The following is a 55,207-nucleotide window of genomic DNA, read 5'->3' as shown; positions in this document are numbered from 1 at the left end:
AGACCCGCTGAGCCGTAGGGCTACGGCCGCCAGACCACCCGGTGCTCCGCCAGGTGGGCCAGGACCGAGTGGTTGGCCTCCCAGCCGTCCGGGAACTTCATCGTCACGCCCAGCTGCACCGGTTCCGAGGACGGGTGGGCGTCCAGCAGCTCCGCTATCCCCGCCCGGGCCACCACCACGCAGGCGTGCCGGTGCCGGGAGGCCAGGACGCACAGCCGGCCCGTCTCCAGGTGGAAGGCCGTCGCGTCCGGGCGGCCCGACAGGGGGTGCAGGACCACCGTGAGGTCGTACTCGCGGCCCTGGAGCCGGTTGGCCGTGTCCACGGTGACCCCTGTGACCCCGAGCGCGGACAGCGCCGCCCGGACCGCCGCCGCCTGGTCCCGGTGCGCGGTGCCCACCGCGATCCGCTCCGCCGTCAGCGGGGACGGCCCGCCCGCGTGCTCGTCCACCGTCACCGTGCCCCGGTCCAGCGCCCGCCGCACCACCAGGGCCACCGCCCGCACCGCCTCCGGGTCGGTGCGCGGAGTGTGCCGGGCCGGCAGCTCCAGCAGCCCCCATCCCGACTCGGCGGCCTCGTCCAGCACCCGGTCGGGGCCCGACCCGTCGCCCGTGACCCCGTAGGACATCCGCCGTTCGCCCGGACCCGTACCGCTACGGAACTGCGTGTACGGGTAGAACGCGCGGGAGACCAGCGGCGCGGCCGAAGCCGGCAGCCGCCAGGACACCGGCAGTCGGTGCTGCGGCAGGTCAGGGTTGTGCGCCAGCAGGGTGGACACCGCCGACGCCGAAGGATCGTAGGACAGGCCCGCCCACTGCTCCGCCCCGACCACGCTGAACGGGTCGAGCTGCCCCGGGTCGCCCACGAACAGCGCCCGGTCGAACAGCCCGGCCACGGCCAGCAGCGCGTCCGAACGCATCTGGTACGCCTCGTCCACGATGGCGTGCTCCCAGGGCTCCACGTCCTTGACCCACGCCCACTTGGCCGCCGTCGAGATCGTCACCGGCAGCCCCGCGAGGTCCCCCGGCTTCGCCGAGAGGACCACCGAGTCCAGGTCGCGCAGGGCCGGATCGTAGGCGTCGCCCTCGCTGCTGTGCAGCCGGCCCACCCTCAGCTCCGGATCCTTCGCGTGCAGCCGCAGCACCAGGTCGTCGACCTGCGCGTTGGTCTGGGCGACCACCATCAGCCGGCGCCCGGCCGCCGCCAGGTCCCGGGCCGCCCGCACCACCAGGGTGGACTTCCCGGCCCCCGGCGGGGAGTCGACGACCACGCCCCGGGCCCCGCCGTGCAGGGTGTCGCGCAGGATGGCGTCGGTGGCCCGGCCGGCGGCCGCGCCCGGATCGAAAGCGGTGCTCACAGGAGGTCCTCGGCGGTCACGGGGTCGGGCAGCGGCAGCACGGGGGCGTCGCCGGTCAGGTGCGCGGGCGGACCGCCGTGGGTCCACGGGGTCTGCTCCGGGTCCGGCAGCTTCGGGCCGCCGCGCGCATCGTGCTCGAACAGCGTCCAGCACACGCGGTCGCCCTTCTCCGGCACCGAGCCCGGCTCCGGGTCCTTGCCGCGGCCCATCTTGTCGAGGACGCGCAGCACGAGCCGCCCGTCCTCCTCCCGGCGCACGAACTGCGCGCTCTGCGGGCGCCCGTCCAGCGAGCGGTAGACCTTTGGACCGCCGCCACCACCGTCCTCGGTGAGCTGCGGCCGGTCCTCCGTGGCCACCCACACCAGCGGGCGCGGGCTCGGCCGCTTCGACTCCGTCCACTCCATGACCACTTCGGTCACCTCGCCGGCGAAGGCCTCGCCCGAGAGCCGCCGGCCCGCCATCACCAGCAGGTCGTCCAGCGCCTCCTGGGCGTCGAGCCGCACCTGCTCGGTCTCCCGCGCCGCGAGCTTGCGCGCGGCCGTCACCGCGTCGTCGCGGCGCGGCTGCGGACCCTCGCCCGCCCGGACCCGGTCCCGGTGGCCGGTGTAGGACCAGCGGTCACCGGTCCAGCGGTCCTCGGCCCGCGGACCGGGGGGCAGTTCGCGCAGCAGGGCGATCGATTCCCAGACCGCCCGCCAGGTGCCCTCCATCTGCTCCACGACCAGCCGCCGTACCGCCTGCTCGGCGGCCGCGCGCTGTCCGTCGCCGTTCCCGCTCGCAGTCGCAGCGGCTCGTGCCGCGTCGAACTTCGCGATCGCCGGGGCCAGCAGCTTGTTGTCGAAGGCCGGATCGGTGGCCGGACCGGCCGGCGGGACCAGCAACTGGCCCCGCGGGTCCCGGCCGAGCTCCGCGCGCAGCGCCCCCTCGGCACCGGACTCCCCCTCCGGGGGGTCGATCCACGCCAGCAGGGCGCCCAGGTGCTGGTCCTCCAGGTTGCTCTGCCCGGTCGCCCAGTGCCGCGACAGCAGGTCCGTCGCCGACAGCAGCATCGAGGAGCCGGGCACCCGCGAGCGCTCGGCGAAGTGGGTGAACCAACGGCCCAGCAGCGGCACCTGTGCGGGCACCGGATACGGGTTCTCCGGGTCCTCCTCGGCGGTCCGCCGGAACCGCATGGACCGCCCCAGCAGCCGTACGTACTCGATGCCCGCGCGGCTCGGCACGATCAGCTGCGGCGCGTCCAGGCAGAGCTCGGCCTCCACCTTGACCCGCTTGCCCGTCTCCGGATCGGTCTCGGTGCGCTCCACCGGTTCGACGGCGTCCGCGTAGCCCTCGATGTACGGGACCACGTGCCCGGCCAGCTCCGCCAGGAACTCCCACCGCAGGTCCCGGTCGCGCGGCTGCGGTATGGCCAAAACGTGCGGCCGGTCCGGATCGGTGCCGACCAACGCACCGAGCGGAGCCCCGGCCTCGCCCGCCGTGGTCAGCGGTACGAAGACCAGCGGACGCTCGGACAGGTGCCGGTGCCGTACGGTCGCCAACGGCTGGGCCCGGCCCGCGCGGACGGCCTCCAGTCGCGCCAGGGTGTTCAGCAGGGACATGCGGTGGCCTCCGTGCGGACACGGGCGGGGGCCTGCTCCAGCGCCTCGGCGCGCAGCCGGGCGGCCCGGTGCAGCGCGGCGGCCGTGGGGTCCTCGGGGGCTGCGCCATCGGGAGACGTACGACCCGAGGCCGCCGCGAGGGCGGCTTCGACCGTGGTCAGCCCGCCCAGCTCGCCCCGTACGGAGCGGCCGAGCGCGGTCACCTCGTCGGCCCCGCGCGCCCGCTCCCGGCAGTGGAAGGCCAGCTCGCAGGCGGCCAGGCACTCGGGGGCGTAGGCGGCGGACACGGCCGACACGGCCTCGGTCAGCTCCTCGGCGGAGCACGCCGGATCGAAGGTGAGGCCTTCGGGCAGGGCCCCGGCCAGCTCCTCGACCCGGGTGAGCCGCTCCAGCTGGCGCCGGGTCACCGAGCGCTCGCGGCGGATGTCGACGGGGGCCGCGGTGGGCAGGTTGGAGAAGTCCTTGGGGCAGACGAGCAGCACGGTGTGCCCGACCTCGGCGCCGGCCACCTTCGCGGCGGTCGTCTCCAGGGCCAGCACGTAGACGGCGGCCTGCCGGGCGGCGGCGCCCACCTTCGCGGCGTCGGCGGCCCCGTCGATCATCGGGAAGGACTTGATCTCCACCACGGTCCAGCGCCCGTCGGGGTGCACGACGACCGCGTCCGGCTCCAGGTAGGAGGGGGAGCCGGCCACCTCCAGCGCGAGCATGGGGTGATCGAGCAGGGTCCAGGCCCCGGCGGCGGTCGCCTCGCGGAGCGCGAGAGCGGTGCGGGCGGCGCGGCCCTGGGGGCCCGCGGCGGTGAGGTCGGGGGTGAGGGCGTCCGGTCCGGGCGGGCCGGCCGCGCCGCCGGATCCCGCGCCGAGGTGCTCGTAGACCAGCCGCAGGAGCTCGGCTCCGCCGTCTCCCTTGACCTTGGCCTCGAAGGAGTTGCCGCGCACGATGGCGAACTGCGACTGCCCGAAGGCGGCGGGGGAGCCGAGGGCCGCCGCGAGGACGGTCTTGTCCACGCCGGCGCCGTCGAGCAGGGCGCGTCGGCCGCAGCCGGGGTTGGCGGCGAGGGCCGCCAGCGCGCGGGCGTCGAGCGGGCGCGGTGCGACGGCGGGGCCGCGCAGGTCAGCGAGCCGTTGCCGCAGTGTTTTCGGGGTACTCGGGGTATTCAGGGGACTCATCGGCTGCGCGGCCTGCGTGGCCTGCCGTGCCGCCGGCTGCGTCGTCGGCGCGGGGGACCGCGGCGGGGTCTGCGGCGGCGAGGCGCTGGACGGGTAGGAGCTCACCCGCGGAAGTCTCCCATCCGCCACTGACAATCGTGGACTTACCGCGGAAACCGGCTGTTCGGGTGGTGTGCGGGGCGGGCTCGGCGGACCCGCCGGACGCGGGGAGTCCGGCCCCGGCGCCCCGGGCGATCCCGGTGATCCCGGCGGGCAGGGCGCGGGCCGCGAGGTAGCCGGCCCCCATCACGGCGGCCCCGGCGACGGCGTCGAGGAAGTAGTGGTTGGCCGTGCCCATGACCACGAGGGTGGTGACGGTGGGGTACGCGGCGCCGAGCGCCCGGACCAGCGGTCGGCGCGCGCAGCTCCACAGGACGACCCCGCACCACAGCGCCCAGCCCACGTGCAGGCTGGGCATGGCGGCGAACTGGTTGGTGAAGGAGCCGAGCCCGCGCGGCGCGCTGGCCTCGCCGCCCCACCAGCCGTAGGCGCTGTAGCGGGCCATCGTGTCGGTGAATCCGTACGAGGCGTCGAGCAGCCGGGGCGGGCAGGTGGGCACCAGGGCGAAGCCGACGAGCCCGAGGAGGGTGGAGACCATCAGCCAGGAGCGGGCGAAACGATACTGCTGGGGGCGGCGCCGGTAGAGCCAGACCAGCACCGCGGGGGTGACGAGGTAGTGCAGGGAGGCGTAGACGAAGTCGGCGGGTATGCCGAGCACCGCCTGTCCGGTGAAGAGCCGGTTGAGCGGCCGCTCCAGGTCGAGGGCCAGGATCTCCTCCATGCGCAGGATCGCGAGCCCGTGGTCCACCGCCAGCCCGACGTCGCCCCGGGCGAGGAGTCTGCCACCCGAGTACGCCGCGTAGACGAGTCCCAGGAGCAGCAGTTCGGCCCACCATCGCGGAGGCTGCCGCCTATTAGTCATACGGCGTATGACGTGCGTGAAGAGCCAATGGTTGCTTGGCGTTCACCGGAGACCTCCGACGGAACCCCGCCCTTCACGGCGGGGAGGAATCGGACTCGTGCGGGGCGGGGCAGCAGGCTGGGATTCGCAGCCAGAGCGGATCGCAGTGCCCTGACCGGCGGATTTGAGCATCACACGTAGCCTCACTAGTTTGTGAGCATGGCCACACGCCTGGTGAAGCGGGCGTTCACATACCGCTTCCATCCGACCGATGCGCAGGCAGCCGAGCTGTCGCGCACCTTCGGTTGTGTGCGGAAGGTCTACAACGACCGCTCCCCGAGGGCGCCGTGCCGTCCACGGTCGCCGTGTCGCAGGACGCGGCCGGGCGCTGGTTCGTCTGCATGCTGTGCGACGACATCCCCGCGCCCATGCCCGAGACCACGCAGGCCGTCGGGATCGACGCCGGTATCACCAGCCTGGTGACGCTCTCCACCGGAGAGAAGGTCACCAACCCGAAGTTCGAGCGCAAGGACCGTGCCCGTCTGGCGAAGGCTCAGCGGAACCTGTCCCACAAGGCCAAGGGCGACGGCGCCAACCGGGCCGAGGCCCGGCGCAAGGTCGCCAAGATCCACGCCCGGATCGCCGACCGCAGGCGTGACCACCTGCACAAGCTGACCACTCGGCTCGTTCGTGAAAACCAAACGATCGTGATCGAGGGCCCGACCGTACGCACCATGGTCAAGAACCACACCCTGGCCCGCGCCATCAGTGACGCGGCCTGGACCACGATGCGCCACATGCTGGAGTACAAAACTGCCTGGTACGGAAGGAACCTGGTCACCATCGACCGATGGTTTCCCTCCTCCAAGCTCTGCTCCGCCTGCGGCACCATCGCAAACAAGATGCCGCTGCACATCCGTGAGTGGACGTGCAGCTGCGGCGTGACCCACGACCGCGACGTGAACGCGGCGAGGAACGTTCTGGCGGCCGGGCTGGCCGTGTCTGTCTGTGGAGCCGGTGTAAGACCTCAACGGAGTACTCCGGGCGGGCAGTCGGCGACGAAGCAGAAAACCCCACGGCGCGAGCCGTAGGAACCCCCTCCCGTCAGGGAGGGGAAGATGTCAACTGATGGATGATGGAGCGGCGACGTAACCCACGCAAAGCAGTGCGAATGGGCGGTTCCGTCGGTGTTGGCCCCACTCGCCCCCTCGACCGGGAGAACTCATATGGCCCCCCGCATCCTCTTGGCCCGCCACGGCCAGACGGCGTGGTCCCAGCTCGGCAAGCACACCGGACGCACGGACGTGCCCCTGCTGGAGGAGGGGAAGCGCGGTGCCAAGCTGCTCGGCGAGCGCCTCGCCCGCGACCCGTGGGCGAGCCTGCGCGGGCTCGAGGTGCGCACCAGCCCCCTGGTGCGGGCGAGCGAGAGCTGCGACCTGGCCGGCTTCGGCATCCAGGCGGAGCCGTGGGACGCGCTGATGGAGTGGGACTACGGCGACTACGAGGGCATGACCCCGGCCGAGATCCAGGCGATCCGGCCCGGCTGGCTGATCTGGCGCGACGGGGTCCCGGGCGGCGAGTCCGTCGCGGACGTCTCGGCCCGCGCCGACGAGGTCGTCACCTGGGCGCGCTCGGCCGAACGCGACGTCCTCGTCTTCGCGCACGGCCACATCCTGCGCACCCTGGCCGCGCGCTGGCTCGGCTTCGACGCCTCCTTCGGCGCCCGCATCCGCCTGGAGCCGACCTCCCTGTCGGTCCTGGGCTGGGCGTACGGCGCCCCCGCCCTGGAACGCTGGAACGACACGGGGCACCTGGACGCGTAGCGCGGCCCTGCCGGCAGGGCCGCTCCCTCGACCGCCCCCGGTCTGCCCGTCGGGGGCGGCCCGCCGTGCCCGGATCCAGGTCAAAAGACGGACGGCGAAGTCCCCGTCCGGCGAAGTCCCCGTCTCAGATTCCCCGTACGGCGACGCGGTCGCCGCAGAGCAGTCCCATGTCATCCTCGTCGGACGTGAAGATCGTGACGCTTCCGGGTTGGCGCAGTGCCACCGCGGCAAGCGCCGCGTCGATGGCGTACTTGTGCCCGTGCAGGCCGGCGGTCTCCAGCAGCTCGATCGCTTCGCCCGCGATCTCCCGGGTGACCGGTTCGACTGCGATCTTGGAAAGGGTCCTAGTCCACGCAGCCTTCCTGACCTGCTTGTGGTACGCCTCGACGAGCGTCATGGAGCTGGTCATCACCCGGATTCCCGAGCGGTCCGCGTCCTTGAGGCGGGCACCCATGGTGCGGTTGCCGAGCACGGCCTGGGAGAGGCCCTCGCTGTCGAGCAGGTAGACGAGCTCGGACATCAACTCGCCTGCCGGTCCGCCACGGACCGGGCCTTGAGCTCCGCGTGCTGCCGCTGAAGCGAGAGCCGCTCCGCCTCGGCGAGCGCAAGTTCGGCGTCGGTGACCTCCCCGTGCTCGCCCTCCCACCAGCCGACGAACTCGTGAAGGTGGTCCCGTTCGCGCTGACGCTCTATGGCTTGGGTGACGTATCGACTGAATCCACCGGACCCCACCTCGGCGCGGATCTCCTCCGCCAGCTCCTCAGGCAGGGTCACGGTGTATTTCTTCGTTGCCATACCGGTCATCACACCGCCGAGGCGTGCCGCCCGAGGAAGGCGCCGACGCGCGGGGAGCGCTGGTGCGGGACCAGCGTGCGGGCCGTTGCCGCCAGCATCGACTGGATCCGGGTCGACTGGACCTCCTCCAGCAGCGCCAGCACCCGGCCGCCCGCCCAGGCGGCCTCGTCGGGGGCGCCCGCGTGGGCCAGGTTGTCGGCCAGCTCCGCGGTGTAGAGGGCGACGTTGCGGGCGAAGTGCGGGTCCTGGAGGTCCGCCGCCCGGCGGGCGTGCCGGGCGGCCCGGGCGTGCTCGCCGAGCGCGGCCCAGCAGCGGGACTCCAGGGACTCCAGCTCGGCCTCGCCGAAGAAGGACATCCACTCGGGGTCCGCCCCCGCCTCGCCGCGCGAGAACTCCGTGTGCGCCCGGGTCAGCGCCTCCTCGCAGGCCTTGCGGTCGGACAGCCCGGCCCAGCCGCCGGCCTCCCGCAGCGCGAGCAGCGACAGGAGTCGCGGGGAACCGAGCGAACGGGCGGCGCGGCGGCCCGCCTGGGCCGCCCGTACCGATTCGCGGGGGCGTCCGCAGTCCCGGGCGAGGAACGCCATGTTGCTGAAGGCGTGCGCCTCCAGGCCGGAGTCCCCGGAGACCCGGGCCGTGGCCAGCGCCTCCGCGTAGTGCGAGCGGGCGTCGTCGAACCGGCCCGAGTCGTGCGCGAGCCAGCCCACCGAGATGGCCAGCTCTCCCGCGCCCGCGTGCAGCCGGTCCTCGGTGGACTGCCGGGTCGCCCCCGCGTCGAGCAACGCGTAGGCGGTGCGCAGGGGTTCCGCGGCCCGCCGGTACAGGGCGTCGGCGCCGTGCCGGTCGTCCAGCAGCCGGATCTGGCGCACTGCGTCCTCGACGGCGGCCGCCTCGGACTCGCCGGCGCGGGAGGGGAGCCGGCGGGTGTCACCGAGCAGGGTGAGGCTGAGGGTCGCGGCCGCCACGGTCGCGGAGCCCCCCGCCATGAACGCGCGACGCAGCACGTCGCTCTCCTTGGAACGCGAAGGGGCAGGGAAGCCGGTGGGGTGGGGGCGTTTGGCGAAGGCGGAGAACGGCGCGGCCTGCTCGCGCTGCGCCAGCCGGCCCCGTACCGTCTCGCGCGGGGAGAACCCCAGGTCGGCCAGGGTGCGGCCGGGGAACATGTGGAGGAAGACCCGCTCGTAGGCGTAGTTGGGGCAGCGGATCTCGCCGGACTCGACCCGGCCGATGTAACGGGCGTCGCAGGAAACCGTTTCTCCGATTTCCTTCGCCGCCCTGCGCACCATCGCGGCGAACTCGGCCGGGGAGTGCTGACCGCGCAGTCGCCGGAAGGGAGTGTTGGGTGAGTGGGGGGACGCCGCCATGGACGTGGCCTCTCTGGGCAAGTGATTGCGCTGCCGGTGCCTGTGTGGTGAAGCGGTGGTGCCTGTGTGACGCGCTGCCCGGCGGGCACGAACGTACCGCCAGCGATGGAGGGTTGACTCGGTGTTTGGCTACAAAACGGATATCTCACCCGCGATCCGCCATGAACTGCCATCCTTTGCAGCGTCTTGCCGCCGCACCTGTTGACGTTCCCGTGCGTTGAACTCATGCGGAGTGGGAGGAAGCCCGCCGGCTTCCGGGACCGCTCCCGCGATGCTCGTACGCGGATCGAGGAGGGGTTCCCTTGGTGGAGGGCGGCATGGAGAGTACGGATGTGAACACCGCGTCCGAGCCCGGAGCGGCCCTCCTCATGGGCGCCCCGGACCTGGTCACCGTGCCCACCCGGCAGGGGCTGGAGGCCGTCGACATCATCCAGCGGGCCGCCGGCCAGGCCAGCCGCGCGGGCGGCGTCGGCCCGGTCCTGCACGACGGCTCCGGCAGCACCCTCGGCTTCCTCGTCCCGCCCGGCACCGCCGACGCCTGGGACCTCCCGGGCAGCGCCTGTACGCACACCAACGGGCGCGGCATGCGCTTCGGCGACAGCTCGGCCACCGCGGGCGACACCGGCTGGCTGCTGCCGCCGGAGGCCGTCGGGCCGGTCACCGACCCGGAGGTGCTGCGGGCGGCGCTCGGCGAGGCGGCCCGGCTGATCGAGGCCGCCGACAACTGCCGCTGACGCCCGCCGACCTCCACCGACCTCCGTCGATCCCCGCCCCCGGCCCTGACCAGCCATAATGAGGGCGTGGCAGGCAAGGGCAAGGGCAGCAGTGACAAGGGTCGCAATGACAAGGGCCGCAGCGACAAGGGCGGCAGTGACAAGCGGCGCGGGCGCGAGAGCGCCGAGGCGCCGGCCGGGCCGGTGGACGGCGGCCACGCCGCGCTGGAGCCCGACCGGGAGCGGTCGCGCGCCTGGACCCTGCTGATCGACGGAGCACCGCAGTCCCACGTGGACCTGGACGACCCCGGCCACCTCGACTTCTCCTACCAGCGCCGGATCGGCCACCTGATCGATCTCTTCGCCCCCGCACGCCAGCCCCTGAACGTGCTCCACCTCGGCGGCGGCGCCTTCACGCTGGCGCGCTACACGGCCGCCTCCCGCCCCCGCTCGACGCAGCAGATCGTCGAGATCGACGCCGGGCTCGTGGCCTTCGTACGGGAACACCTGCCGCTGGACCCGCAGGCCCGGGTCCGGGTCCGCGCGGTCGACGCCCGGGCCGGGCTGGCGAAGATCCCGGACGGCTGGGCCGACCTGGTGATCGCCGACGTGTTCAGCGGGGCCCGCACCCCGGCGCACCTGACGAGCGCCGAGTTCCTGGACGACGTACGCCGGACCCTGGCGCCGGGCGGCTGGTACGTGGCGAACCTCGCGGACGGTCCGCCGCTCTCCCATCTGCGGGGCCAGATCGCCACGGCCGCGTCCCGGTTCGCGGAACTGGCGCTGGCCGCGGACCCCGTGGTGTGGCGGGGGAAGCGTTTCGGCAACGGCGTACTGGTGGCCGCCGACCGGGAGCTCCCGGTCGCGGAGTTCACCCGCCGGGTGGCGAGCGACCCGCACCCCGGCCGGGTCGAACACGGCCGCGCCCTCATCGACTTCGCCGGCGGCGCCGTCCCGGTCTCGGACGCCTCGGCGGTGGCCTCGCCGGAACCCCCGCCGTCGGTCTTCCGCTGACGCTCGGCCCTACCCGGCCGAGGCCGCCGCGATCTCCCTGAGGCGCCGCTTGTCCGGCTTGCCGCGGTCCGTCAGCGGGAGCGCCGGCAGCCAGAACACCGCTGAGGGCCGCTGCCCCGGCGCCAGCTCCGCCGCGACCAGCGCACACGCCTCGGCCGCCGCCTCGTCCGTCGGGGCGTGCCCGGGGGCCGCGACGAGGAAGGCGCACACCGCCTCCCCGGTGAGCGGGTCCGTCCGCCCGACGACGGCCGCCCGGGCCACGCCGGGGTGCCGGGTCAGGGCCGTCTCGATCGGGCCGCAGTAGATGTTCGCCCCGTGCACCATCACCACGTCCTTGACCCGGTCGTCGAGGTACAGGTACCCGTCGGCGTCGAAGTGCCCGACGTCCCCCGTGCGCAGCCAGCCGTCGCGCAGCACCTCGGCGGTCAGGGCGGGCTGGTTGCGGTAGCCGGCCATGACCATGGGGGACCGCACCCACACCTCGCCGGTGGCCCCGGGCGCGGCCCCCCGCACCTCGACCTCCACCCCGGGCGCCGGGCGGCCGACGGAGCCGAGCAGGTGGGGCCGGTCGGCGGCCGCCTCGTCGTGGTCGGCCGGGGAGAGCCGGCTGAGCACCCCGGCCTCGTTCATCCCGTAGCCCTGGGTCCAGCGCACCCCCGGACCCCACCGGGTCAGCGCCCGCCGCAGCCGCTCCGGGTGGACGGGGGAGTCGCCGTAGGAGACCCGTACCAGGCCGGGTACGCCGTCGGCGGTCTCCGGGTCGTCGAGCAGCCGGTACAGCATCGAGGGCGTCAGGTACGTGGCCGCGGGCCCGAGCCGCCGGCAGGCCTCGGCGAACTCCCGGGTGCCGAAGGGGTGCAGGATCTCGGAGCGGCCGCCGACGCGCAGCTGCTCCAGGCACCGGCCGCCGGAGCGCTGGGAGAGCGAGTCGGTGGAAACGAAGGTGAGCGGGGCGGCGTCCGGGGAGCCCGGGGAGTCCGTGCGGGTGGCCGTACGGGCCGCCATCGCGGCGAAGGTGGAGGCAACCCCCTTCGGCCGGCCCGTCGTACCGCCCGTGTAGGTCACCCGGGCCACGTCCTCGCCGCGCGCCGCCACCTCGACGGGCAGGGCCTCCCGGGCGGAGGCCTGCTCCAGCAGTGCGGCCAGGGCGATGCGGGCCCCCGGGCCCGGCGGCACCGGGGTGTCGTGGACCACCAGGGCGGGCGCGCAGTCCCGTAGCAGGTGGTCGAGTCCGTGGGTCGTGGGGCCGACGCACACGTGGGTCAGCCGGGCCCCCAGTACGTGCGCGGCCAGCCGTACGAGCAGGGTCTCGGGCGGGTTGCCCGCCGATACGCAGGCCAGCCCGGCGCCGCGCCGGATCCCCAGGTCGGCCAGGGCGCCCGCCAGCCGGTACGTCGAGTCCAGCACCTCGGAGTAGGTCAGGACCCAGGCCCCCGACCCGAAGGCGGGCCGGTCCGCGTACCGCTCGCAGGCGTCGATCAGGTCGGTGACGTACCGCGCGCCGGTGCTCATGGCGCCACGGTATCCGGCGGTCCGCGGCGGACGGCCGCGCCCTACGGGTCGACGATCTCCACCAGCGGCGGGTGGTCGTGCCAGGTGCAGAACACCGACACCTCGCGGCCGTCCCGGGTGAAGGTGACGCGGATCCAGGACGGCTGCTTCCAGACCTGCATCCGCCAGCCGGCGAGCGGGGTCGCCGAAACCAGCTCGCCGGAGGTGGCGCCGAGATCGAAGACGACCCGGCCGCCCGAGACGCTGTACGCCTTCACGTTCTCGCTCGGGGGCGCCTGCCGCCGCGGCTGGGGGCTGGGCGGCGCGGAGGGCTTGGTCGAAGGGGAGGGGGAGGCCGGCGCGGTGGACGCGGACGCGGAGGGCGTCGGCGACGTCGAGGGTGTCGGCTCCGGCGGCTGCGCCTGGTGGGTGGAGGAGGAGAGGGGCTGCGTGGCCAGCGGCACCGCGAGCGGCGGATCGTAGGCGGTACCGGACATGACCGAGTGCACGCCCCACCACGACAGCGTCACCGCTGCCCCGGTCGCCAGGGTCCACGCCCCCGCATGGCCGACTGCTCTACCGACATGTCTTCGTCGCATCGGGGGACATACTGCACCACCCGCCCCAGACCCGGCCCGCCACCCCTCGGCGTCCCCCGAATGGGCTACGGTGCGGGCCATGGCTAGTGTGCTCGTGGTCGAGGACGACCAGTTCGTACGTTCCGCCCTCATCCGGCACCTGACCGAGGCCTCGCACACCGTGCGCAGCGTCGGCACCGCCCTGGAGGCGCTGCGCGAGGTCGCCCACAACCGCTTCGACGTGGTGATCCTCGACCTCGGACTGCCCGACCTGGACGGGGCCGAGGCGCTCAAGATGCTGCGCGGGATCACTGACGTGCCCGTCATCATCGCGACCGCCCGCGACGACGAGGCGGAGATCGTCCGGCTGCTCAACGACGGCGCCGACGACTACCTGACCAAACCCTTCTCCGTGGAACACCTCTCCGCCCGGATGGCCGCCGTCCTGCGCCGCGCCCGTTCCGCCGCCGGGGCCGAACCGCCCTCCCGCGTACTGCGCGTCGGCGGCCTCGCGATCGACCCGCTGCGCCGGCAGGCCGAGCTGGACGGGGCCGTACTGGACCTCACGCGGCGGGAGTTCGACCTGCTGGCCTTCCTGGCCGGGCGGCCGGGTGTGGTCGTGGCCCGCCGGGAGCTGCTCGCCGAGGTCTGGCAGCAGTCGTACGGCGACGACCAGACCATCGACGTCCACCTGTCGTGGCTGCGCCGCAAGCTCGGCGAGACCGCCGCCAGTCCGCGCTACCTGCACACGCTGCGGGGGGTCGGGGTCAAGCTGGAGCCGCCGCAGTGATGCGCCGATGAGGTGGGCCCTGGTCAAGGTGTGCCTCGCGGTCACCGTGATGGTGGTCGTGGCCTTCGCCGTACCGCTCGGGCTGGTCGTCCAGGAGATGGCCAGCGACCGGGCGTTCTCCAACGCCGAGCGGCAGGCCGCCACCATCGGGCCGACGCTGTCCATCACCACCGACCCCGTGCAGTTGCGCAAGGCCGTGGAGTCCACGCAGATGGGCGCCGACCGGCGGATGTCCGTACACGTGCCGGCCATCGGGGACGACCCGCGCGTGGACATCGGCGACGGCTGGGCCGGCGAGCGCGCCGTCTCCGAGGTCCGGCGGATCGGGCGGGCCGCGACGGCCCCGGTGGCGGGCGGCGGCTTCGCGCTGCTCCAGCCCGTGGCGCTCGGCTCCGGGGACATCGCCGTCGTGGAGATCCACGTGCCGGAGAGCGAGGTCAGCAATGGCGTCGCCACCGCCTGGGTGGTCCTCGCGGGCGTCGGCCTCGCCCTGATCGTGGGCTCGGTGGCGGTCGCGGACCGGCTCGGCGCCCGACTGGTGCGGCCGGCCGAGCGGCTCGCGGACGCCGCGCACCGGCTGGGCGAGGGACGGCTGGGGGCACGGGTCCCCGAGGACGGGCCGAAGGAACTCCGCTCGGCGGCCGTCGCCTTCAACTCGATGGCGGACCAGGTGGTGGAACTCCTGGCCAACGAGCGGGAGCTGGCCGCCGACCTCTCGCACCGGCTGCGGACGCCGCTGACGGTGCTGCGGCTCAACGCGGCCTCCCTCGGCGACGGTCCGGCCGCGGAGCAGACCCGGGCGGCCGTGGAGCAGCTGGAGCGGGAGGTCGACACGATCATCCGTACCGCCCGCGAGCAGCGCCCGGCCGCCGCGCAGGGGCCGGGCGCCGGCTGCGACGCCTCCGAGGTGATCCGCGACCGGATGGGGTTCTGGTCGGCGCTGGCGGAGGACGAGGGCCGCGAGGTGCGGCTCGCGGGGGTCGACCGTACGGTACGGATCCCCGTGGCCCGGCCGGAGCTCGCCGCGGCGCTGGACGCCATGCTCGGCAACGTGTTCCGGCACACCCCGGAGGGCACCCCCTTCGCGGTGGACGTCCACGACGCCGGGGACGCGGTCATCGTGCTCGTCTCGGACGCGGGGGGCGGCATCGCCGATCCGGACGCGGCCCTGCGGCGCGGCAACGACGGGGGCCGCGACGGGTCCACGGGCCTGGGGCTGGACATCGTGCGGCGGGTCGCGGAGTCGACGGGCGGGGACGTGCGGCTGGGGCGTTCGGTGCTCGGCGGTACCGAGGTGCGGGTGTGGATCGCGCTGGACGGGCGGGCGCGGGGAGACTCGGGGCGCGCCGGGCGCGGCCGACGCAAGCGGCGACGCAACTGACGTAACCCTGTGACCGGCGGGGGCGCGCCGCGCGCCCGGTATGTCCCCTGGTCGGTACGGTCCGCGCCATGGACACCCTCATCTTCGGCGGCCTGCTCGCCACCCTGATCGCGATGTACCGGGACGCCCCGCGGTTCGTCGTGCTCGGCGCCTGGTGGCTCATGCTCCTCGCCGTGATCCTGGTGATGGCGCACCACATCACCAGCGGCCTCGCCCTCACCTTGAGCTACTGACCGTGGCCGCGATGTCCAGTCTCCTCCCGGAGACGCCGCTGGAGGGCGGCCTGTTGGGCCGGGTCCAGTTCTGGTTCGCGTGCGCCTTCGCCATCGGCTGGACGGGGGTGGTGTGCGGCGGGCTCTTCTACCAGTTCGGGCTGGGGGAGTACCCCTGCCCGCTCTGCATCGTGCAGCGGATGTTCATGCTGCTGGCGGCCATGGGAGCGGCCCACATCGTCCGGACGGCGCTGTCGCGCGGGGCGGTGACCGGCCGCGACTACATGATGGGCTGGGGCCTGTCCCTGATCGCCGTGATCGCCGGCTCGTTCGCCTCGTGGCGGCAGACGATGCTGCACGTCCTGCCGGGCGACAAGGGGTACGGGAGCGAGGTGTTCGGCCTGCACCTCTACGTCTGGGCGTGGATCCTCTTCCAGGCCTCGGTCGTTGCCGTGGGCATCGTCCTGGCCTTCGCCCACGCCACCGCGGACCGGGCCGTCCCGGCGGAGGGCCCGGGACCGTACCGCACGGTGGGGATGGTCGCGGTGTGGTTCCTGGGGCTGGTGATCGCCGTGAACCTCGTGGCCGTCTTCCTGGAGGAGGGCTTCCACTGGTTCCTGCCGGACGACCCGACGCGCTATCAGTTCTTCTACGACGTGGGGATCCTGGACTAGCTTAGGTTGGCGCGGAGTTGACGCCTCCCGCGCGGGAATCCGTACGACCTGCTTGAGTGGGTCCGCCCTTCTCCTCTGCTTGGTTCCTTTCCTGATTCCTTCCGTATGCGATGGGAAGCCGTCATGCGCTACGCAGTCCTCGGCACCGGGATCGTCGGCCGTACGGTGGCCGCCCGGTTGCTCTCCCTCGGCCACGAGGTGGTCATCGGCACCCGGGACCCCGGGGCCACCCTCGAGCGCACCGAGTACGCCACGTGGCAGCAGGCCCACCCGGCGGCGGGCCTCGCCCCCTTCGCGGAGGCGGCTCGGCTCGGCGAGGTGCTCGTCAACGCCACGGGCGGGCAGGTCAGCGTGGCCGCCCTGACGGAGGCCGACGCCGCGCACCTGGACGGCAAGATCCTGATCGACATCGCGAACCCGCTGGACTTCTCGCGCGGGTTCCCGCCCGGGCTCGAACCGGTGGACAGCGACAGCCTGGGCGAGCTGATCCAGCGGACCTTCCCGGGACTGCGCGTGGTCAAGACCCTGAACACGATGAACTGCCAGGTCATGGTCGACCCGGCCCGGGTCCCCGGCGACCACACCGTCTTCCTCTCGGGTGAGGACGCCGAAGCCAAGAAGGCGGTACGGGAGCTCCTGTACTCCTTCGACTGGCGCGAGCACACCGTCATCGACCTGGGCGGCATCGAGACGGCGCGCGGCACGGAGATGCTGCTGCCGATCTGGCTCCGGCTGATGGGGACCCTCGGGCACACGGACTTCAACTTCCACATCCAGGGCGCGAACCGGACGGAGTAGCCGTACGGAGCCGCCGGACGAAGTAGCCGGACGAAGTAGCCGGACGGAGCAGCCGGACGGAGTAGGCCCCGCCCGGACGGAGGCGGAGATGTTGCCGCCTCCCGCACCCGCGCCCAGGGTGGCCGTGACGAAAGGAGCCGCGCATGAGAGTCATGCTCAGGGCCCATATGGACACGGCGGCGACGAACGACGGCATCAAGAGCGGCGCCCTCCCGGCGGCCATGAAGAAGCTCATGGACACGGTGAAGCCGGAGGCCGCCTACTTCGGCCTCCACGAGGGCGTCCGGTCCTGCTGGATGGTCTTCGACCTCCAGGACAGCGCGCAGATGCCGCCCCTGATGGAGGACCTGTTCCTGCAGTTCAACGCCGAGCTGGAGGTCGCCCCGGTGATGAACGCCGAGGACCTGGCGAAGGGGCTGGCGGCGATGAAGAGCTCGGACTGAGCCCGGGAACCGGGGCCGGTCCCGGAGCCGGCATCAGGACCGGTCCCAGGATCCGGTCGGCGGCCGCCCACGCCAGCACCGCGGAGGCGGCCGCGGCCGCGCACGAGACGGCGAAGGCCGCCCGGTACCCGTAGGCCGCGGCGAGCGGACCGGAGACCGCGGCGGCCAGTGCCTGGCCGATGATCAGACCGCTGCCGGCCAGGGTCATGGCTTCGCCCATCCGCCGTGCGGGGCCGGCCCGTTCCACGAGGCCGAACAACGCGATCAGGTGCGGGGCGACGGCCAGTCCGATGCCGGCGACGGCGAAGGCCGCGCCCCACAGGCCGGAGACGGCGAGCAGTGGCAGCGTCAGCAGCGCCTGGGCGGCGATGGTCCTGCGCAGCCTGACGGTGAGGCCGGCCGTTCCGGGCCGGGCCACGGTCACGAAGCCGGCCACCGAGCTGGTCACGGCCATCGCGGCCCACACGAGCCCGGCGGCCCCGGGGGAGCCGACGGCCACGGCGAGCGCGTTGACCCCGGTATTGGCCCCGCTCCACGAGGCACCCTGCAGGACGGCCACGACGAACAGCAGGGCGAGCCCCGGAGACCACAGTCGTACGTCGCCCCGCGCGGCGGCGCCGGATCCCGTCGGGCCGGGCGCCGTCGGGCCGGGCACTGTCGGCCCGGGCGCCGTGGGGTGCAGGGCGAAGAGCGTCCCGAACACCAGGCCCAGTGCGGCCGCGAGGAGCAGCGCCGACGCGGGGTGGACGGTCACCGCGAGGATCCCGGCCAGCGCGGGCCCCACCATGAAGCCGACCTCGTCGAGGGTGGTGTCGAAGGAGAGCGCGGCCCCGACCAGGGCCTTGTCCTCTCCGGCCAGCCGCGCCCACCGGGCCCGGGCGAGCGGCCCGACCTGCGCGGCCGTGAGGCCGGCGGCGACGGCGAGCGCGATCCGGGCGGCGAGCGGCAGCCCGCCGAGGACGGCGGCGACGAGGGCGAGGAGCACGGCGGCGTTCGCGGCGCAGGCGACCAGCAGGACGGGCCGGTGGCCGCGCCGGTCGGCGAGTCGGCCGATGAACGGCCCGCCGAGGGCCTGGCCGAGCCAGAGGGCGGCGGCGATGGTTCCGGCGTCGCCGATGCCGTCGCGTTCGTTGATGAGCAGGAGCGTCCCGATGGGGCACAGTGCGGCGGGGAGGCGCGCGAGGAACCCGTAGGCGGGGAGGGCGCGGCCGCCGAGGGCGAACACCCCGCGGAAGCCGGCGGGGGCGGATGCGGGCCCGGATGCGGGCGCGGGTGCGGACTTGGGGGACGGGGTGGGCACGGGGGACGGGGTGGGCATGGACAACCTCCAGCCGCACGCCGACCCTCCCGTTTCTCCGGCGCGCGCCGTTGCCCGTTGGTCGGGAGGCTAGCGCCGGAGCGGCCGCTTCGGTAGGGCCTGTGCGGGGTGGTCAGTCGCTGTCCCCCGAGGTCAGCCGCTTCGCCTGGGCGCGACCGACCTCGGCGGCGCGGTGCAGGTAGTCGGCGATGACGGCGAGTTCGGTGTCGGAGTAGCTCGCCAGAACGGCGCCGAAGGCGCGGCCCGGGGTCTCCCAAGCGGCGCCGATCCGGTCGCGGGCGGCGGGGGCGAGGGCGACGAGGGAGCGGCGGCGGTCGTTCGGGTCGGCGTGCCGCTCGACGATGCCGGCCTTGACCATGCGGTCCACCAGGCGGGTGGCGGAGCCGGAGGTCAGGCCGGTGAGCCGGGCGATGTCACCGGTGCTGACCGGGCCGGGCTCCATGTCGAGGAGGGCGACGCACTGCATGTCGGTGGGGTGCAGGCCGACGTGGTCGGCCATGGCCTGGTTGAAGAGCGAGTAGTCGGCGTAGTGCCGCTGGCTCTCGGTGACGATGCGCGCGAGCAGCTCGGCGCGGGTCCACTCATCACTCGAACGAGCGTAATCGGTTGACATCGGCTTCTCCGTGCTCCAAATTTATCTGTGTGACGCAGAGGTTGCGTCACACAGAATCTGCGTCACGTACTCAGTCTAGAACAGGGAGAGCAGGAATCCGCCATGTCGAACATGCCGAACATGCCGAACACGCCCAACACGTCGAGCACGTCGAGCACGTCGAGCACGTCGAGCACGTCGAGCACGTCGAAGGTTCTCGTCACCGGTGGCCGTGGCGCCGTCGCCCGCGGTCTCTCGTCCCTCCTCGCCGCCCACGGCGTCCCGCACCGCCTCGCATCCCGCGAGCCGGACACGCCCGGCACCGTCCACTGCGACCTCACCGATCCCGCGACCTTCCCCGAAGCCCTCGCCGGTGTCCGCTCCGTCTTCCTCTATGCCGAGGCCGCCGCCATCGACGCCTTCGTGAAGGAGGCCGTCAGTGCCGGCGTCGAACACGTCGTCCTCCTGTCCTCCTCCTCGGTCCTCGCCCCCGACGCCGCCGACAGCCCCCTCGCCGCCTCCCACCTCACGGTGGAACGGGCCCTCCTCGCCTCCCCGCTGCGCACGACCCTGCTGCGCCCCGGATCCTTCGCGAGCAATGCCCTCGGCTGGGCCTGGGCGATGAAATCGGGCCACCCGGTCCACTTGCCGTACCCGGGTGCGTACAGCGACCCGGTCCACGAGACCGACCTCGCCGAAGCCGCCTTCGCGGTTCTCACCGACCCCGCGCTCGGGGGGCGCGCGTACACCCTGACCGGGCCGCGGACGCTGACCTTCGCCGCGCAGCTGGCCCTACTGGGCGAGGCCGTGGGCCACTCCATACCCTTCGAGCCCGTCTCGCGCGAGCAGTGGAAGTCCGAGGTCGACGGCTACATACCGGGCCCGTACGCGGAGGCCCTGCTCGACTTCTGGTCCGCCTCGGACGGCCTCCCGGTCAACCTCACCGACGACCTCGAGCGGCTCACCGGCCGCGCTCCGCGCACCTTCGAGACCTGGTCTGCGGACCACGCAGACGCCTTCCGGTCCTAGGACCGTCTTCCCGGGGAATGGCAAAGGGCCCCGGTCCGCTTTCGCAGAACGGGGCCCTTTTGCAGGGTGAGTGACGGGACTTGAACCCGCGGCCACCTGGACCACAACCAGGTGCTCTACCAACTGAGCTACACCCACCATGTCCGGTCGGGAAAACCGACCGGCCGAAGAAAAGGGTACAGGGTCCGGGAGGGTGCTCGCTCCCTCCTTGTTCCGCACCCCTCTCCGGTGGGTGTCAGGCGCCGGGGACGACGTGCTTGGCTGCGATGGTGCGCGCCGTGTCCGAGTCCGGACCGGGCTGCGGTACGAAGACGGCCTCCCGGTAGTAGCGCAGCTCGGCGATGGACTCCTTGATGTCCGCGAGCGCCCGGTGGTTGCCGTTCTTCGGGGGGCTGTTGAAGTAGGCGCGCGGGTACCAGCGGCGTGCCAGCTCCTTGATCGAGGACACGTCCACGATCCGGTAGTGCAGGTAGCCCTCCAGTGCGGCCATGTCGCGCAGCAGGAAGCCGCGGTCGGTGCCGACCGTGTTTCCGCAGAGCGGGGCCTTGCGGGGTTCCTTCACGTGTTCCCGTACGTAGGCCAGGACCTGTGCCTCCGCGTCCGCGAGGGTGGTCCCGCCGGCCAGCTCGTCGAGCAGGCCGGACGCCGTGTGCATCTCGCGCACCACGTCGGGCATGGTTTCCAGGGCCGCGTCCGGCGGGCGGATCACAATGTCCACGCCTTCGCCGAGCACGTTGAGCTCCGAGTCGGTGACCAGTGCGGCCACCTCGATAAGTGCGTCGTCCGTCAACGAGAGCCCGGTCATCTCGCAGTCGATCCACACCATGCGATCGTTCATGCGCCCCACCTTATGCGGAAGGTCCCCCGCATCGGTGACCACCGAGGTGACCACTGATGCGGGGGACCTTCCGGGGACCTCGTTACGCGTGTTCGCGCAGCACCCGGCCCGGGGCGTACAGCTCCGTCACCGTGGGTCCGGCCGCGGCCAGTGCCGCGGCCGCACGCTGCGGCTGCGGAGTGCGCTGGTGCGGGACCGGCGACTCCGACAGCTGAGCCACCTGGACCACGTCCGTCTGCGGGCGGCGGGCCCGGTAGGCGGAGCGGTAGGCGGCCGGGGAGGACCCCAGCTGGCGGCGGAAGTGACCGCGCAGTGCGACCGGCGAGCGGAACCCGCAGCGTCCGGCGACCTCGTCGACCGAGTAGTCGGAGGTCTCCAGCAGCCGCTGCGCCTGAAGCACCCGCTGGGTGATCAGCCACTGCAGCGGAGCACTGCCGGTGAGCGAGCGGAACCGCCGGTCGAACGTGCGCCTGCTCATGTAGGCGCGCGCCGCCAGCGTCTCCACGTCGAACTGCTCGTGGAGGTGTTCCAGTGCCCAGGCGACGACCTCGGCCAGCGGGTCGGCGCCGATCTCCTCCGGCAGCGACCGGTCGAGGTAGCGTTCCTGGCCACCCGTGCGGCGCGGCGGGACGACGAGCCTGCGGGCCAGTGCACCCGCCGCCTCGCTGCCGTGGTCCGTGCGCACGATGTGCAGGCACAGGTCGATTCCGGCCGCGGTGCCCGCGGACGTCAGCACGTCACCGTCGTCGACGAACAGCTCGCGCGGATCGACGTGGACGGACGGGTAGCGCTTGGCCAGCGTCGGCGCGTACATCCAGTGCGTCGTCGCGGGCCGGCCGTCCAGCAGACCGGCGGCGGCGAGCACGAATGCTCCCGTGCACAGTCCGACGATCCGGGCACCCTCCTCGTGCGCCAGACGTAGCGCGTCGAGCGCCTCCGGCGGTGGCGGTGAGGTGATGGAACGCCATGCGGGAACGACGACCGTGCCTGCCCGGGCGATCGCCTCCAACCCGTATGGCGCGGTCAGTTCGAGTCCGCCCGTGGTCCGCAGTGGACCGTCCTCACCGGCGCACACGAGCAATCGGTAGCGTGGAACTCCCGCGTCCTGCCGGTCAATGCCGAACACGGAAAGTGGAATGGAGCTCTCGAAGATCGGTCCGCCGCTGAAGAGCAGCACCGCGACGATCTCCCTGCGGCGACGCCCCGCGAGCTTCCTGCCGTCAACGACGACGGCGGTGGAATCCTGGCTCATGGCGCTAAGCCCCCCTTGGGTGTCGCGACTCCTTGGTCTGGTCGCACCTGCACGTATCCCCTCGGCCTTGCACGTGGCTCCCCCGCCGTAAATACATGATCGAATCTACTGCGTCCCGTGGTGTCGGCGTGACAAGTTCAGCACGCAGCGCTATGTCGACTTGGCAACTTGGCGAAAAGCATTCGATCAGGAAGCGTTCCACTCCGCTACCCGGGTGGAAAGCGCACTGTCCGGCCATGGCCAGTACTCGTAGGGTCAAAGACCCCTTGTGGCGCCGTAGTCGCTGATGGTGAGGGGGGTGGGGGGACATTCCGGCAAGGGGGGTGACCTGCCGGGAAGTTGGCTGAAAACATGCGGGTGTGGATGTGCGAATCGGTCAGTCGTGAGGGGACATCCCGCCGGAAACCTGACATCCGCGCCGGCTTCCGGTTCCGGCACGGGAGTGCCGGCCCCGATGCGCGGGCGTCAATCGGTCCTCCGTGAGGACCCGGGCGGCATTCCGCTCCGCCTGCTCGGAGTGGCGCAGCAGTACCCGGCAGGCCGCCGTGACGGCCGCCAGGCCGAGGGTGGCGACGGCGGCCCCGCCGAAGGAGGTCCCGTAGACGACGAGGACCACGGGGACGAGCAGGCAGCTGAAGGCCGCCCAGCGCACCACGTCACCCGCCGGGTCCTCGTGGGGCCGCCGGGCGGCCTGCACGGACGAGTGAAGGGGAGGGGGCGGCATGTGGACGGACTGCGTCGGCTGAGCGGGCGACTGAGCGGGCTGGACGGGGTGAACCGGATGACCGGGCACGGCGTGCTCCCTGCGGGCTCTTCCTGGACGGTCGGACTCGTGTCCAACGGCGTGCGGCGCGGCTCGGTCACTGCGCGCACGGGTGGCGCACACCCGATGGGGTGCACCTCGTCACTGGCTGTAGGGGGCAGCGGACATTGCCAAGGAGGCGTGGCTGCGGCATGCTCCCTGGGACGCTCTCCAAGGGCGGCATGACCTGTGCAGCACAGGAGTGTCGCCGTACCCTGGTGGGTATGGGCTTGGGAAGATGCTTCCCGGACAGAGCTCGGTCACACTGAGTTGTCGTTTTCTGGAATCGTCCCGCTTGAATCGTCGCTTCCGCCTACTGGCGCCCCGTCCGCTTGTCCCTTCCCCTGAGGACCTCTTCGCCGAGACACCCATGGCCGGTCACGAATTCTCCGAACCCGCGGACCGCAAGCGCAAACGCCTCGCCGATCCAGAATCGGCCGACCTGCGCGCGGTGGAACAGCCACGTCATCCCTGCGACCCGGCCTTCAGGCACGGGGTCGTGGTGGGCTTCGACGGATCCACGTCCAGCGAGCGCGCCCTCGCGTACGCGATCGGCATGGCCCGTCGCTCGGGCTCCGGTCTGATCATCGTCCACGTCGCGAACCGGCTGCCCACCACCGTGTGGGCCGGCTGCGAGCCGCCGGTCTTCGTGGACGTGCCGGATCACCGCACCGAGGTGCTGGGGCTGGAGCTGGCCTGCGCGGACTACCTGTCCGAGGTTCCGTGGATCCTCGTCGAGCGGGGCGGGGACATCTGCCACGAGCTGGAGGAGGTCGGCCGGGAGTACTCGGCGGACGCCATCGTGGTCGGCTCCACGCACGGGATCGTCGGCCGGATCTTCGGATCGGTGGCGGGCCGGCTGGCGAAGCGGGCGCAGCGACCCGTCGTTGTCATCCCGTAACCGACTGTATGTCGATTGTGCGGTTGTGCACCCCCATGTAAGGGGTAGATAAAGGCTGCTGGGACGCAGCAAACAACTGCAGATCGAAGGGAGCCCGCCGTGGACAATGGTGTCTCTGCGGGAAGCACGGCCTCGACTTCGACCCTCGGGCACATCGCCCTGGGTCTCACCCTTCTCGCGTTCGGTATCGGCAACACCGGCATCATCGACGGTGTGACCGTGGCCAACTCCGTGTCGCTCGCGACGTTCCTCGGCGGACTCGCCCTGTTCGTCCTCGGGATCCTCGAATACCGCGGCGGCAACGGCTTCAACGGCACGGCGTTCGCGGGTATCGGCGCCTTCTGGTTCACCTGGGCCAACGGAGCCGACGGAAAGGTTTCGGCACACGCGGCCGGACTGTTCCTCGTCCTGTTCGCCATGCTGGCACTGACCCTCGCTGCCTCGGCCTCGCGCGGGCTGTTCGGTCAGGGCGTGTACGGCCTGTTCACCCTCTCCCTGCTGCTCCTGGCGATAGGCACCTTCGCCGAGAGCGACGGGCTGGCCAAGGCGGCCGGCTGGGTGGCGGCGCTCGCCGGACTGCTGGCCTGGTACGGGGCCACCGCGGCGCTGGCGAGCTGGCCGGTGGCCTTCGGGAAGGGTTCGCGCGGCGCGGTCGCTGCGAGCTGACGGACCGCGCACGGAGCGCGGCGCACCACGCAGTGCACGAAAAGGCCCCCGGGGGATCCCCGGGGGCCTTCCTCGTGCGTGCGACCTACGCGACCTACGCGATCTGCGCTGTCTGCGCGACCTACTCGACGGTGACGGACTTCGCCAGGTTGCGCGGCTTGTCGATGTCCCGGCCCATGGCCAGGGCGGTGTGGTACGCCAGCAGCTGCAGCGGGATGCCCATCAGGATCGGGTCCAGCTCGTCCTCGTTCTTGGGCACGAGGATCGTGTGGTCGGCCTTCTCCTGCTTGGTGTGGGCGACCGCAAGGATCCGGCCGCTGCGGGCCTTGATCTCCTCGAGCGCCGCGCGGTTCTTCTCCAGCAGGTCGTCGTCCGGGACGATCGCGACCGTCGGCAGCGAGGGCTCGATGAGGGCGAGCGGACCGTGCTTGAGCTCGGAGGCCGGGTAGGCCTCGGCGTGGATGTAGGAGATCTCCTTGAGCTTCAGGGAGGCCTCCAAGGCCACCGGGTAACCCCGGACACGGCCGATGAACATCATCGACTTGGCCTCGGCGTACTCGGCGGCCAGCTTCTTGATGTCCTCTTCGCCGTCCAGGATCTCCTGGATCTGCGCGGGCAGCTTGCGCAGGCCGTCGATGATCCGCTTGCCGTCGGTGACGGACAGGTCGCGGATGCGGCCCAGGTGCACGGCGAGCAGCGCGAAGGCCACGACCGTGTTGGTGAAGCACTTGGTGGAGACGACGCAGACCTCGGGGCCGGCGTGCACGTACACGCCGCCGTCGGCGGCGCGGGCGATCGCGGAGCCGACCACGTTGACCACGCCGAGGACGCGGGCGCCCTTGCGCTTGAGCTCCTGCACGGCCGCGAGCACGTCGTACGTCTCACCGGACTGGGAGACCGCGATGTAGAGGGTGTCGGGGTCCACGACCGGGTTGCGGTAGCGGAACTCCGAGGCGGGCTCGGCGTCGGCGGGGATGCGGGCCAGGCTCTCGATGAGGCCCGCGCCGATCATGCCGGCGTGGTAGGAGGTGCCGCAGCCCAGGATCTTGACCCGGCGGATGCCGCGCGCCTCGCGCGGGTCCAGGTTCAGGCCGCCCAGGTGGACGGTGCTGAAGCGGTCGTCGATCCGGCCGCGCAGGACGCGGTCGACCGCGTCGGCCTGCTCGGAGATCTCCTTGTGCATGTACGTGTCGTGGCCGCCCATGTCGTAGGAGGCGGCCTCCCACTCCACGGTCTCGGGCGTGGCGGTGGTCGTCGTGCCGGAGGTGGTGTAGGTCCGGAAGTCGTCGGCCTTCAGGGTCGCCATCTCGCCGTCGTCGAGGGTGACGATCTGGCGGGTGTGGGCGACGAGCGCGGCGATGTCCGAGGCGACGAACATCTCCTTCTCGCCGATGCCGAGGACGACCGGGGAGCCGTTGCGGGCCACGACGATGCGGTCGGGGAAGTCGGCGTGCATGACGGCGATGCCGTAGGTGCCCTCGACGACCTTGAGCGCCTCGCGGACCTTCTCCTCCAGGGTTTCGGCCTGGGCGCGGGCGATGAGGTGGACGAGCACCTCGGTGTCGGTCTCCGAGAGGAAGACGACCCCGTCGGCCTCCAGCTTGGCGCGCAGCTCGGAGGCGTTGTCGACGATGCCGTTGTGGACGACGGCGACCTTGTTGTCGGCGTCCAGGTGCGGGTGGGAGTTGAGGTCGCTCGGGGCGCCGTGGGTGGCCCAGCGGGTGTGGGCGATGCCGGTGGTGCCGGCGAAGCGCTTGGGGACCCGGGACTCCAGCTCGCGTACGCGGCCCTTGGCCTTGACGACCTTCAGGGCCGCGGCCTTCGGGCTGTTGACGACGATGCCCGCGGAGTCGTACCCGCGGTACTCCAGCCGCTGCAGGCCCTCCAGCAGCAGCGGTGCCACGTCACGCTTGCCGATGTAACCCACGATTCCGCACATAAGGTCTTTCCCCTCCTGAAGTTCGGTTGCTCTTGCCGCTGCCCCTGCAGCGCCCCGGCGCGTGGCCGGGGGTGGTGCTCAGCCGTAGACGATGCGGCGCAGTTGCCGGAGCGAGAGCTCCGGCGGTGCGACCGCGCGGTGCGGCAGTTCTGCCGCGATCCGCTCGAAGATGTCCGCGTTGACCGCGCCCCCGGACTGGAGCTCACGGTGGCGCCGGCGGACGAACTCCTCGGTGCTCTCGTCGAAGTACGCGAGTACGTCGAGCACCACTCGGGCGGCTTCGCCCCGCTGGAGCGAGGTGCTGCGCACCAAGTGGTCGACGAGGTCCTCGTGCGACGGGCGGCGGTCGGGCATCCGTCGATATTGGCGGTACGAGCGGAAGAACGCAAAAATCCTGCCCGAAATCGGGCAGGATTACGCTGGTCTGGACCAGAGGAGGGGTGAATTCCGGTCTCTGCTGGTCAGAAACGACCCAAAATCGCCGCTTTCGCCGTGGTGAACTCCTCGGCCGTGAGGATCCCCGCCTGATGCAGCTCCCCCAGCTCGCGCAGCCGGCGCAGCAGGGCGTCGTGGTCCTCCGCCGGGGCGGCGGCCGGGGCAAGGGCGGCGGCGGGGGCTGCGGCCGGGGTGGGCTTCGGCTCGAGTTCCGGGCGGGCGCCGGCCTCGGACGTGAGCTCCGGCGAGGAGACGGGCGCCGCCGGGTGCGGCATGCGCACCGCGACCGCCGCCGCGACCAGCGCCATCAGGGGGTCCTTCTTGAAGCCGAACAGCTCCACCGTGCACGGGTCGTACTTCGGCGGCGCGCTCTGGACGGGGGCGCCGGTCAGGCCGAAGCGGATCCACCCGCTCTCCAGCCCCCGGGACGGGGCCCACTCCACCGACCGCAGGTCCGCGACCCGGAACTCCCGGGCCCCGCCGGACCGTTTCGCCTCCTCCGTCGTCCAGTTCCACTCCAGGGACACCCGGTCCCCGTCGAAGGCCGCCGTCCCGTCGCCCGCGCCGACCGTGATCGGCACGGCGGGACCCGGTAGGAGGTAGGAGTCCGCGGGCCCGGGATCCACCTGGTCCAGCAGCAGGGCGTTGCGCACCTCGTCCACGAAGTACTCCGCCACCCCGCCGCGGTCCGGCTCCACGGTCAGCCGGTACGGATCGGAGGCCTCCGGCAGCCGGCCGCCCGTCACCTGGAGCAGCGGGTCGGCGCCGTCACGCAGCCGCAGGCGCAGCCGGCCCGCCTTGCGCCCGGGTTCGTAGGAGATCCCGGCCAGCGCGCGCAGCGGGACGAGCACCTCGCCCAGGGTCTGGCGCAGCAGGCCCACCCCCTTGTCGCGGCCCGGCACGATGCGCACCGCGTCCCCGTCGAAGGTCCATGTGCCGTCCTTCTGGATGATTTCCGCCATCCTTGGATTCTTGCATCGGCCCCACGGGCCCGGTTGGCCTATACCTATGCGCATGAGAGTCCCGCGACGCATGCTCGCCGCCCTCCTCGCCCTCGCCGCCGTCCCCGCGGCCGCCTCCTGCAGCAGTGCCGCGCGGGGGGACGACGCCCGGCCGGGCGACGAGCCCCCCGCCGCGCTCGCGCCCTACGAACGGCTCCTGCCGGCGCCCGTGTCCGCCCGGGCAGAAGGCCCGGGGTACACCTTCGGTCCGGGCACGGTCATCCGTACGGGCCTGACCGACGACGAGGAGGTCCGCAAGGTCGGCGAACTCCTCGCCGAGCAGCTGCGCGGCCCCAGCGGGCTGCCGCTGCCCGTGGTCGACGGGGTGGAGGGCGACGGGATCCGGCTGCGAATCGACGGGGAGGCCGAGGGAGCGGGGGAGGAGGGCTACCGGCTGGAGTCCGGGCCCGGCGGGGTCACCCTCACCGCCCGTACGCCCGCGGGTCTCTTCCACGCGGGCCAGACGCTGCGCCAGCTCCTGCCGGTGTCCGGCCCGGGGACGGTGCCGGGCGGCACGGTCACGGACGCGCCGCGCTTCGCGTACCGGGGGGCGATGGTGGACGTGGCCCGGCACTTCTTCACGGCGGAGCAGGTCAAGAGGTACGTCGACCAGCTCGCGCAGTACAAGGTCAACACCCTGCACCTGCACCTGACCGACGACCAGGGCTGGCGCCTCGCGATCGACTCCTGGCCGAGGCTGGCGGAGTACGGGGGTGCGAGCGAGGTCGGCGGCGGCCCCGGCGGGCACTGGACGAAGGACGAGTACCGGGACCTGGTGGCGTACGCCTCGGAGCGGTACGTGGACGTGGTCCCGGAGATCGACATGCCGGGCCACGTGAACGCCGCGCAGGCCGCCTACGCGGAGCTGAACTGCGACGGCAAGGCGCGCGAGCGCTACACCGGGATCAAGGTCGGCTTCAGCTCGCTGTGCGTGGGCAAGGAACGGACCTACGAGTTCATCGACCAGGTGCTGGGGGAGCTCGCGGAGCTGACCCCCGGCAAGTACCTGCACATCGGCGGCGACGAAGCGCACTCCACGCCCGCGGCGGACTACGCGGCCTTCATGGACCGGGCCCAGGCGGTCGTGGCAAGGCACGGCAAGACGGTGGTGGCCTGGCACCAGCTCGCGACGGCCCGGCCTGCCCCGGGGGCGGTGCTCCAGTACTGGGGCCACGACCGCACGGCGGCCGCCGAGAAGGCGGCGGTGGCCGCGGCGGCCAAGGCGGGCAGCCCGGTGATCCTGTCCCCGGCGGACCGGCTCTACCTGGACATGAAGTACGACAAGGAGACGAAGCCGGGACTGGCCTGGGCCGGGTACGTACCGGTGCGCCGCGCCTACGACTGGGACCCGGGAACCTACCTGACGGGCCTCCCGGAATCCGCGGTCCTCGGAGTGGAGGCCCCCCTGTGGACGGAGACCATCGCGACCCGGGGGGACTGGGAGCTGATGGCCTTCCCGCGCGTACTGGGCCTCGCGGAACTGGGCTGGTCCCCGGCCGCCGCCCACGACTGGCCCTCGTACAGCCGGCGCCTTGCGGCCCAGGGGCCGCGGCTGGACGCCCAGGACGTCACCTTCTACCGGGCGCCTGACGTGCCCTGGCAGTAGGGCCGGGGCCGGAGGGTCCGGACCCGGCGGCGTACCGCTAGAGCGCCGCCGTCGGGTCCTCGTCGGGGGACCGGCCCGCGTAGGCCTCCGCGAGGAGTTGGTCCTCGGTGGCGCCGAGGCGCCAGTAGCCGGTGAAGCGGACCGTGCGGCGGTCGATGCCGCAGTCCTGGACGAAGTGCCTGCGGACCGCGCGGATCGTCGCGGACTCGCCTGCGATCCAGGCGTACGGGGACGTGGTGGCGGGTCGTTCGGCCGCGCGGAGCGCCTCCAGCACCCGGTCGGTGCGATCCCGGCCGGCGCCCGGCTCCCGTACGACCCAGGTGATGTCCGCGTCGGCGGACGTCGGCAGGTACAGCCGGTCGTCCTCGTGCGGGACCTCGAACCAGGCCCTGACCGGGGTGCCTTCGGGGAGCCGGTCCAGGATCGCGGAGGCCGCGGGGAGGGCGGTCTCGTCGGCGTACATCAGGAGGGCGTCGGTGACGGCCGGTGGCTGGAAACGTACGGACTTGTTCTCCGCGACGGCCGGGCCGATGGCCATGATCCGGCGGCCGGTCACCGCGCGGCCGGCCCAGGACGAGGCGGGGGAGGTGGCGCCGTGCAGGACGAAGTCGATGTCCACCTCGTCCACGCCGGCGGGGGTCCGGCGCTGCTCGCGGACCGTGTACGAGCGCATCACCGGGCGCTCCTCGTCGGGCATCCCGCGCCAGTCCGCGAACCAGGTGTCCTCGCCCGTGGAGGGCAGCACCGTGTGCTCCCGGCCGGCGGGCGGCAGGAAGAGGGACAGGCTCTGGTCGTAGCCGCCCGAGCGGAAGTCCGTCAGGGACTCGCCGCCGAAGGTGATCCGCAGGAAGGAGTGGCCGAGGCGGCGCGTGCGGAGCACTTCGAGCTCGAAGAAGCGGAAGTGGGGGATCTCGGCTTCGGGTGCGGGCGCGTTGTCGGGTGCGGTCGCGGCGGTGTTGGCGTTGGCGGTCATGCGGAGGGTCCCCCCCTGGGATCGGCGATGACGGGCGAAACAGAAGGCCCCGGCGCCTGGGTGAGGTGCCGGGGCCGGACGGTCAGGGGTCAGCTGACCTTCTTGGCGTTCTGGATGGCCTTGGTGAGCTCTTCGACGATCTGCGCGCACTTCTCGTAGGAGTAGATCGGCTCGGTCACGCGGGGGGTGATCTGACCGGCCTTGACGGCCGGCATCTCGGCCCAGGTCGGCTTGGCCTTCAGCTCCTCCGGCTGGAGGGTGCCGGTGCGGTTGTCGAGGAGGATCACGTCGGCCTGGTACTTGCCGGCGTTCTCCCAGCTGAGGCTCTCGAAGAAGCCGCCCTCGACCTTGTCCGGGGTGACGAACTCGACGCCGAGCGACTGGAAGTACTTCAGGTCGGCGGAGGTGGCCGGGGTGGAGACGTAGAACAGGTCCGCGGCGCCGGAACCGACGAGCACCTTGATGCCGGGGTTCGCCTTGGTGGCCTCGCGGAGCTTCGCGGAGGCGGCCTCGAAGCGGGCCTTGGCGTCGACGGTCTTCTTGTCGTTCAGGTCGGCGCCCAGGGACTTCGCGAGATCCGCGGTGCGGGCCAGGGCCTTGTCCATCGTGACGTCGCCGCCCACGCCGATCGCGGCGGCCGGGGCCAGCTTGAGGATCTTGTCCTTGGAGGCTTCCGGCAGGTACCAGTAGCTGTCCTTCTCCCAGGTGTTGGTCACCAGGAGGTCGGGCTGGAGGGCCGCGTACTTCTCGACGTTGAACTCGTCGTAGACGTTGCCGATGATCTCGACCTTGGAGATGTCCATCGAGCCGGCCTGCACGTCGGCCTTGCCGTCGGCGGTCTTCGTCGGGCCGAACACGCCCTTGACGCCGACCCCGTAGTCGTGGAGCGCGGCCGCGGTGCCGGTGAAGGCGACGATGTTCTTCGGCGTGGACTTGGCGGTGACGTCCTTGCCCATGTCGTCCTTGAAGCTCCAGGCCGCCGCGGCGCCCGTGCCCTTGTCGCCCGAACCGTCCTTCGCGGAGTCGCTGCCACCGCAGGCGGTGAGCGCGGCCACGAGGCCGAGGGCGCCACCTGCCGCGATCAGGCCGCGGCGGGTGAGGAGGGAGGAGCGGGACTTGGGCATGGAGATGTCCACTTTCGTGCGTACTGGGTGGCTCGGGCGTTCGATAGGAAGGTTAGCCTAACCTTGGCTGGAAACGATAAAGGGCCCTCCTCACGGAGGGCCCCGTACCGCACCACCGACTGCCGTTAGGCGGAAAGCCCCAGCTCACGGGCGATCAGCATGCGCTGCACCTCGCTCGTGCCCTCGCCGATCTCCAGGATCTTCGAGTCGCGCCACATGCGGGCCACCGGGTACTCGTTCATGAACCCGTAGCCGCCGTGGATCTGCGTGGCGTCGCGCGCGTTGTCGACCGCCACCGTCGAGGAGTACAGCTTCGCGATGGCCGCCTCCTTCTTGAAGGGCTCACCGGCCACGAGCCGGGAGGCCGCGTCGCGCCAGCCGATCCGGGCCATGTGGGCGCGCATCTCCATGTCCGCCAGCTTGAACTGGATGGCCTGGTTGTCGCCGATCGCCTTGCCGAAGGCGTGCCGCTCCTTGGCGTACTTCACCGACTCGTCCACGCAGCCCTGCGCCAGGCCCGTCGCGAGCGCCGAGATGGCCACGCGGCCCTCGTCGAGGATCCGCAGGAACTGGGCGTAGCCGCGGCCCTCCTCGCCGACCAGGTTGGCCAGGGGGACCCGTACGCCGTCGAAGGACAGCTCGCGGGTGTCCGAGGAGTTCCAGCCGACCTTGGAGTAGGGGGCGGCCACCGTGAAGCCCGGGGTGCCTGACGGGACGATGATCGAGGAGATCTCCGGGCGGCCGTCCGCCTTGCGGCCCGTCACGGCGGTGACGGTGACCAGGCCGGTGATGTCCGTACCGGAGTTGGTGATGAAGCACTTCGAGCCGTTGATCACCCACTCGCCGCCGTCCCGGACTGCGGTCGTACGGGTGCCGCCCGCGTCCGAGCCCGCCCCCGGCTCGGTCAGGCCGAAGGCGCCGAGGATCTCGCCGGAGCACATCCGCGGCAGCCACTGCCGCTTCTGCTCCTCGGTGCCGAAGAGGTACAGGGGCATCGCGCCGAGCGAGACGCCGGCCTCCAGGGTGATGGCGACCGAGGAGTCGACGCGGGCCAGCTCCTCCAGGGCGATGCCGAGGGCGAGGTAGTCGCCGCCCATGCCGCCGTACTCCTCCGGGAAGGGCAGGCCGAACAGGCCCATGCGGCCCATCTCGGCGACGATCTCGTACGGGAACTCGTGCCGCTCGTACAGATCGCCGATCTTGGGCGCCACCACATCGTGCGCGAACGCCTCGACGGTGCGGCGGAGTTCCTCGTGCTCGGGGGTGAGCCGGTGGTCGAGGGCCATGGTCTTCGTTACTCCTTGTGGGAGAGGGCGCGGACGGTACGGGAGGGGCTGGGGCGCCCCAACTGCTCGGCCATCCACACGCTCGTGGCGGTGAGGGCGGCCAGATCGACCCCGGTCTCGATGCCGAGGCCGTCGAGCATCCAGACGAGGTCCTCGGTCGCGAGATTGCCGGTGGCGCTCTTGGCGTACGGGCATCCGCCGAGGCCGCCCGCGGAGGCGTCGACGGTGGTCACGCCGTGCTGGAGCGCGGCGAGGGTGTTGGACAGGGCCTGGCCGTAGGTGTCGTGGAAGTGCACGCCGATCAGGTCGGTGCCCACGCCCTCCTCGTTGAGCGCGGAGAGGAGGGCCTGCACGTGCCCCGGGGTGGCGACGCCGATGGTGTCGCCGAGGCTCAGCTCGTCACAGCCGAGGTCGAGGAGGGCCTTGGCGACGCCGACCACCTGGTGGACCGGGACCGGACCCTCCCAGGGGTCGCCGAAGCACATGGAGAGGTAGCCGCGGACGTGCGCCTTGTGCTCCTTGGCGCGGGCCACGACGGGCTCGAACATCGCGAGGGACCCGGCGACGGTGCGGTTGAGGTTGCGGGAGGCGAAGGTCTCGGTGGCCGAACCGATCACGGCGATCCGGGTGGCCCCGAGGGCGAGCGCACGGTCGAGGCCGCGCTCGTTGGGGACGAGGACCGGCAGCGCGGCCGGCACGTCGGCGAGGAGCGGGAACAGCTCGTCGGCGTCGGCCAACTGGGGGATCCACCGGGGGTGCACGAAGCTGGTCGCCTCGATGGTGGTGAGCCCGGCGGCGGCCAGCCGGTGCACGAACTCGGCCTTCACGTGGGTCGGGACGGCCGTCTTCTCGTTCTGCAGCCCGTCGCGGGCGCCCACCTCGTGGATCCGGACCCGGGCCGGGAGGCCCTCGTACGGGAAGCTCATCGGAAGCCCGTTCATGCGTCCTTCTCCTCCTCGTCCGGGGTGACCACGGCCAGGATCTGGTCCATGGCGACCGTGCTGCCAGGGGTGACGTCGAGTTCGGTGACGGTGCCGGCGTGCGGGGCGGAGATGACGTGCTCCATCTTCATGGCCTCGACGACGAGCAGGCTCTGGCCGGCGGCCACCTTGTCGCCCACGGTCACCTTGACCACCGTGACGGTGCCGGGCATGGGGGCGGCGAGGGTATCGGCGCCGCCGCGTCCCGCGCCGCGGAGGTTCGCCTCGACCGGGTCGTGGGCCTGTACGTGCCAGGAGTCGCCGTCGCGGCCGAGCCACGTACCCTCCGGGGAGGTGGCGTGGCTGAACCGGTGGGTGACCCCGTCGAGTTCGACCGTGAGGTGCTCGGGGGTGAGCTGCACGATCCGGCCCCGGGCCGGGGTGCCGTCGCCGTCCAGCAGGAGCTCCGTGTCCGGGCCCGTTCCGGCGGGCCGGGTGCGGACCGTGACCGGGTCCTGGCCCGGGAGGCGGAAGTGGTGGACCGTCCAGGCGGGGGTTCCGCCGAGGCGCCAGCCGTTGGCGGAGTCGAACGGGTCGACCCAGCCCCCGGCAGGGTTTCGGGAAGGGGCGGGGTGGGGGGCGGAGCCCCCGGCCAGCAGCGCAGCCGCCGCGTACACCTCGTCCGGGACCCCGTCGGGGAGCAGCTGGGACAGGTCCCGCTCCACCAGCCCGGTGTCCAGGTCGCCCGACACCACGTCCGGGTGCGCGAGCAGCCTCCGCAGGAAGCCCGTGTTGGTCTGCACGCCCAGGATCACGGTGTCCGCGAGCGCACCCCGCAGCACCCGCAGGGCCGCCGCCCGGTCGGGACCGTAGGCGATGACCTTCGACAGCATCGGGTCGTAGGTGGAGCCGGTGTCGACCCCCGCCGCCAGCCCGGAGTCCGTACGGACGGAGCCGCCGTCCGGCTCCGACAGGGCCAGCACCATGCCGCCGGACGGCAGGAAGCCCCGCGCCGGATCCTCGGCGCAGACGCGGGCCTCGATCGCGTGCCCGGTCAGCCGGACCTCCGACTGGCCGAAGCCCAGCTCCGCGCCCGCCGCGACCCGGAGCTGCTGCTCCACCAGGTCCAGCCCGGTGACGAGTTCGGTCACCGGGTGCTCCACCTGGAGCCGGGTGTTCATCTCCATGAAGAAGTACGAGGAGGGGTCCCCGCCCGGGACGATGAACTCCACCGTCCCCGCGCCGACGTACCCGCAGGATCGCGCCGCCTCCACCGCCGCCGCGCCCATCGAGGCCCGCAGCTCCGGCGTCAGCAGGACCGACGGCGCCTCCTCGATCACCTTCTGGTGGCGCCGCTGGAGCGAGCACTCGCGCTCCCCGAGGTGGACCACGTTCCCGTGCGCGTCCGCCAGCACCTGGATCTCGATGTGTCGGGGCCGGTCCACCGAGCGCTCCACCAGCAGGGTGTCGTCGCCGAAGGAGGACTTCGCCTCGCGCCGGGCCGCCGCGATCTCCTCGCCGAGCAGCCCGGAGTCCCGTACCAGCCGCATGCCCTTGCCGCCGCCGCCCGCCGAGGGCTTCAGCAGGACCGGCATGCCGATCTCCTCGGCGGCGGCGACCAGTTCGGCGTCGGACAGCCCGCTGCCCGAGGAACCGGGGACCACGGGCACGCCCGCCGCCTTGACGGTCTCCTTGGCGCGGATCTTGTCGCCCATCAGGGAGATCGCCGAGGCCGGCGGCCCGATGAAGGCCAGGCCCGCGGCCGTGCAGGCGGCCGCGAAGGCGGCGTTCTCCGCGAGGAAGCCGTAGCCGGGGTGGACGGCCTCGGCGCCCGTGCGGCGCGCCGCGTCGAGCAGCCGCTCCACCGACAGGTAGCTCTCGGCGGCCGCGGCCGGGCCGATGCGGACGGCCGTGTCGGCCTCCCGTACGTGCCGGGCGTCCGCGTCGGCGTCGCTGAAGACGGCCACGGAACGGATGCCGAGCTCCCGCAGGGTGCGGATGACGCGGACCGCGATCTCGCCCCGGTTCGCGACCAGAACAGTGGTGAACATCAGTGAGGTCCTCACGTCACATACGGAAGATGCCGAAGCCCGAGTCGCTCAGGGGAGCGTTCGCGCACGCGGTCAGGGCCAGTCCCAGCACCTGCCGGGTCTCCATCGGGTCGATGACCCCGTCGTCCCACAGCCGCGCCGTGGCGTAGTAGGCGTTGCCCTGTTCCTCGTACTGCGCCCGGACCGGGGCCTTGAAGGCCTCCTCGTCCTCGGCGGGCCACTCCTGGCCCGCGCCCTCGATCTGGTCGCGCTTGACCGTCGCGAGGACGGAGGCCGCCTGCTCGCCGCCCATCACCGAGATCTTGGCGTTGGGCCACATCCACAGGAACCGCGGGGAGTAGGCCCGGCCGCACATCGAGTAGTTGCCCGCGCCGTACGAGCCGCCGACCACCACCGTGAGCTTCGGGACCCGGGTGCAGGCCACGGCCGTGACCATCTTGGCGCCGTGCTTGGCGATGCCGCCCGCTTCGTAGTCCCGGCCGACCATGAAGCCGGAGATGTTCTGGAGGAAGAGGAGCGGGATGCCGCGCTGGTCGCACAGCTCGATGAAGTGCGCGCCCTTCTGGGCCGATTCGGAGAACAGGATGCCGTTGTTGGCGACGATCCCGACCGGGTGCCCGTGGATCCGGGCGAAGCCGGTGACCAGGGTCTGCCCGAACTCCGACTTGAACTCCTGGAAGCGGGAGCCGTCCACGATCCGGCCGATGATCTCGCGGGCGTCGTAGGGGGTGCGGGAGTCGACGGGGACCGCGCCGTACAGCCCGTACGGGTCCACCTTGGGCTCCTCGGGAGCCTCGACCGACCAGGGCAGGGCCTGGCGCTCGGGCAGGGTCGCCACGATGTTCCGTACGATCCGCAGCGCGTGCGCGTCGTCCTCCGCGAGGTGGTCGGTGACCCCGGAGATGCGGGAGTGGACCTCGCCGCCGCCCAGGTCCTCGGCCGTGACCACCTCGCCGGTGGCGGCCTTCACCAGCGGCGGGCCGCCGAGGAAGATCGTGCCCTGGCCGCGGACGATGACGGCCTCGTCGCTCATGGCCGGTACGTAGGCGCCGCCCGCCGTGCAGGAGCCGAGGACGGCGGCGATCTGCGGGATGCCGGCCCCCGACATGCGGGCCTGGTTGTAGAAGATGCGGCCGAAGTGGTCCCGGTCGGGGAAGACCTCGTCCTGCATGGGGAGGAAGGCGCCGCCCGAGTCGACCAGGTAGAGGCAGGGGAGACGATTCTCCAGAGCCACTTCCTGGGCGCGCAGGTGCTTCTTCACGGTCATCGGGTAGTACGTGCCGCCCTTGACGGTGGCGTCGTTCGCGACGATCACGCACTCGCGGCCGCTGACCCGGCCGATGCCCGCGATCACGCCGGCGGCCGGGGCCGCACCCCCGTACATGCCCTCGGCGGCCAGCGGGGCCAGCTCCAGGAAGGGGGACCCGGGGTCGAGGAGGGCGTCCACGCGGTCGCGCGGCAGCAGCTTCCCGCGGGCGGTGTGCCGGGCGCGGGCCTTCTCGCCGCCGCCGAGCCGGGCCGCCTCCAGCCGGGCCCGCAGGCCCTCGGAGAGCTCGCGGTGGGCGGCCTCGTTGGCCCGCCAGGCGTCGGACGCCGGGTCGGCGGCGCTCGTCAGCACTGGTGCCTGCTGCATCGGTCGAGCTCCCTTGCTCGGTGCGCTCTGGTTAATGAGCGTTAACGCATGTGGGACTTAGGTTAACGACCGCTAACGGCCCTGTCTAGAATGGATTCCCATGAGCACCAGAGCGGCCGCCCCGACCCGGCGCGAGCAGATCCTCGGCGAGGCAGCGCGCCTCTTCGCCGAGCGTGGTTTCCACGGCGTGGGCGTGGACGAGATAGGGGCCGCGGTGGGCATCAGCGGCCCCGGCCTGTACCGCCATTTCGCGGGCAAGGACGCGATGCTCGCCGAGCTGCTCGTCGGCATCAGCGAACGGCTGCTCACGGGCGGCCGCCGCCGGGTCGAGGAGGCGGCCGGCGACCCGTCCGGCGTACTGGCCTCCCTCATCGACGGCCACATCGACTTCGCGCTCGACGACCGGGCGCTGATCACCCTCCACGACCGGGAGCTGGACCGGCTGCGCGAGGCCGACCGCAAGCTCGTACGGCAGCTCCAGCGCAAGTACGTGGAGCTGTGGGTCGACGTCGTGCGCGAGCTGCACCCCGAGGTGGGCGAGGCGGAGGTACGCGTCTCCGTGCACGCGGTCTTCGGCCTGCTCAACTCCACCCCGCACCTGGCGGCGCTCGGCCGGGACGCGACGGAGTCGCTGCTGCGACGGCTCGCGAACGGGGCCTTCGGGGCGCTGTCGGGATGAGGCGGGGCGTCCGGGGTGTCCGGGGGGCGGGATGGACGGGACGGCTCCGGGCGCGCGGCGGCAGAATGGGCCGCATGCCGAAGCCGATAGAGACGCCTGTCCCCAGCCGAGCCGAACTCATCGACCACCTGGTCCGCACGCGGATCGCGGGGGACGTCGCCACTCCGCGCGACAACAACCTCTCCCACTACCGCAAGCTCGCCAACGGCGACCGCCACTACTGGCTGGGCCTGGAGCTGGGCGACCGCTGGACGGACGAGCAGGACGTGCTCGCGGTGATGGCGGAGCGGTGTGGTGTCGTGGACGACCCCGCGCACCGCGTCGGCCAGGACACCATCGACCCGGAGCTCACCGTGGCCGCCCTGGACCGGATGGCCACGCGGCTGCGCAAGGCCGCGCTGGACCGGCAGAGCGTGCTGCTCGCCACGGGGCACCCGGGCGGGCTGCTGGACGTGCACCGGGCCACGGCCGACGCGTTGCGCGCCGCGGGCTGCGAGATCGTGGTGATCCCGCCGGGGCTGGTCGCCGACGAGGGCTCGGTGTGGCAGTTCGCGGACGTCGCGGTCCTGGAGCGGGGTGCGACGCTGTGGCACACCCACTCCCCGGAGCCGATGGCGGCGATCCTGGACGCCCTGGCCGCCCACGGCCGCCCCCAGCCCGACCTGGTCGTCGCCGACCACGGCTGGGCGGGGTGCGCGGCGCAGCGCGGGCTGGACGCGGTGGGGTACGCCGACTGCAACGACCCGGCGCTGTTCCTGGCCGAGGCCGAAGGCACCCTCCAGGTGGCGGTGCCCCTGGACGACCACGTGCGCGACCCCCGCTTCTACGACCCGATGGTCGCGTACCTCCTGGCGGCGGCGGGCCTGCTGTAGCCGGGGCCGGAGCGGGAGCCCCTGCGCCTCAAGCGTCGGCGGGGCTGGGTTGTGGCTGGTGTCTATGTGTATGTGTACGTGGTTGTGTGCTGGCTGCGGGTGGGTCGGTGCCGGGGCCGGGGTGGGGTGTCGGCCTGGACTGCATGATTTAGGCGCCCTGTGCCCTACGTAGGCAGGGTGCGGGGTGTTCTCGCGCCACAAATCACGCTTTACGTCCCGGCCGACACCCCACCCCGTCCCCGTCCCCGACCCGGCGGGCCCGACTCCTTCGACTCCAGCCCCGCCGGGGGGTGACCTTTCAGCGGTCCGGTTCAGCTCCAGCCCGGTCTTTCAGCCGTCCGGCGTTTGAGGACCGGGGTCTGGGGCGGAGCCCCAGGGGGTCCGGGCGGAGCCCGGGGCCCTTTCAGCCCGTCCGGCGCTTGAGGACCGGGGTCCGGGCGGAGCCCGGGGAACGGTGGAAGGGCGGGTAGGGGACTTCGCCCCGCAGGGCCCACCACCCGTGCCACGGCGGGGGATGAACGGGAAGTATCAAGATCGGCCATATCCGTCAAGCCCCGAATGTGAGTGGCGTGACGCGGATCCCGATATCGGGTTTATTTGAAGTACGCCCTCACCGGGGAACACCGGAAGAAGTAGAGGGCAGGGAATCACCCCGGATCGTTTCTCTGGGAGATTCCCGAATCCCCTTTCTTTTCCGAATGGAGAACGACCATGTTCAAGATCCTGTCGACCCGCCGCATCGTCCTTGCTTCCGCTTCCGTCGCCCTGCTGGGTGGTGGCATTGCCCTCCCCGCCACCGCGATGGCCGCCCCGGCCACCGCCCCGCACCACGCGGTGTCCGTGCTCCAGGACGACAGCGCCGACGGCATCGGTACCGGCGGTGACGCCAATGCGGAGAACACCACCGTCGGCGGTGAGTCCCGCGGCGGCGACGCCGACAGCGGCGTCGGCAAGTGCAAGGGCAAGTGCACGATCACCACCGGCGACGCCACGGGCGGCGACTCCAGCGCCGACGCCATCAACACCGGCGACGCCACCGCCGTCGGCGGCGACGGGACCGGCACGGGCGGCAACCTGAACAAGGTCGACAAGCAGACGGTCAAGAACCAGGTCAAGAAGGACCTCAAGGCCAAGCTCGGCCACTGAGCCCAGCCACCCCGCAGTAGAACGGCGCCCCGGGAAATCCCGGGGCGCCTTTCTCATGCCCCGGCGGGGGCTATCAAGATCGGCCGTATTCGTCAAGCCCCGAATGTGAGTGGCGTGACGCGGATCCCGTTATCGGGTTTATTTGAAGTACGCCCTCACCGGGGAACACCGGAAGAAGTAGAGGGCAGGGAATCACCCCGGATCCTTTCTCCGGAAGATTCCCGAATCCCCTTTCTTTTCCGAATGGAGAACGACCATGTTCAAGATCCTGTCGACCCGCCGCATCGTCCTTGCTTCCGCTTCCGTCGCCCTGCTGGGTGGTGGCATTGCCCTCCCCGCCACCGCGATGGCCGCCCCGGCCACCGCCCCGCACCACGCGGTGTCCCTGCTCCAGGACGACAGCGCCGACGGCATCGGTACCGGCGGCGACGCCAACGCCGAGAACACCACGGTCGGCGGCACCTCGCAGGGCGGCAACGCCGACAGCGGCGTCGGTAGCTGCAAGGGCAAGTGCACGATCACCACCGGCAACGCCACGGGCGGCGACTCCAGCGCCGACGCCATCAACACCGGCGACGCCACCGCGGTGGGCGGCGACGGCACCGGCAAGGGCGGCAACCTGAACAAGGTCAACAAGCAGACGGTCAAGAACCAGGTCAAGAAGGACCTCAAGGCCAAGCTCGGACACTGAGCCCAGCCACCCGACACGACGGCGCCCCGGGATTCCCGGGGCGCCGTCGTGTTGGGTGACGAGCACCCCGCGCGTCAAGAAGGCGAGGGGGTCGGGTCCAAGTACACCCGGCGGATCGCCGGGAAGCGGTCCCGGAGCTGGGCCTCGGCGATCTCGCAGGCCGCCTCCACCTGGGCCGCGGACGCCAGGTCGTGGAAGTCGATCTTCGCGGCGATCAGTACCTCCGACGGCCCCTGCACCAGCGTGGTCAGTTCCAGCACGCCCTCGATGTGCAGCACCGACAGCAGCTCCTCCCGCACCTCCGCCCGCATCCCCTCCGGCAGCGGCCGCCCGATCAGGTACTGCGCGTTCGAGCGGCCCAGCTCCCACGCCACCCACACCAGCAGCAGCCCGATCAGCAGCGAGGCCACGCCGTCGTACACGCCCGATCCCGTGAGCTGCGCCCCGAGCAGGCCGCCGGCCGCCAGCGCCAGCCCGATCAGGGCGGCCACGTTCTCCAGGAGGACGGCCTTCACCGCCGTGTCCGGGGTGTGTTTCACGTACAGCCCCAGGGGTGCGCTCATCCGCGCCGCCTCGCCCTTGACCTGGCGCCAGGCGACCAGCAGGGAGTAGCCCTCCAGGAGGGCGGCGACGGCCAGGATGATGTAGGAGAGGGTCGGATTGCCGGGGTCCTCCCCGTGCATCAGGGTGTGGATGCCGTCGTAGACGGCGAACACCGCGCCGCCGACGAAGGTGGCGATGGACGCGAGCAGCGCCCAGATGTACCGCTCCGGTCCGTACCCCAGCGGGTGCGCCTCGTCCGCCGGCTTCGCGCTCCGCTTCAGCGCGGTCAGGAGCATCACCTCGGTCACCGTGTCGGCCACCGAGTGCGCCGCCTCGGAGAGCATCGCGCTCGATCCGCTGACGATCCCGCCCACCGCCTTGGCGGCGGCGATGCCGAGGTTCGTGACCACGGCGACGATGACCGTGCCGACGCTCTCGTCCTCGCCCGGGCCGCCGTCGGGGCTCCCGTCCGGGCCGCCGCTTCCGCTTCCGTTCACCATCGCATCGCTGCTGGACATGGTGTGACGTTATGTCGGACGGCCGTACTACGCGCGCGGGACGCGCACCACGCCCTCCTGGATGACCGTCACGGCGAGCCTGCCGTCCTGGGTCCAGATCCGGGCCTGGCCCAGGCCCCGGCCGGCGGCGGCCGAGGGGGACTCCTGGTCGTACAGCAGCCATTCGTCGGCGCGGAACGGCCGGTGGAACCACATCGCGTGGTCGAGCGAGGCGCCGACCACGTCCCCGACCGCCCATCCGCCCTTCCCGTGTGCGAGCAGCACCGAGTCGAGCAGGGTCATGTCGGAGACGTACGTGGCCAGGCAGGTGTGCAGGAGCGCGTCGTCGCTCTCCAGCTTGCCGGCGGTACGGAACCACACCTGCGAGCGCGGTTCGACCGGTTCGCCGACGCTGCCCCAGGGCGGGACGGTCGCGTACCGCAGGTCCACCGCGCCGCGCGCCTCGACGAGCCGTTCCACCGTGCCCGGGTCGCGGAAGACCTCCCGGTAGAGCGGGAGGGATTCGGCGGCCGTCGGGAGGGTCTCCGGATCGGGGGCGTCGGGCATCGCGGTCTGGTGGTCGAGGCCCTCCTCGTACGTCTGGAAGGACGCGGAGAGGTGGAAGATCGGCTGGCCGTGCTGGACGGCGACGACGCGGCGCGTGGTGAAGGAGCGTCCGTCGCGGATCCGGTCGACCGAGTACACGATCGGCGCGCCCGGGTCCCCGGCGCGCAGGAAGTACGAGTGGAGCGAGTGCGCGGTGCGGTCCTCGGGCACGGTACGGCCGGCCGCGACCAGGGCCTGGGCCGCGACCTGACCGCCGAAGACCCGCGGTACCAGCGCGGAACGACTGGTACCGCGGAAGATGTTCTCCTCGATCTGCTCGAGGTCGAGCAGATCGAGGAGCGTCGTCAGTGCCTCGTTCATGGGGGGAAGCGTAAGTCGCTTACAGGCCCATCGACTTGGCGATGATGGACTTCATGACCTCGCTGGTGCCGCCGTAGATGCGGTTCACGCGGTTGTCGGCGTACAGGCGGGCGATCGGGTACTCGTTCATGTAGCCGTAACCGCCGTGCAGCTGGAGGCACTTGTCGATGACGCGGTGCGCGACCTCGGTGCAGAACAGCTTCGCGGAGGCGGCCTCGGCGGCGGTGAGCTCACCGGCGTCCAGGGCCTCCAGGGCGCGGTCGGCGACGGCCTCGGCGGCGTCCACCTCGGCCTGGCAGGCGGCCAGTTCGAACTTGGTGTTCTGGAAGTGCGCGACCGGCTTGCCGAAGACGGTGCGGTCCGTCACGTACTGCTGGGCGAAACGGACGGCGGCCTTGGACTGCGCGTACGCGCCGAAGGCGATGCCCCAGCGCTCGGACGGCAGGTTGGCGCCGAGGTAGTAGAAGCCCTTGTTCTCCTCGCCGAGCAGGTCCTCGACCGGGACCTTCACGTCGACGAACGCCAGCTCGGCGGTGTCGGAGGTGCGCAGGCCGAGCTTGTCGAGCTTGCGGCCGATGGAGTAGCCCTCGGACTTGGTGTCCACGGCGAAGAGGGAGATGCCGAAGCGGCGGTCGTCCTCGCTGGGGGCGGAGGTGCGGGCGCAGACGATCACGCGGTCGGCGTGCACGCCGCCCGTGATGAAGGTCTTGGAGCCGTTGAGGACGTAGTGCGTGCCGTCCTCGGAGAGCTTGGCGGTGGTCTTCATGCCCGCGACGTCGGACCCGGTGCCCGGCTCGGTCATCGCCAGGGCCCACATCTCCTCGCCGGAGACGAACTTCGGCAGGAAGCGCTTCTTCTGCTCGATGTCGGCCAGCATCTTGATGTAGGGCAGGGCGAGCAGCACGTGCACGCCGGAGCCGCCGAAGTTGACGCCCGCGCGGGAGGTCTCTTCGTAGAGGACGGCCTCGAACTTGTGCGTGTCCAGGCCCGCGCCGCCGAACTCCTCGGGGACGTTGATCCCGAAGATGCCCAGCTCGCCGAGCTTGTAGTAGAACTCGCGCGGGGCCTGGCCGGCCGCGAACCAGTCGTCGTAGACCGGAACGACCTCGGCCTCGATGAAGGCGCGGATGGTCTCGCGGAACGCCTCGTGGTCCTCGTTGAACACCGTACGGCGCACGGCCGACTCCCTTCGTCGCGGCAGTCAGCCGCCCAATCTAAGCGCTTGCTCAGATTAAGTTACCGGCGAGTTGGTCGCGCTGTCCAGAGTGAGGTGGGGCACGTCGGTCCGAACTCCCTCGGCCGTCTCCTTCGGCCGTCCTTCAGAAACCGTTGCAGACGGCCGAGGCGAAGGGGCCGGTGGCCGTCGCGGTGATGGGCGCGGAGTCGTCCACGGTCACCGAACAGGTGGCCGTGCCGCCGTCGGGGCCCAGCGTGACGACGAGGGAGCCGCCCTTGACGAAGCCCTTCGTGGTGATCTCCTCGGTCCAGGGCAGGGTCCGGTCGCCGACCTGGCTGGTGGACAGGTTCCCGTCGCGCCAGGTCGAGTAGGTGATGGCCACGCCCGAGGCGCTCCCGGTGGCCGCGTACGTGATCCGGGCGGGCCGCGCGGCCTCCTCGGACACCTCGCCGACGAAGACGACGAAGAGCGCGGCGCAGCCGCCGAGCAGCAGCAGGAGCAGGACGAGCAGCACCCAGGGCCAGCGGCGGCGCCTCCGGGGCGGCGGGGGGTATGGGTATGGGTATGGGTATGGAGACGCAGGTGGCTGCTGGGGTGGGCGCGGTCCCCAGTGCGGGGGCTCCGAGGGGCGCGAAGGCCCCGAGGGTTCCGAGGAACTGTCCGGCCGGTTCATGTCCTCAGCGTCGCCCCGCCCGCCGCCCGCCGCGACACGGTTGACGCTACGCCCAAGAGCCTGTCGTCAACTCCCTTCGGGCGACGACGGGAGTTTGACGACAGGCCCTAGGGGACGTCCGGGCCGTCGAGATGCCGGAGCGCGAACCACAGCTCCATCCGGGTGTCCGGATCGTCCAGGTCGGAGCCCAGGAGCGCGGCCGCGCGGGCGATGCGCTGGCGGACGGTGTTGCGGTGGATCCCGAGCGCGGCCGCGCTGCGGTCCCAGCTGCCGTGGTGGGCCAGCCAGGTGCGCAGGGTGTCGCGCAGGACGGGGGAGAGCGGGCCGAGCAGGGCCTCGGCGTGGGCCCGGGCCTCGGCCGCGCCGACCAGGCCCGCAAGGCCGGGCTCCGTGTGGCGGGCCAGCGGGGTGCGGGCCGCCTCGGCGCGCTCCAGGGCCCGCCGGGCCTGCGCATCGGCGCCGGGCAGGCCCTCGGGCCGGGTCGGAGCGCTCACCCCGAGCCGCCACCCGGGCTGCGGGCCGGGCTCGCGGTCGGTGAGGAGCCGTACGGAGTCCGCGTGTACGGAGCCGAGGTGCGCGGGGTCCTCACCTACGGATTCCCCGCGCGGGTCCAGCAGTACGGTGCCCAGCGCGGCCGCCAGGGCCCGCGGGTCACCGGCGCCGCGGGCGTGGACGGCGTACCAGGGCCCGGGGCCCAGTGCCCCGGCCGGCTCCCCGCCGAGCAGCAGCCGGGTCAGGGCGGCCTGCGCCCCGGCCGGGCGGCGCGCGGTGAGCAGGGTCAGCAGTACGGCCGCCACCGAGGCGACGGTGTGGTCCCCGGGGGCCCGCGTCGGGGTCGCGAGGGCGAGGACCCATCCGTCGCCGAGGGCGTGGACGCTGAGGTGGAGCCCACCGTGCGCGGCCGTGGCGGTGACAGCGGAGCCCGGTGCGACCCGTCGGGCGAGTGCGCCGAGCGCGTCGATCACGTCGGGTGCGGGCGCCGTTCCGGCGGAGACCCCGGTGGCGGGCCCGGCCGGCCCCCCGGGCGTCGTCCCGGGCGTCGCCCCGGCGGCGGGCGCGGGCCCGGCCCCCGCTTCGGTGGCTGCGGGGCGCGGCCCTCCGTGCATCTGTCCGGGCTCTGCCCCGGTGATGCCCTGCTCCCGGCGGGTGTCCGCGCCTGCCGGCCCGGAAGGCCCGGCTCCGTCCCCTGCCCCGGTGGTTGCGGGGTGGCTGCTGCCCGTCCCCGCGGTGGGTGCGGGCCCGGCCTCTGGCCCGGTGGCTGCGGGGTGCGGCCCTCCTTGTATCGGCCTGGGCTCCGCCTCCCGGCGGGTGTCCGCGTCTGCCGGCCCGGAAGGCCCGGCTCCGTCCCCTGCCCCGGTGGTTGCGGGGTGGCTGCTGCCCGTCCCCGCGGTGGGCGCGGGCCCGACCTCTGCCCCGGTGGCTCCGGGCCGCACGGTGCCCGCCCCGGCGGTGGGCGCGGGCCCGGCTCCTGCACCGGGGGCTGCGGGGCGGATGATGCCCACCCTTGCGGTGGGGGCGGGCCCGGCTCCTGCCGCCCCGGGGGCTGCGGGTCGGGCGGTGCCCACCCCGGCTGCGGGCTCCGCCCCGGCGGTCCCCGGCCCGGTGGCCGACGGGGCGTCCGGCCGGGCGGCGGGGAGCAGCCCGGCCCAGCCGCCCAGGGTCGCCGCCAGGCGGCGCAGGACTGCCGGCACCGGGTCCGGGCGGGCGGCGGCCGCCGCCAGGGACTGCTGGGCCTCGGTCACCCGGCGGAGTTCGGCCGTCCGGGCCTGTGCCATCAGCCGCCAGACGCTCCGGCCGACCGCCGTGAACGGGGTCCCGGGCGGCACCTCCACCAGGGGCAGGCCGTACCGGTCGCAGGCCTCGACGAGGGACTGCGGCACGGTCGTGTACACCGGGGTCACCCCGAACCCGATGGCTCCGACCCCGGCCCGGACCAGCCGTGCGACGTACGGTCCGGCGTCGATCAGCCCGGCATCTGCGAGCCCGTCGCCCGCGTGCCCGGCGCCGACCGGGTTCGTGCCGCCCGGGTTCGTGCCGACCGGCAGGGTGTGGGCACGCCCGCTGTCCGCGTGTCCCGCGCCCCCGTGGCCGGGGCGGACATCGGCGAGCCCGGCTCCCGCCAGACCGCCCGCCGCTCCCGGGGGCTTCGCCGGGTCGTCCGGACCGTGTTCCGTCCCCTCGGCCAGCCAGGCCTCCACCCCCGAGGGCTTCGCCCGGTCGCCCGCATCACGTTCCGTCCCCTCGGCCGGTCGGGCTCCCGCTCCCGAGGGCTTCGCCCGGTCGCCCGGACCGTGTTCTGTCCCGTCGGCCGGTCGGGCTCCCGCTCCCGAGGGCTTCGCCCGGTCGCCCGGACCGTGTTCTGTCCCGTCGGCCGGTCGGGCCTCCGCTCCCGAGGGCTTCGCCCGGTCACCCGGACCGTGTTCCGTCCCCTCGGCCGGCCAGGCCTCCGCCCCCGGGGCCTCCGCCCAGCCGCCCGCACCGTGTCCCGTCCCCCCGGCCGGCCAGGCCCCCGCCCCCGTGAGGCCCTCGCCCGCCGTCAGGAGGAGTTCGCCGCCCAGGAGGTACGGGGAGGGGTCCGTCATCTCGGACGCGTGGACCCCGTGGAGTTCGGCCTCGGCGGGGCCGGCCAGGTGGCGCAGGCCCAGCTCGTGGTCGGCGAGCAGCCGGCCGAGGGCGACCGGCGGGGTGGGCGGGGCTTCCATGGATACTCCGTACACATCGGGGGAGCCGGATGGATGAAACGTACACTTCGCGCCCCGGGGGTGTCCGTTTACGCTCGAAGGACCGCACCAGCACCACCCGGACCTCCCGAAGGGCACCCCCTCATGAGCACGCAGCCGCGCGGCCCCGTCGACTCCTCCCGCATCCCGCGCTACGCGGGCCCCGCGACCTTCGCCCGGCTGCCCCGCCTCGACGAGGTCGGCGGCAAGGCCGACGTGGCCGTCGTCGGTGTGCCGTTCGACTCCGGCGTCTCCTACCGCCCCGGCGCCCGCTTCGGCGGCAACGCCATCCGCGAGGCCTCCCGCCTGCTGCGCCCGTACAACCCGGCGCAGGACGCCTCCCCGTTCGCCCTCGCGCAGGTCGCCGACGCCGGCGACATCGCGGCGAACCCCTTCAACATCAACGAGGCCGTCGACACGATCGAGGCCGCCGCCGACGAGCTGATCGGCAACGGCTCCCGCCTGATGACCCTCGGCGGCGACCACACCATCGCGCTGCCCCTGCTCCGCTCGGTGGCGAAGAAGCACGGCCCGGTCGCGCTGCTCCACTTCGACGCCCACCTGGACACCTGGGACACCTACTTCGGGGCCGAGTACACGCACGGCACCCCGTTCCGCCGCGCCGTCGAGGAGGGCATCCTCGACACCGAGGCCCTGTCCCACGTCGGCACGCGCGGCCCGCTGTACGGCAAGCAGGACCTGGACGACGACGCCAAGATGGGCTTCGGCATCGTCACCTCGGCAGACGTCTACCGGCGCGGCGCCGACGAGGTCGCGGACCAGCTCCGCCAGCGCATCGGCGACCGCCCGCTGTACATCTCCATCGACATCGACGTGCTGGACCCCGCGCACGCGCCCGGTACGGGCACCCCGGAGGCGGGCGGCATGACCTCCCGCGAGCTGCTGGAGATCATCCGCGGCCTTTCCTCCTGCAACCTGGTCTCGGCGGACGTCGTCGAGGTCGCCCCGGCGTACGATCACGCGGAGATCACCTCGGTCGCGGCCTCGCACACCGCGTACGAGCTGACCACGATCATGAGCCGTCAGATCGCTGCCGCCAGGCAGGGTCGATAAGCACAGTGCTGCGGCGATGGTGAACCCGAAGGGCGAGTAAGCGCACGTGACGCACGACCACGACCTGGTACTCCGTCCCACCGAAGCCCAGAAGGCGGCCGCGCTCGCGCCACCGCCGGGGCGCACGGGCGGGGACCTGGTCGTGGAGACGCTGCGCTCGCTCGGCGCGACCACCGTCTTCGGGCTGCCCGGCCAGCACGCGCTCGGCCTCTTCGACGCGGTCGGCCGCTCCGACCTGCGCCTCGTCGGCCTCCGTACGGAGAACAACGCCGGGTTCGCCGCCGACGCGTACGGCCGGATGACCGGCGAGGCGGCCCCCCTCCTCCTGTCCACGGGCCCGGGCGCGCTCATGGCGCTCCCGGCCCTGGCCGAGGCGGCGGCGGCGTCCGCGCCCGTCCTGGCGATCTCCTCGCAGGTCCCGACCCCGGGCCTGGGCGGCGGCCGGCGCGGTCACCTGCACGAGCTGCGCGACCAGGCGGCGTCCTTCCGGGACGTGGTCAAGTCCGTGCACACCGCCCGGACCCCCTCCCAGATCCCGTCCGTGATCGCGGAGGCCTGGGAATCGGCGCTGACCGCCCCGCACGGCCCGGTGTGGGTGGAGATCCCGGAAGACGTCCTGCGCGCGGAAACCGTCATCCCGCAGGTCACGGGCATGGATGCGACCCCGCACGAACTGGCCCCGCGCCCGGAGCTGACCGCACTGGCCGCGCACTGGCTGGAGAACGCCGAGCGTCCGGTGATCATCGCGGGCGGCGGAGTGATCCGCTCGGACGCCGCGGGCAAGCTGAAGCAGCTCGCGGAACGTCTGAACGCCCCCGTCGTCACCACCTTCGGCGGCAAGGGCGCCTTCCCCTGGACCCACCCGCTCTCCCTCCAGTCCTGGCTGGAGGACCGCCACATGACGGACTTCCTGGAGGACGCCGACGTCCTGCTGGTGGTCGGCTCGGGCCTGGGTGAACTGTCCTCGAACTACCACACGTTCTTCCCGGAGGGCCGGGTCGTCCAGATCGAGGCGGACCTCGGCAAGCTGGAGTCCAACCACGCGGGCCTCGGCATCCACGCGGACGCGCGCCTCGCCCTGCAGGCCCTCCTCGAAACGGTCGCCGAGCGCCCCGACCCGCAGGCCCCCGAGCGCGTCAGCCTGCTCCTCGCCGACATCGCGACCCGACTGGCCTCCCAGGACCTGACCCTGGAGCAGCAGCTCCTGACCTCGATCCGGCAGGCCCTGCCCCCGCGCTCCCCGTCGTTCTGGGACATGACGATCCTGTCCTACTGGGCCTGGTCGGCCTTCGACCCCAAGCACCCCAACACCATGCACTCGGCGCAGGGCGCGGGCGGCCTCGGCTACGCCTTCCCGGCGGCCCTCGGCGCGGCCGTGGCGGAGCCGGACACCCCGGTCCTCGCGGTCTCCGGCGACGGCGGCGCGATGTACTCGATCGCCGACCTGGCCACGGCCCGCCAGCACGACCTGGACGTCACCTGGCTGATCGTGGACGACGGCGGCTACGGCATCCTGCGCGAGTACGGCTGCGAGACGGGCACGACCCTGACCCGCCCCGACTTCGTGGCCCTGGCGGCCGCCTTCGACGTCCCGGCGACCACGACCACCCCGGAATCCCTCCGCGAGGACCTGGCCAAGTCCTTGAAGACCCCGGGCCCTTCGCTCCTGCTCCTTGCGGCCAAGCCGAAGATGTTCGCCCCCACCCACGTCTGAGGGGTGCGCGGGCCGGGTTAGGTTGGTCCCGGTCAGTCCCGACCCGTGTGGGATCACCGCGTCCTCGGAAGAGGGCACACTGATGCGTGAAGTCCTCGGGGTGAAGGAGTCGAGTTTCATGACCCGACGCGTCACCGAAGCCCTCGGTTGCGAGAACAAGCCGCGGGAGCAGGCTCCCGTGGTGAAGCAGGGAGACAGCCAGTGACCACCATCTCGACCGCAGCCAAGCGGTCAGCGCTCGCCCTCGTCTGCTTGGTGGCGGCGGCCGGGTGTTCCGTGGAGGACGCCAAGCCCCGCGCTGCCGACCCGTGCGCGATCGCCGATCCGTCGGCCGAGAGGGATCTGCTACGGCAGATCACCGGGTCCGGTGACCTCGACACCCGGGTCAACTCCACCACCGAGCACCTGGTGGACAGCCTCAAGGCGGACCTGCGGTCGGTGCCGTCGTCGCCGTGGCTCATGTGCGGGTACGTCCCTACGCAGCAGAAGAGCGGCGGCCGCGTGCAACTGCAGGTGCGCTGGCAGTCCCGGGAGTACCGGGAGCAATTCCCGACGGGCAGCGTGCCCGTCGAGGTGAACGGGGCCTTCGGCAGGTCCGACGACACCGGGTCGGTGCTGCGCGTGCGCTGCGACATGCCCGGCGACCTCCGTAGCCAGTCCGACCATGCCCTGCTGTCGGTGGAGGAGTCCTTCGGGATCGGCGCCACTCGGACGAACATGACCCAGGCGGACCGGGACAGGCAGACCGCCTTCACCTATCTCATGGCCCGACGCGTCACCGAAGCCCTCGGCTGCGAGAACAAGCCGCTGAAGCGGGCGCCCGTGGTGAAGCAGCTGCCGCTGCCCACGCCCACGCCGACGCCGACGCCCTGACGTCGGCCCGGACGGCCTTGCCGATGCCGTGGCGTCGGGGCCGGCAGCCCCGGCGTCCGGCCGGGGCCGCGACGATCGCCGCGCCCCGACCCCGCTCGTCCGTGTCCGCCACTGCCCCGTAGGCCCAGCACCGCGCGCGGAACCCGCGCAACCCAGTTCGAATTGTTGCGGCGGGATGAAATCCGCCGGTCGGAGCGTTGGCGCTTCCGGTAGAGCAGGACGAACGGGGAGGCAGTACGTGGCTACGGCGACGGCGGAAACGGCGGCTGGAAGCAAACAGGGGTGGGGGAGGCGGCTCGCCGCCTACACCTGGCGGTACAAGGCCAATGTGCTGCTGGCCCTCGGGTCCTCGCTCGGCGGCATGGCCGTCATGGCGCTCGTGCCGCTCGTCACCAAGGTGATCCTCGACGACGTCATCGGCGACCAGAGCAAGCCCATGGGGCCCTGGGCCCTGATGCTCATAGGCGCCGCGGTCCTCGTGTACGTGCTGACCTACATCCGCAGGTACTACGGCGGGCGGCTCGCCCTCGACGTGCAGCACGACCTGCGCACCGACATGTACGACACCATCGCCCGGCTCGACGGCCGCCGCCAGGACGAGCTGTCCACCGGGCAGGTCGTGGGGCGGGCCACCACCGACCTCCAGCTGATCCAAGGGCTGCTCTTCATGCTGCCCATGACCATCGGCAACTTCCTGCTCTTCGGGATATCCCTCGGGATCATGCTGTGGCTCTCGCCGCTGCTGACCGTCGTCGCGCTGCTCATGGCCCCCGCCCTCTGGTTCATAGCCAAGCGCAGCCGCAAGAAGCTCTTCCCCGCCACCTGGTACGCCCAGAGCCAGGCCGCCGCCGTCGCCACCGTCGTCGACGGGGCCGTCACCGGCGTCCGCGTCGTCAAGGGCTTCGGCCAGGAGGAGCAGGAGACCGGCAAGCTCCGCGACGCCGGCCGCCGGCTGTTCGCCGGGCGGATGCGCGGCATCCGGCTGAACTCCCGCTACACCCCCGCCCTGCAGGCCGTACCGGCCCTCGGCCAGGTCGCCATGCTGGCCCTCGGCGGCTGGATGGCCACCAAGGGGCAGGTCACCCTCGGTACCTTCGTCGCCTTCTCCACCTACCTCGCCCAGCTCGTCGGCCCGGTCCGCATGCTCGCCATGGTGCTCACCGTCGGCCAGCAGGCCCGCGCCGGCGTGGAGCGGGTCTTCGAGCTCATCGACACCGAGCCGGTGATCCAGGAGGGGACGAAGGAGCTCCCGGCGGACGCGCCCGCCACCGTCGAGTTCGACGACGTGCGGTTCGGGTACGACCCCGAGCGGCCCGTGCTCGACGGGTTCGGCCTGTCGATCGCCGAGGGGGAGACCGTCGCCCTCGTCGGGTCCTCGGGCAGTGGGAAGTCCACCGTTTCGCTGCTGCTGCCGCGCTTCTACGACGCCGACCGCGGCGCCGTCCGGGTCGGCGGCCACGACGTGCGCGAGCTGACCTACGACTCCCTGCGCGATGCCATCGGACTGGTCCCCGAGGACTCCTTCCTCTTCTCCGACACCATCCGCGCCAACATCGCCTACGGCCACCCCGGCGCCACCGAGGACCAGATCCGGGCCGCCGCCCGCGCCGCCCAGGCCGAGGGGTTCATCGAGGACCTCCCCGCCGGGTACGACACCAAGGTCGGCGAGCAGGGCCTGACCCTCTCCGGCGGGCAGCGCCAGCGCATCGCCCTCGCCCGCGCCATCCTCACCGACCCCCGCCTGCTGCTCCTCGACGACGCCACCTCGGCCGTCGACGCCCGGGTCGAGCACGAGATCCACGAGGCGCTGCGCGCCGTCATGGCCGGCCGCACCACCCTGCTCATCGCACACCGCCGCTCCACGCTGGCACTCGCCGACCGGATCGCCGTACTGGACCACGGGCGGCTCTCCGACATCGGTACGCACGAGGAGCTCGAGCGCCGCTCCGCCCTGTACCGGCGGCTGCTCACCGACCCCGACGCTCTCGGGGCGGGATCCCCGCGGACGCCTGACGCGCCCCTCATGGACGAGTTCGAGCGGGACATCGAGCGGGACATCGAGCTCGAAGCCGAGATCGACTCCGAGCCCGTCAACGCCAAGCGCCGGGTTGCCGGCGGGATCACCCCCGAGCTCTGGCAGCGCCAGGAGGAGGCGGACGACAAGACCACCGCCCCCGCGGGGATGTCCGCCACGCCCGAACTGCTCGCGCAGGTGGCCGCACTGCCGCCCGCAGACGACACCCCCGACGTGGACGAGACCCGCGCCGCGTCCGCCGAGGACAGCTACAACCTGGGCCGCCTGCTGCGCGGCTTCTGGGCCCCGCTCGCGATATCCCTCGGCCTCGTCGCCCTCGACGCCGGCTCCGGACTGCTCCTGCCCATCCTGATCCGCCACGGCATCGACCAAGGTGTCGAAGCGGCCGCCCTCGGCGCCGTCTGGGCGGCGTCCCTCCTCGCGCTCGGCGTGGTCCTGGCCCAGTGGGCCGCACAGTTCGCCGAGACCCGGATGACCGGCCGCACCGGCGAGCGCGTGCTCTACGCCCTGCGCGTCAAGATCTTCGCCCAGCTCCAGCGCCTCGGCCTCGACTACTACGAGCGCGAGCTGACCGGCAAGATCATGACCCGGATGACCACCGACGTGGACGCCCTGTCCAGCTTCCTGCAGACCGGGCTCGTCACCGCCGTCGTCTCCGTCCTCACCTTCTTCGGCATCCTGGTCGCCCTCCTCGTCCTGGACGTGGAGCTGGCGCTGATCGTCTTCGCCACGCTGCCCCTGCTGATCATCGGCACCTTCTTCTTCCGCCGGAAGTCCGTGGCCGCCTACGAGCTCGCCCGCGACCGGGTCGGACTGGTCAACGCCGACCTCCAGGAGTCCGTGGCCGGACTGCGCATCGTCCAGGCCTTCCGCCGCCAGCGCTCCGGCGCCGTCCGGTTCGCCGAGCGCAGCAACTCCTACCGCGAGGCCCGGGTCCGCGGCCAGTGGCTGATATCCGTCTACTTCCCCTTCGTCCAGCTGCTGTCCTCCGGGGCCGCCGCCGCCGTGCTGATCGTCGGCGCGGGCCGGGTGGAGGCCGGCACGCTCACCACGGGCGCGCTGGTCGCGTACCTGCTCTACATCGACCTGTTCTTCGCCCCCGTTCAGCAGCTCTCGCAGGTCTTCGACGGCTACCAGCAGGCCACCGTCTCCCTCGGCCGGATCCAGGGCCTGCTGCGCGAGCCCACCAGCACCCCCCGCCCGGCAGACCCCCGCCCGGTCCCCGAGCTGCGCGGCGAGATCGCCTTCGAAGGGGTCCACTTCTCGTACGGCACGGCCGAGGAGCGCGGGGAGAAGCAACCGGCGCTCACAGAGATCAGCCTGCGCATCCCCGCCGGGCAGACCGTCGCCTTCGTCGGCGAGACCGGAGCCGGCAAGTCCACGCTGGTCAAGATGGTGGCCCGGTTCTACGATCCGACCTCCGGCCGGGTCACCGCCGACGGGGTGGACCTGCGCGAGCTGGACCTGACGGGCTACCGCCACCGCCTCGGCGTCGTCCCCCAGGAGCCGTACCTCTTCCCGGGAACGGTCCGCGACGCCATCGCCTACGGGCGGCCCGAGGCGAGCGACGCCCAGGTGGAGGCCGCCGCCCACGCGGTCGGCGCCCACGCCATGATCGCCACCCTGGACGGCGGCTACCTGCACACCGTCACCGAGCGCGGCCGCAACCTCTCGGCCGGCCAGCGCCAGCTCATCGCGCTGGCCCGCGCCGAGCTCGTCGACCCCGACGTGCTCCTGCTCGACGAGGCCACCGCCGCCCTGGACCTGGCCACCGAGGCCCTGGTCAACCAGGCCACCGACCGGCTCGCGGGCAAGCGCACCACCCTGGTCGTGGCGCACCGGCTGACCACCGCCGCGCGCGCCGACCGGGTCGTGGTCATGGACCGCGGCCGGGTCGCGGAGGACGGCACCCACGCCGAGCTGCTGGCCCGCGGCGGCCGGTACGCCGAGCTGTGGCGCACCTTCGCGGGCGAGGACGAGCCGGCCGCAGCGGCGTAGGACGGGACGGGTCCGACCGCACGAACGGGCGCCGGAGAGGCTCGGCCTCTCCGGCGCCCGCCGGGTGCGGTGGCGCCCCGGCGGTTG

Annotated in this window: 51 protein-coding genes, 1 tRNA gene and 1 pseudogene (1 of these 53 cut by a window edge); 24 read left to right on the top strand and 29 right to left on the bottom strand. The window is 72.6% G+C overall.

The window, feature by feature from the left end:
• Positions 1-11: the 3' end of a MarR family winged helix-turn-helix transcriptional regulator gene (locus ACFVX6_RS08640; RefSeq protein WP_389689331.1), read on the top strand. It extends 478 nt beyond the left edge of the window; only the last 11 of its 489 coding nucleotides appear in the window; its start codon lies beyond the left edge, outside the window; the stop codon is at positions 9-11.
• A gap of 9 nt (positions 12-20) precedes the next feature.
• Here ACFVX6_RS08640 and ACFVX6_RS08635 read toward each other — a convergent pair whose 3' ends face one another.
• The 4 genes from ACFVX6_RS08635 to ACFVX6_RS08620 are packed head-to-tail and all read right to left on the bottom strand — an operon-like array spanning position 21 to position 5,083.
• Positions 21-1,355 carry an AAA domain-containing protein gene (locus tag ACFVX6_RS08635; protein ID WP_389689330.1) on the bottom strand — a complete coding sequence of 445 codons (1,335 nt, stop codon included), beginning with the start codon at positions 1,353-1,355 and terminating at the stop codon, positions 21-23.
• Positions 1,352-2,953 (bottom strand): hypothetical protein, encoded by a 1,602-nt coding sequence (locus tag ACFVX6_RS08630; RefSeq protein WP_389689329.1) that lies wholly within the window; start codon positions 2,951-2,953, stop codon positions 1,352-1,354. Before ACFVX6_RS08630 ends, ACFVX6_RS08635 begins: the two co-directional genes overlap by 4 nt.
• Complete coding sequence (locus ACFVX6_RS08625) at positions 2,941-4,122, bottom strand: hypothetical protein (RefSeq protein WP_389689327.1); 1,182 nt, start codon at positions 4,120-4,122, stop codon at positions 2,941-2,943. Before ACFVX6_RS08625 ends, ACFVX6_RS08630 begins: the two co-directional genes overlap by 13 nt.
• Positions 4,067-5,083, bottom strand: a complete 1,017-nt coding sequence (locus ACFVX6_RS08620) for a phosphatase PAP2 family protein (protein WP_389689325.1) — start codon at positions 5,081-5,083, stop codon at positions 4,067-4,069. Before ACFVX6_RS08620 ends, ACFVX6_RS08625 begins: the two co-directional genes overlap by 56 nt.
• 198 nt (positions 5,084-5,281) lie before the next feature.
• Here ACFVX6_RS08620 and ACFVX6_RS08615 point away from each other — a divergent pair.
• Both ACFVX6_RS08615 and ACFVX6_RS08610 read left to right on the top strand, forming a co-directional pair.
• Positions 5,282-6,153, top strand: a pseudogene (locus ACFVX6_RS08615) (transposase).
• 135 nt (positions 6,154-6,288) lie between these two features.
• Positions 6,289-6,885 (top strand): histidine phosphatase family protein, encoded by a 597-nt coding sequence (locus tag ACFVX6_RS08610; protein WP_389689323.1) that lies wholly within the window; start codon positions 6,289-6,291, stop codon positions 6,883-6,885.
• 124 nt (positions 6,886-7,009) lie between these two features.
• Here ACFVX6_RS08610 and ACFVX6_RS08605 read toward each other — a convergent pair whose 3' ends face one another.
• From ACFVX6_RS08605 to ACFVX6_RS08595, 3 genes are read right to left on the bottom strand one after another with little or no spacing between them, the layout of a single operon-like run.
• Positions 7,010-7,405: a PIN domain-containing protein gene (locus tag ACFVX6_RS08605; RefSeq protein ID WP_389689321.1), complete on the bottom strand. Its 396-nt coding sequence runs from the start codon at positions 7,403-7,405 to the stop codon at positions 7,010-7,012.
• The gene (locus tag ACFVX6_RS08600) at positions 7,405-7,680 is read right to left on the bottom strand and encodes a hypothetical protein (RefSeq protein WP_389689319.1); all 276 of its coding nucleotides are present in this window, start codon (positions 7,678-7,680) and stop codon (positions 7,405-7,407) included. Before ACFVX6_RS08600 ends, ACFVX6_RS08605 begins: the two co-directional genes overlap by 1 nt.
• A gap of 8 nt (positions 7,681-7,688) precedes the next feature.
• Positions 7,689-9,041 (bottom strand): tetratricopeptide repeat protein, encoded by a 1,353-nt coding sequence (locus ACFVX6_RS08595; RefSeq protein ID WP_389689317.1) that lies wholly within the window; start codon positions 9,039-9,041, stop codon positions 7,689-7,691.
• 317 nt (positions 9,042-9,358) lie between these two features.
• Between ACFVX6_RS08595 and ACFVX6_RS08590 the strand changes: the two genes are divergently transcribed.
• Both ACFVX6_RS08590 and ACFVX6_RS08585 read left to right on the top strand, forming a co-directional pair.
• Positions 9,359-9,775 (top strand): hypothetical protein, encoded by a 417-nt coding sequence (locus tag ACFVX6_RS08590; protein WP_389689315.1) that lies wholly within the window; start codon positions 9,359-9,361, stop codon positions 9,773-9,775.
• Between the two features lie 66 nt (positions 9,776-9,841).
• Complete coding sequence (locus tag ACFVX6_RS08585) at positions 9,842-10,768, top strand: spermidine synthase (RefSeq protein ID WP_389689313.1); 927 nt, start codon at positions 9,842-9,844, stop codon at positions 10,766-10,768.
• A 9-nt stretch (positions 10,769-10,777) separates the two neighbouring features.
• Here ACFVX6_RS08585 and ACFVX6_RS08580 read toward each other — a convergent pair whose 3' ends face one another.
• Together ACFVX6_RS08580 and ACFVX6_RS08575 are read right to left on the bottom strand one after the other, a co-directional pair.
• On the bottom strand, positions 10,778-12,280 hold the full coding sequence (locus tag ACFVX6_RS08580) for a class I adenylate-forming enzyme family protein (RefSeq protein ID WP_389689311.1): 1,503 nt from the start codon (positions 12,278-12,280) through the stop codon (positions 10,778-10,780).
• Between the two features lie 41 nt (positions 12,281-12,321).
• A complete protein-coding gene (locus tag ACFVX6_RS08575; protein ID WP_389689309.1) occupies positions 12,322-12,858 on the bottom strand; it encodes a hypothetical protein in 537 nt (178 codons plus the stop codon).
• A gap of 79 nt (positions 12,859-12,937) precedes the next feature.
• On the opposite strand from ACFVX6_RS08575, the gene ACFVX6_RS08570 reads away from it, so the two are divergent.
• From ACFVX6_RS08570 to ACFVX6_RS08545, 6 genes are all read left to right on the top strand, one after another.
• The gene (locus ACFVX6_RS08570; protein WP_250741272.1) at positions 12,938-13,627 is read left to right on the top strand and encodes a response regulator transcription factor; all 690 of its coding nucleotides are present in this window, start codon (positions 12,938-12,940) and stop codon (positions 13,625-13,627) included.
• 7 nt (positions 13,628-13,634) lie between these two features.
• Complete coding sequence (locus ACFVX6_RS08565; RefSeq protein ID WP_389689307.1) at positions 13,635-15,008, top strand: sensor histidine kinase; 1,374 nt, start codon at positions 13,635-13,637, stop codon at positions 15,006-15,008.
• A 68-nt stretch (positions 15,009-15,076) separates the two neighbouring features.
• Positions 15,077-15,241: a DUF5993 family protein gene (locus ACFVX6_RS08560; RefSeq protein ID WP_389689305.1), complete on the top strand. Its 165-nt coding sequence runs from the start codon at positions 15,077-15,079 to the stop codon at positions 15,239-15,241.
• 11 nt (positions 15,242-15,252) lie between these two features.
• On the top strand, positions 15,253-15,894 hold the full coding sequence (locus tag ACFVX6_RS08555; protein WP_389689303.1) for a disulfide bond formation protein B: 642 nt from the start codon (positions 15,253-15,255) through the stop codon (positions 15,892-15,894).
• 123 nt (positions 15,895-16,017) lie between these two features.
• Complete coding sequence (locus ACFVX6_RS08550; protein ID WP_389689301.1) at positions 16,018-16,692, top strand: NADPH-dependent F420 reductase; 675 nt, start codon at positions 16,018-16,020, stop codon at positions 16,690-16,692.
• Positions 16,693-16,835: 143 nt separating this feature from the next.
• Positions 16,836-17,135 carry a hypothetical protein gene (locus ACFVX6_RS08545; RefSeq protein ID WP_389689299.1) on the top strand — a complete coding sequence of 100 codons (300 nt, stop codon included), beginning with the start codon at positions 16,836-16,838 and terminating at the stop codon, positions 17,133-17,135.
• Here the strand turns inward: ACFVX6_RS08545 and ACFVX6_RS08540 are convergent.
• Both ACFVX6_RS08540 and ACFVX6_RS08535 read right to left on the bottom strand, forming a co-directional pair.
• Positions 17,053-18,453 carry an MFS transporter gene (locus ACFVX6_RS08540; protein ID WP_389689298.1) on the bottom strand — a complete coding sequence of 467 codons (1,401 nt, stop codon included), beginning with the start codon at positions 18,451-18,453 and terminating at the stop codon, positions 17,053-17,055. The two genes, ACFVX6_RS08545 and ACFVX6_RS08540, sit on opposite strands and share 83 nt — an antisense overlap.
• Positions 18,454-18,565: 112 nt before the next feature.
• The gene (locus ACFVX6_RS08535; RefSeq protein WP_389689296.1) at positions 18,566-19,066 is read right to left on the bottom strand and encodes a MarR family winged helix-turn-helix transcriptional regulator; all 501 of its coding nucleotides are present in this window, start codon (positions 19,064-19,066) and stop codon (positions 18,566-18,568) included.
• A 102-nt stretch (positions 19,067-19,168) separates the two neighbouring features.
• Here ACFVX6_RS08535 and ACFVX6_RS08530 point away from each other — a divergent pair, with 102 nt between their 5' ends.
• On the top strand, positions 19,169-20,074 hold the full coding sequence (locus ACFVX6_RS08530) for an NAD(P)H-binding protein (protein ID WP_389689294.1): 906 nt from the start codon (positions 19,169-19,171) through the stop codon (positions 20,072-20,074).
• Between the two features lie 65 nt (positions 20,075-20,139).
• Here ACFVX6_RS08530 and ACFVX6_RS08525 read toward each other — a convergent pair.
• The 4 genes from ACFVX6_RS08525 to ACFVX6_RS08510 form a co-directional block, all read right to left on the bottom strand.
• Positions 20,140-20,212 (bottom strand) — tRNA-His (locus ACFVX6_RS08525).
• 97 nt (positions 20,213-20,309) lie between these two features.
• Positions 20,310-20,912: an oligoribonuclease gene (orn, locus tag ACFVX6_RS08520; RefSeq protein WP_250741286.1), complete on the bottom strand. Its 603-nt coding sequence runs from the start codon at positions 20,910-20,912 to the stop codon at positions 20,310-20,312.
• Positions 20,913-20,994: 82 nt separating this feature from the next.
• Positions 20,995-22,164: a helix-turn-helix domain-containing protein gene (locus ACFVX6_RS08515; RefSeq protein WP_389689292.1), complete on the bottom strand. Its 1,170-nt coding sequence runs from the start codon at positions 22,162-22,164 to the stop codon at positions 20,995-20,997.
• A 376-nt stretch (positions 22,165-22,540) separates the two neighbouring features.
• Entirely contained in the window at positions 22,541-22,957 is a 417-nt protein-coding gene (locus tag ACFVX6_RS08510; RefSeq protein WP_389689290.1) for a hypothetical protein, read from the bottom strand.
• A gap of 379 nt (positions 22,958-23,336) precedes the next feature.
• Here ACFVX6_RS08510 and ACFVX6_RS08505 point away from each other — a divergent pair, with 379 nt between their 5' ends.
• A complete protein-coding gene (locus ACFVX6_RS08505; protein ID WP_214951587.1) occupies positions 23,337-23,867 on the top strand; it encodes a universal stress protein in 531 nt (176 codons plus the stop codon).
• A 99-nt stretch (positions 23,868-23,966) separates the two neighbouring features.
• A complete protein-coding gene (locus tag ACFVX6_RS08500; RefSeq protein WP_389689288.1) occupies positions 23,967-24,533 on the top strand; it encodes an acetate uptake transporter in 567 nt (188 codons plus the stop codon).
• A gap of 121 nt (positions 24,534-24,654) precedes the next feature.
• On the opposite strand, the gene glmS is transcribed toward ACFVX6_RS08500, so the two are convergent.
• The 3 genes from glmS to ACFVX6_RS08485 all read right to left on the bottom strand — a co-directional run bounded on the left by glmS (position 24,655) and on the right by ACFVX6_RS08485 (position 27,869).
• Positions 24,655-26,472 (bottom strand): glutamine--fructose-6-phosphate transaminase (isomerizing), encoded by a 1,818-nt coding sequence (glmS, locus tag ACFVX6_RS08495; protein ID WP_389689286.1) that lies wholly within the window; start codon positions 26,470-26,472, stop codon positions 24,655-24,657.
• 78 nt (positions 26,473-26,550) lie between these two features.
• Positions 26,551-26,826: a hypothetical protein gene (locus ACFVX6_RS08490; RefSeq protein WP_250741293.1), complete on the bottom strand. Its 276-nt coding sequence runs from the start codon at positions 26,824-26,826 to the stop codon at positions 26,551-26,553.
• 107 nt (positions 26,827-26,933) lie between these two features.
• Entirely contained in the window at positions 26,934-27,869 is a 936-nt protein-coding gene (locus tag ACFVX6_RS08485; protein WP_389689284.1) for a DUF4429 domain-containing protein, read from the bottom strand.
• Positions 27,870-27,921: 52 nt separating this feature from the next.
• Between ACFVX6_RS08485 and ACFVX6_RS08480 the strand changes: the two genes are divergently transcribed.
• On the top strand, positions 27,922-29,514 hold the full coding sequence (locus ACFVX6_RS08480) for a beta-N-acetylhexosaminidase (RefSeq protein ID WP_389689282.1): 1,593 nt from the start codon (positions 27,922-27,924) through the stop codon (positions 29,512-29,514).
• A 37-nt stretch (positions 29,515-29,551) separates the two neighbouring features.
• Here the strand turns inward: ACFVX6_RS08480 and ACFVX6_RS08475 are convergent, their stop codons facing one another.
• From ACFVX6_RS08475 to ACFVX6_RS08450, 6 genes are all read right to left on the bottom strand, one after another.
• On the bottom strand, positions 29,552-30,487 hold the full coding sequence (locus ACFVX6_RS08475) for a siderophore-interacting protein (protein WP_389689280.1): 936 nt from the start codon (positions 30,485-30,487) through the stop codon (positions 29,552-29,554).
• 89 nt (positions 30,488-30,576) lie between these two features.
• Positions 30,577-31,611 carry an ABC transporter substrate-binding protein gene (locus ACFVX6_RS08470; protein ID WP_389689278.1) on the bottom strand — a complete coding sequence of 345 codons (1,035 nt, stop codon included), beginning with the start codon at positions 31,609-31,611 and terminating at the stop codon, positions 30,577-30,579.
• 125 nt (positions 31,612-31,736) lie between these two features.
• The gene (locus tag ACFVX6_RS08465; protein WP_389689276.1) at positions 31,737-32,897 is read right to left on the bottom strand and encodes an acyl-CoA dehydrogenase family protein; all 1,161 of its coding nucleotides are present in this window, start codon (positions 32,895-32,897) and stop codon (positions 31,737-31,739) included.
• Between the two features lie 8 nt (positions 32,898-32,905).
• On the bottom strand, positions 32,906-33,838 hold the full coding sequence (locus ACFVX6_RS08460) for a hydroxymethylglutaryl-CoA lyase (RefSeq protein WP_389689274.1): 933 nt from the start codon (positions 33,836-33,838) through the stop codon (positions 32,906-32,908).
• Positions 33,835-35,868 carry an acetyl/propionyl/methylcrotonyl-CoA carboxylase subunit alpha gene (locus ACFVX6_RS08455; protein WP_389689272.1) on the bottom strand — a complete coding sequence of 678 codons (2,034 nt, stop codon included), beginning with the start codon at positions 35,866-35,868 and terminating at the stop codon, positions 33,835-33,837. Before ACFVX6_RS08455 ends, ACFVX6_RS08460 begins: the two co-directional genes overlap by 4 nt.
• A 16-nt stretch (positions 35,869-35,884) precedes the next feature.
• The gene (locus ACFVX6_RS08450) at positions 35,885-37,501 is read right to left on the bottom strand and encodes a carboxyl transferase domain-containing protein (protein WP_389689270.1); all 1,617 of its coding nucleotides are present in this window, start codon (positions 37,499-37,501) and stop codon (positions 35,885-35,887) included.
• A 100-nt stretch (positions 37,502-37,601) separates the two neighbouring features.
• On the opposite strand from ACFVX6_RS08450, the gene ACFVX6_RS08445 reads away from it, so the two are divergent.
• The 4 genes from ACFVX6_RS08445 (at position 37,602) to ACFVX6_RS08430 (ending at position 40,889) form a co-directional block, all read left to right on the top strand.
• A complete protein-coding gene (locus tag ACFVX6_RS08445; protein ID WP_243337072.1) occupies positions 37,602-38,180 on the top strand; it encodes a TetR/AcrR family transcriptional regulator in 579 nt (192 codons plus the stop codon).
• A gap of 65 nt (positions 38,181-38,245) precedes the next feature.
• Positions 38,246-39,052, top strand: coding sequence for a phosphatase (locus ACFVX6_RS08440; RefSeq protein WP_389689266.1), 807 nt, complete (start codon positions 38,246-38,248; stop codon positions 39,050-39,052).
• A 711-nt stretch (positions 39,053-39,763) separates the two neighbouring features.
• Entirely contained in the window at positions 39,764-40,198 is a 435-nt protein-coding gene (locus ACFVX6_RS08435; RefSeq protein ID WP_389689264.1) for a hypothetical protein, read from the top strand.
• A 256-nt stretch (positions 40,199-40,454) separates the two neighbouring features.
• On the top strand, positions 40,455-40,889 hold the full coding sequence (locus tag ACFVX6_RS08430) for a hypothetical protein (RefSeq protein WP_389689263.1): 435 nt from the start codon (positions 40,455-40,457) through the stop codon (positions 40,887-40,889).
• A 74-nt stretch (positions 40,890-40,963) separates the two neighbouring features.
• Here ACFVX6_RS08430 and ACFVX6_RS08425 read toward each other — a convergent pair whose 3' ends face one another.
• From ACFVX6_RS08425 to ACFVX6_RS08405, 5 genes are all read right to left on the bottom strand, one after another.
• Positions 40,964-41,950 carry a cation diffusion facilitator family transporter gene (locus ACFVX6_RS08425; protein WP_389689261.1) on the bottom strand — a complete coding sequence of 329 codons (987 nt, stop codon included), beginning with the start codon at positions 41,948-41,950 and terminating at the stop codon, positions 40,964-40,966.
• Positions 41,951-41,977: 27 nt separating this feature from the next.
• Positions 41,978-42,856 carry an acyl-CoA thioesterase II gene (tesB, locus tag ACFVX6_RS08420; protein ID WP_389689259.1) on the bottom strand — a complete coding sequence of 293 codons (879 nt, stop codon included), beginning with the start codon at positions 42,854-42,856 and terminating at the stop codon, positions 41,978-41,980.
• 19 nt (positions 42,857-42,875) lie between these two features.
• The gene (locus ACFVX6_RS08415; protein ID WP_389689257.1) at positions 42,876-44,033 is read right to left on the bottom strand and encodes an acyl-CoA dehydrogenase family protein; all 1,158 of its coding nucleotides are present in this window, start codon (positions 44,031-44,033) and stop codon (positions 42,876-42,878) included.
• A gap of 142 nt (positions 44,034-44,175) precedes the next feature.
• Positions 44,176-44,547: a hypothetical protein gene (locus tag ACFVX6_RS08410; protein WP_389689255.1), complete on the bottom strand. Its 372-nt coding sequence runs from the start codon at positions 44,545-44,547 to the stop codon at positions 44,176-44,178.
• 266 nt (positions 44,548-44,813) lie between these two features.
• Positions 44,814-47,408, bottom strand: coding sequence for a helix-turn-helix domain-containing protein (locus ACFVX6_RS08405; protein WP_389689253.1), 2,595 nt, complete (start codon positions 47,406-47,408; stop codon positions 44,814-44,816).
• 123 nt (positions 47,409-47,531) lie between these two features.
• Between ACFVX6_RS08405 and speB the strand changes: the two genes are divergently transcribed.
• The 5 genes from speB to ACFVX6_RS08380 all read left to right on the top strand — a co-directional run bounded on the left by speB (position 47,532) and on the right by ACFVX6_RS08380 (position 55,120).
• Positions 47,532-48,500 carry an agmatinase gene (gene speB, locus ACFVX6_RS08400; RefSeq protein ID WP_274553215.1) on the top strand — a complete coding sequence of 323 codons (969 nt, stop codon included), beginning with the start codon at positions 47,532-47,534 and terminating at the stop codon, positions 48,498-48,500.
• Between the two features lie 46 nt (positions 48,501-48,546).
• Positions 48,547-50,214, top strand: a complete 1,668-nt coding sequence (locus ACFVX6_RS08395) for a thiamine pyrophosphate-binding protein (protein ID WP_389689251.1) — start codon at positions 48,547-48,549, stop codon at positions 50,212-50,214.
• 82 nt (positions 50,215-50,296) lie between these two features.
• Positions 50,297-50,419 carry a hypothetical protein gene (locus ACFVX6_RS08390; protein WP_389689249.1) on the top strand — a complete coding sequence of 41 codons (123 nt, stop codon included), beginning with the start codon at positions 50,297-50,299 and terminating at the stop codon, positions 50,417-50,419.
• The gene (locus tag ACFVX6_RS08385) at positions 50,416-51,087 is read left to right on the top strand and encodes a hypothetical protein (RefSeq protein WP_389689247.1); all 672 of its coding nucleotides are present in this window, start codon (positions 50,416-50,418) and stop codon (positions 51,085-51,087) included. Before ACFVX6_RS08390 ends, ACFVX6_RS08385 begins: the two co-directional genes overlap by 4 nt.
• A 175-nt stretch (positions 51,088-51,262) precedes the next feature.
• Entirely contained in the window at positions 51,263-55,120 is a 3,858-nt protein-coding gene (locus ACFVX6_RS08380; protein WP_389689245.1) for an ABC transporter ATP-binding protein, read from the top strand.
• The last annotated feature ends 87 nt before the right edge of the window (positions 55,121-55,207 follow it).

This window comes from Streptomyces sp. NPDC058289, assembly GCF_042880975.1.
GTDB classification, from domain to species: Bacteria; Actinomycetota; Actinomycetes; order Streptomycetales; family Streptomycetaceae; genus Streptomyces; species Streptomyces stoeckheimensis.
Note: the sequence above shows the minus strand (reverse complement) of the source record. Positions and strands in the feature narration are given on the sequence as shown.

Excerpts from the sequence above, each read along its gene's own strand:
- ACFVX6_RS08450 (WP_389689270.1), bottom strand. The coding sequence starts at position 37,501 with ATGCAGCAGGCACCAGTGCTGACGAGCGCCGCCGACCCGGCGTCCGAC.
- ACFVX6_RS08595 (WP_389689317.1), bottom strand. The coding sequence starts at position 9,041 with ATGGCGGCGTCCCCCCACTCACCCAACACTCCCTTCCGGCGACTGCGC.
- orn (WP_250741286.1), bottom strand. The coding sequence starts at position 20,912 with ATGAACGATCGCATGGTGTGGATCGACTGCGAGATGACCGGGCTCTCG.
- glmS (WP_389689286.1), bottom strand. The coding sequence starts at position 26,472 with ATGTGCGGAATCGTGGGTTACATCGGCAAGCGTGACGTGGCACCGCTG.
- ACFVX6_RS08625 (WP_389689327.1), bottom strand. The coding sequence starts at position 4,122 with ATGAGTCCCCTGAATACCCCGAGTACCCCGAAAACACTGCGGCAACGG.
- ACFVX6_RS08610 (WP_389689323.1), top strand. The coding sequence starts at position 6,289 with ATGGCCCCCCGCATCCTCTTGGCCCGCCACGGCCAGACGGCGTGGTCC.
- ACFVX6_RS08425 (WP_389689261.1), bottom strand. The coding sequence starts at position 41,950 with ATGTCCAGCAGCGATGCGATGGTGAACGGAAGCGGAAGCGGCGGCCCG.
- ACFVX6_RS08560 (WP_389689305.1), top strand. The coding sequence starts at position 15,077 with ATGGACACCCTCATCTTCGGCGGCCTGCTCGCCACCCTGATCGCGATG.
- ACFVX6_RS08575 (WP_389689309.1), bottom strand. The coding sequence starts at position 12,858 with ATGCGACGAAGACATGTCGGTAGAGCAGTCGGCCATGCGGGGGCGTGG.
- ACFVX6_RS08505 (WP_214951587.1), top strand. The coding sequence starts at position 23,337 with ATGGCCGGTCACGAATTCTCCGAACCCGCGGACCGCAAGCGCAAACGC.
- ACFVX6_RS08550 (WP_389689301.1), top strand. The coding sequence starts at position 16,018 with ATGCGCTACGCAGTCCTCGGCACCGGGATCGTCGGCCGTACGGTGGCC.
- ACFVX6_RS08460 (WP_389689274.1), bottom strand. The coding sequence starts at position 33,838 with ATGAACGGGCTTCCGATGAGCTTCCCGTACGAGGGCCTCCCGGCCCGG.
- ACFVX6_RS08565 (WP_389689307.1), top strand. The coding sequence starts at position 13,635 with ATGAGGTGGGCCCTGGTCAAGGTGTGCCTCGCGGTCACCGTGATGGTG.
- tesB (WP_389689259.1), bottom strand. The coding sequence starts at position 42,856 with ATGAACGAGGCACTGACGACGCTCCTCGATCTGCTCGACCTCGAGCAG.
- speB (WP_274553215.1), top strand. The coding sequence starts at position 47,532 with ATGAGCACGCAGCCGCGCGGCCCCGTCGACTCCTCCCGCATCCCGCGC.
- ACFVX6_RS08465 (WP_389689276.1), bottom strand. The coding sequence starts at position 32,897 with ATGGCCCTCGACCACCGGCTCACCCCCGAGCACGAGGAACTCCGCCGC.
- ACFVX6_RS08480 (WP_389689282.1), top strand. The coding sequence starts at position 27,922 with ATGAGAGTCCCGCGACGCATGCTCGCCGCCCTCCTCGCCCTCGCCGCC.
- ACFVX6_RS08390 (WP_389689249.1), top strand. The coding sequence starts at position 50,297 with ATGCGTGAAGTCCTCGGGGTGAAGGAGTCGAGTTTCATGACCCGACGC.
- ACFVX6_RS08600 (WP_389689319.1), bottom strand. The coding sequence starts at position 7,680 with ATGGCAACGAAGAAATACACCGTGACCCTGCCTGAGGAGCTGGCGGAG.
- ACFVX6_RS08555 (WP_389689303.1), top strand. The coding sequence starts at position 15,253 with ATGTCCAGTCTCCTCCCGGAGACGCCGCTGGAGGGCGGCCTGTTGGGC.
- ACFVX6_RS08485 (WP_389689284.1), bottom strand. The coding sequence starts at position 27,869 with ATGGCGGAAATCATCCAGAAGGACGGCACATGGACCTTCGACGGGGAC.
- ACFVX6_RS08380 (WP_389689245.1), top strand. The coding sequence starts at position 51,263 with ATGAAATCCGCCGGTCGGAGCGTTGGCGCTTCCGGTAGAGCAGGACGA.
- ACFVX6_RS08430 (WP_389689263.1), top strand. The coding sequence starts at position 40,455 with ATGTTCAAGATCCTGTCGACCCGCCGCATCGTCCTTGCTTCCGCTTCC.
- ACFVX6_RS08620 (WP_389689325.1), bottom strand. The coding sequence starts at position 5,083 with ATGACTAATAGGCGGCAGCCTCCGCGATGGTGGGCCGAACTGCTGCTC.
- ACFVX6_RS08515 (WP_389689292.1), bottom strand. The coding sequence starts at position 22,164 with ATGAGCCAGGATTCCACCGCCGTCGTCGTTGACGGCAGGAAGCTCGCG.
- ACFVX6_RS08590 (WP_389689315.1), top strand. The coding sequence starts at position 9,359 with ATGGAGAGTACGGATGTGAACACCGCGTCCGAGCCCGGAGCGGCCCTC.
- ACFVX6_RS08445 (WP_243337072.1), top strand. The coding sequence starts at position 37,602 with ATGAGCACCAGAGCGGCCGCCCCGACCCGGCGCGAGCAGATCCTCGGC.
- ACFVX6_RS08545 (WP_389689299.1), top strand. The coding sequence starts at position 16,836 with ATGAGAGTCATGCTCAGGGCCCATATGGACACGGCGGCGACGAACGAC.
- ACFVX6_RS08440 (WP_389689266.1), top strand. The coding sequence starts at position 38,246 with ATGGGCCGCATGCCGAAGCCGATAGAGACGCCTGTCCCCAGCCGAGCC.
- ACFVX6_RS08570 (WP_250741272.1), top strand. The coding sequence starts at position 12,938 with ATGGCTAGTGTGCTCGTGGTCGAGGACGACCAGTTCGTACGTTCCGCC.
- ACFVX6_RS08470 (WP_389689278.1), bottom strand. The coding sequence starts at position 31,611 with ATGCCCAAGTCCCGCTCCTCCCTCCTCACCCGCCGCGGCCTGATCGCG.
- ACFVX6_RS08605 (WP_389689321.1), bottom strand. The coding sequence starts at position 7,405 with ATGTCCGAGCTCGTCTACCTGCTCGACAGCGAGGGCCTCTCCCAGGCC.
- ACFVX6_RS08540 (WP_389689298.1), bottom strand. The coding sequence starts at position 18,453 with ATGCCCACCCCGTCCCCCGTGCCCACCCCGTCCCCCAAGTCCGCACCC.
- ACFVX6_RS08530 (WP_389689294.1), top strand. The coding sequence starts at position 19,169 with ATGTCGAACATGCCGAACATGCCGAACACGCCCAACACGTCGAGCACG.
- ACFVX6_RS08580 (WP_389689311.1), bottom strand. The coding sequence starts at position 12,280 with ATGAGCACCGGCGCGCGGTACGTCACCGACCTGATCGACGCCTGCGAG.
- ACFVX6_RS08435 (WP_389689264.1), top strand. The coding sequence starts at position 39,764 with ATGTTCAAGATCCTGTCGACCCGCCGCATCGTCCTTGCTTCCGCTTCC.
- ACFVX6_RS08405 (WP_389689253.1), bottom strand. The coding sequence starts at position 47,408 with ATGGAAGCCCCGCCCACCCCGCCGGTCGCCCTCGGCCGGCTGCTCGCC.
- ACFVX6_RS08630 (WP_389689329.1), bottom strand. The coding sequence starts at position 2,953 with ATGTCCCTGCTGAACACCCTGGCGCGACTGGAGGCCGTCCGCGCGGGC.
- ACFVX6_RS08490 (WP_250741293.1), bottom strand. The coding sequence starts at position 26,826 with ATGCCCGACCGCCGCCCGTCGCACGAGGACCTCGTCGACCACTTGGTG.
- ACFVX6_RS08535 (WP_389689296.1), bottom strand. The coding sequence starts at position 19,066 with ATGTCAACCGATTACGCTCGTTCGAGTGATGAGTGGACCCGCGCCGAG.
- ACFVX6_RS08455 (WP_389689272.1), bottom strand. The coding sequence starts at position 35,868 with ATGTTCACCACTGTTCTGGTCGCGAACCGGGGCGAGATCGCGGTCCGC.
- ACFVX6_RS08475 (WP_389689280.1), bottom strand. The coding sequence starts at position 30,487 with ATGACCGCCAACGCCAACACCGCCGCGACCGCACCCGACAACGCGCCC.